54 protein-coding genes, 1 tRNA gene and 1 riboswitch (2 of these 56 cut by a window edge) are annotated in these 55,184 nt (G+C 64.2%); of the genes, 28 read left to right on the plus strand and 27 right to left on the minus strand.

The window, feature by feature from the left end; genetic code table 11:
* Positions 1–309: the 3' end of a mandelate racemase/muconate lactonizing enzyme family protein gene (locus R3X27_RS13790; protein WP_317709447.1), read on the plus strand. 789 nt of this gene lie to the left of the window's left edge; 309 of the gene's 1,098 nt are visible here — the last part of the coding sequence; its start codon lies off the left edge, out of view; its stop codon occupies positions 307–309.
* Between the two features lie 14 nt (positions 310–323).
* Positions 324–1,769, plus strand: coding sequence for an aldehyde dehydrogenase family protein (locus R3X27_RS13795; protein WP_317709448.1), 1,446 nt, complete (start codon positions 324–326; stop codon positions 1,767–1,769).
* Positions 1,770–2,006: 237 nt separating this feature from the next.
* On the opposite strand, the gene R3X27_RS13800 is transcribed toward R3X27_RS13795, so the two are convergent.
* Positions 2,007–2,894: a hypothetical protein gene (locus R3X27_RS13800; RefSeq protein ID WP_317709449.1), complete on the minus strand. Its 888-nt coding sequence runs from the start codon at positions 2,892–2,894 to the stop codon at positions 2,007–2,009.
* 702 nt (positions 2,895–3,596) lie between these two features.
* On the opposite strand from R3X27_RS13800, the gene R3X27_RS13805 reads away from it, so the two are divergent.
* Positions 3,597–5,444: an ABC transporter ATP-binding protein gene (locus tag R3X27_RS13805; RefSeq protein WP_317709450.1), complete on the plus strand. Its 1,848-nt coding sequence runs from the start codon at positions 3,597–3,599 to the stop codon at positions 5,442–5,444.
* Positions 5,445–5,497: 53 nt separating this feature from the next.
* On the opposite strand, the gene R3X27_RS13810 is transcribed toward R3X27_RS13805, so the two are convergent.
* From R3X27_RS13810 to R3X27_RS13825, 4 genes are all read right to left on the minus strand, one after another.
* The gene (locus tag R3X27_RS13810; RefSeq protein WP_317709451.1) at positions 5,498–6,199 is read right to left on the minus strand and encodes an ATP-binding cassette domain-containing protein; all 702 of its coding nucleotides are present in this window, start codon (positions 6,197–6,199) and stop codon (positions 5,498–5,500) included.
* Positions 6,186–7,694: a thiamine/thiamine pyrophosphate ABC transporter permease ThiP gene (locus tag R3X27_RS13815; RefSeq protein WP_317709452.1), complete on the minus strand. Its 1,509-nt coding sequence runs from the start codon at positions 7,692–7,694 to the stop codon at positions 6,186–6,188. The genes R3X27_RS13810 and R3X27_RS13815 overlap by 14 nt, the downstream gene beginning before the upstream one ends.
* Positions 7,670–8,650, minus strand: a complete 981-nt coding sequence (locus tag R3X27_RS13820) for a thiamine ABC transporter substrate binding subunit (RefSeq protein WP_317709453.1) — start codon at positions 8,648–8,650, stop codon at positions 7,670–7,672. Before R3X27_RS13820 ends, R3X27_RS13815 begins: the two co-directional genes overlap by 25 nt.
* A 36-nt stretch (positions 8,651–8,686) precedes the next feature.
* Positions 8,687–8,785: riboswitch (TPP riboswitch) on the minus strand.
* 161 nt (positions 8,786–8,946) lie between these two features.
* Complete coding sequence (locus tag R3X27_RS13825) at positions 8,947–9,516, minus strand: helix-turn-helix domain-containing protein (RefSeq protein WP_411572495.1); 570 nt, start codon at positions 9,514–9,516, stop codon at positions 8,947–8,949.
* 178 nt (positions 9,517–9,694) lie between these two features.
* Here R3X27_RS13825 and R3X27_RS13830 point away from each other — a divergent pair, with 178 nt between their 5' ends.
* The 3 genes from R3X27_RS13830 (at position 9,695) to R3X27_RS13840 (ending at position 12,355) form a co-directional block, all read left to right on the plus strand.
* A complete protein-coding gene (locus R3X27_RS13830; protein WP_317709455.1) occupies positions 9,695–10,879 on the plus strand; it encodes a glycine C-acetyltransferase in 1,185 nt (394 codons plus the stop codon).
* 20 nt (positions 10,880–10,899) lie between these two features.
* Complete coding sequence (tdh, locus tag R3X27_RS13835; protein WP_317709526.1) at positions 10,900–11,937, plus strand: L-threonine 3-dehydrogenase; 1,038 nt, start codon at positions 10,900–10,902, stop codon at positions 11,935–11,937.
* A 70-nt stretch (positions 11,938–12,007) separates the two neighbouring features.
* Positions 12,008–12,355 carry a hypothetical protein gene (locus tag R3X27_RS13840; RefSeq protein ID WP_317709456.1) on the plus strand — a complete coding sequence of 116 codons (348 nt, stop codon included), beginning with the start codon at positions 12,008–12,010 and terminating at the stop codon, positions 12,353–12,355.
* A gap of 313 nt (positions 12,356–12,668) precedes the next feature.
* Here R3X27_RS13840 and R3X27_RS13845 read toward each other — a convergent pair whose 3' ends face one another.
* Positions 12,669–13,403: a ribonuclease activity regulator RraA gene (locus R3X27_RS13845; RefSeq protein WP_317709457.1), complete on the minus strand. Its 735-nt coding sequence runs from the start codon at positions 13,401–13,403 to the stop codon at positions 12,669–12,671.
* 287 nt (positions 13,404–13,690) lie between these two features.
* Between R3X27_RS13845 and R3X27_RS13850 the strand changes: the two genes are divergently transcribed.
* The 3 genes from R3X27_RS13850 to R3X27_RS13860 all read left to right on the plus strand — a co-directional run bounded on the left by R3X27_RS13850 (position 13,691) and on the right by R3X27_RS13860 (position 17,313).
* Entirely contained in the window at positions 13,691–14,437 is a 747-nt protein-coding gene (locus R3X27_RS13850; protein ID WP_317709458.1) for an SDR family NAD(P)-dependent oxidoreductase, read from the plus strand.
* Positions 14,438–14,882: 445 nt separating this feature from the next.
* A tRNA-Trp gene (locus R3X27_RS13855) sits at positions 14,883–14,958 on the plus strand.
* Positions 14,959–15,240: 282 nt separating this feature from the next.
* On the plus strand, positions 15,241–17,313 hold the full coding sequence (locus R3X27_RS13860; RefSeq protein WP_317709459.1) for an FAD-binding protein: 2,073 nt from the start codon (positions 15,241–15,243) through the stop codon (positions 17,311–17,313).
* A 61-nt stretch (positions 17,314–17,374) separates the two neighbouring features.
* Here R3X27_RS13860 and argF read toward each other — a convergent pair whose 3' ends face one another.
* Together argF and R3X27_RS13870 are read right to left on the minus strand one after the other, a co-directional pair.
* Entirely contained in the window at positions 17,375–18,301 is a 927-nt protein-coding gene (argF, locus tag R3X27_RS13865; RefSeq protein ID WP_317709460.1) for an ornithine carbamoyltransferase, read from the minus strand.
* Positions 18,302–18,399: 98 nt separating this feature from the next.
* On the minus strand, positions 18,400–19,578 hold the full coding sequence (locus tag R3X27_RS13870; protein WP_317709461.1) for an aspartate aminotransferase family protein: 1,179 nt from the start codon (positions 19,576–19,578) through the stop codon (positions 18,400–18,402).
* A 280-nt stretch (positions 19,579–19,858) separates the two neighbouring features.
* On the opposite strand from R3X27_RS13870, the gene ispH reads away from it, so the two are divergent.
* Genes ispH through rnhA form a run of 5 tightly spaced genes read left to right on the plus strand, consistent with a single transcriptional unit; the run spans position 19,859 to position 22,957 of the window.
* Complete coding sequence (ispH, locus tag R3X27_RS13875) at positions 19,859–20,812, plus strand: 4-hydroxy-3-methylbut-2-enyl diphosphate reductase (RefSeq protein WP_317709462.1); 954 nt, start codon at positions 19,859–19,861, stop codon at positions 20,810–20,812.
* A complete protein-coding gene (locus R3X27_RS13880) occupies positions 20,809–21,423 on the plus strand; it encodes a LysE family translocator (RefSeq protein ID WP_317709463.1) in 615 nt (204 codons plus the stop codon). The genes ispH and R3X27_RS13880 overlap by 4 nt, the downstream gene beginning before the upstream one ends.
* Positions 21,420–21,872, plus strand: a complete 453-nt coding sequence (locus R3X27_RS13885; RefSeq protein WP_317709464.1) for a DUF3429 domain-containing protein — start codon at positions 21,420–21,422, stop codon at positions 21,870–21,872. Before R3X27_RS13880 ends, R3X27_RS13885 begins: the two co-directional genes overlap by 4 nt.
* Positions 21,872–22,465, plus strand: coding sequence for a class I SAM-dependent methyltransferase (locus R3X27_RS13890; RefSeq protein WP_317709465.1), 594 nt, complete (start codon positions 21,872–21,874; stop codon positions 22,463–22,465). Before R3X27_RS13885 ends, R3X27_RS13890 begins: the two co-directional genes overlap by 1 nt.
* 39 nt (positions 22,466–22,504) lie before the next feature.
* Entirely contained in the window at positions 22,505–22,957 is a 453-nt protein-coding gene (rnhA, locus tag R3X27_RS13895; RefSeq protein ID WP_317709466.1) for a ribonuclease HI, read from the plus strand.
* A gap of 65 nt (positions 22,958–23,022) precedes the next feature.
* On the opposite strand, the gene R3X27_RS13900 is transcribed toward rnhA, so the two are convergent.
* Complete coding sequence (locus R3X27_RS13900) at positions 23,023–23,949, minus strand: glutaminase (RefSeq protein WP_317709467.1); 927 nt, start codon at positions 23,947–23,949, stop codon at positions 23,023–23,025.
* Positions 23,950–24,489: 540 nt separating this feature from the next.
* Between R3X27_RS13900 and rplS the strand changes: the two genes are divergently transcribed.
* From rplS to R3X27_RS13915, 3 genes are all read left to right on the plus strand, one after another.
* Positions 24,490–24,861: a 50S ribosomal protein L19 gene (gene rplS / locus R3X27_RS13905; protein ID WP_317709468.1), complete on the plus strand. Its 372-nt coding sequence runs from the start codon at positions 24,490–24,492 to the stop codon at positions 24,859–24,861.
* An 11-nt stretch (positions 24,862–24,872) separates the two neighbouring features.
* Entirely contained in the window at positions 24,873–25,094 is a 222-nt protein-coding gene (gene rpmE / locus R3X27_RS13910) for a 50S ribosomal protein L31 (RefSeq protein ID WP_317709469.1), read from the plus strand.
* Positions 25,095–25,260: 166 nt separating this feature from the next.
* Positions 25,261–25,749 (plus strand): GNAT family N-acetyltransferase, encoded by a 489-nt coding sequence (locus R3X27_RS13915; protein WP_317709527.1) that lies wholly within the window; start codon positions 25,261–25,263, stop codon positions 25,747–25,749.
* Here R3X27_RS13915 and fosX read toward each other — a convergent pair.
* Positions 25,716–26,138, minus strand: a complete 423-nt coding sequence (gene fosX / locus R3X27_RS13920) for a FosX/FosE/FosI family fosfomycin resistance hydrolase (protein ID WP_317709470.1) — start codon at positions 26,136–26,138, stop codon at positions 25,716–25,718. The two genes, R3X27_RS13915 and fosX, sit on opposite strands and share 34 nt — an antisense overlap.
* 170 nt (positions 26,139–26,308) lie before the next feature.
* Here fosX and R3X27_RS13925 point away from each other — a divergent pair, with 170 nt between their 5' ends.
* A complete protein-coding gene (locus R3X27_RS13925; RefSeq protein WP_317709471.1) occupies positions 26,309–27,349 on the plus strand; it encodes a M42 family metallopeptidase in 1,041 nt (346 codons plus the stop codon).
* 90 nt (positions 27,350–27,439) lie between these two features.
* Here the strand turns inward: R3X27_RS13925 and R3X27_RS13930 are convergent, their stop codons facing one another.
* The gene (locus R3X27_RS13930) at positions 27,440–28,345 is read right to left on the minus strand and encodes a DMT family transporter (RefSeq protein ID WP_317709472.1); all 906 of its coding nucleotides are present in this window, start codon (positions 28,343–28,345) and stop codon (positions 27,440–27,442) included.
* Between the two features lie 298 nt (positions 28,346–28,643).
* Here R3X27_RS13930 and R3X27_RS13935 point away from each other — a divergent pair, with 298 nt between their 5' ends.
* Positions 28,644–29,366 carry an AraC family transcriptional regulator gene (locus R3X27_RS13935; RefSeq protein ID WP_317709473.1) on the plus strand — a complete coding sequence of 241 codons (723 nt, stop codon included), beginning with the start codon at positions 28,644–28,646 and terminating at the stop codon, positions 29,364–29,366.
* Between the two features lie 83 nt (positions 29,367–29,449).
* Here R3X27_RS13935 and R3X27_RS13940 read toward each other — a convergent pair whose 3' ends face one another.
* From R3X27_RS13940 to R3X27_RS13950, 3 genes are all read right to left on the minus strand, one after another.
* The gene (locus R3X27_RS13940; protein WP_317709474.1) at positions 29,450–30,136 is read right to left on the minus strand and encodes a lipoyl protein ligase domain-containing protein; all 687 of its coding nucleotides are present in this window, start codon (positions 30,134–30,136) and stop codon (positions 29,450–29,452) included.
* 85 nt (positions 30,137–30,221) lie between these two features.
* Positions 30,222–31,376 carry an iron-containing alcohol dehydrogenase gene (locus tag R3X27_RS13945; RefSeq protein ID WP_317709475.1) on the minus strand — a complete coding sequence of 385 codons (1,155 nt, stop codon included), beginning with the start codon at positions 31,374–31,376 and terminating at the stop codon, positions 30,222–30,224.
* Between the two features lie 404 nt (positions 31,377–31,780).
* On the minus strand, positions 31,781–33,466 hold the full coding sequence (locus R3X27_RS13950; protein WP_317709476.1) for an acyl-CoA dehydrogenase family protein: 1,686 nt from the start codon (positions 33,464–33,466) through the stop codon (positions 31,781–31,783).
* 151 nt (positions 33,467–33,617) lie between these two features.
* Between R3X27_RS13950 and R3X27_RS13955 the strand changes: the two genes are divergently transcribed.
* The gene (locus R3X27_RS13955; protein ID WP_317709477.1) at positions 33,618–34,391 is read left to right on the plus strand and encodes a sulfite exporter TauE/SafE family protein; all 774 of its coding nucleotides are present in this window, start codon (positions 33,618–33,620) and stop codon (positions 34,389–34,391) included.
* 98 nt (positions 34,392–34,489) lie between these two features.
* Here the strand turns inward: R3X27_RS13955 and modC are convergent, their stop codons facing one another.
* The 5 genes from modC to R3X27_RS13980 form a co-directional block, all read right to left on the minus strand.
* Positions 34,490–35,578: a molybdenum ABC transporter ATP-binding protein gene (gene modC / locus R3X27_RS13960; RefSeq protein WP_317709478.1), complete on the minus strand. Its 1,089-nt coding sequence runs from the start codon at positions 35,576–35,578 to the stop codon at positions 34,490–34,492.
* Positions 35,575–36,273 (minus strand): molybdate ABC transporter permease subunit, encoded by a 699-nt coding sequence (gene modB, locus R3X27_RS13965; protein WP_317709479.1) that lies wholly within the window; start codon positions 36,271–36,273, stop codon positions 35,575–35,577. Before modB ends, modC begins: the two co-directional genes overlap by 4 nt.
* Positions 36,270–37,049: a molybdate ABC transporter substrate-binding protein gene (gene modA, locus R3X27_RS13970; protein WP_317709480.1), complete on the minus strand. Its 780-nt coding sequence runs from the start codon at positions 37,047–37,049 to the stop codon at positions 36,270–36,272. The genes modB and modA overlap by 4 nt, the downstream gene beginning before the upstream one ends.
* Positions 37,050–37,114: 65 nt before the next feature.
* Complete coding sequence (locus R3X27_RS13975; protein WP_317709481.1) at positions 37,115–37,978, minus strand: SDR family oxidoreductase; 864 nt, start codon at positions 37,976–37,978, stop codon at positions 37,115–37,117.
* A gap of 186 nt (positions 37,979–38,164) precedes the next feature.
* Entirely contained in the window at positions 38,165–40,450 is a 2,286-nt protein-coding gene (locus R3X27_RS13980; RefSeq protein WP_317709482.1) for an efflux RND transporter permease subunit, read from the minus strand.
* Positions 40,451–40,590: 140 nt separating this feature from the next.
* Here R3X27_RS13980 and R3X27_RS13985 point away from each other — a divergent pair, with 140 nt between their 5' ends.
* A complete protein-coding gene (locus R3X27_RS13985) occupies positions 40,591–41,364 on the plus strand; it encodes an ion channel (protein WP_317709483.1) in 774 nt (257 codons plus the stop codon).
* Positions 41,365–41,419: 55 nt separating this feature from the next.
* Here the strand turns inward: R3X27_RS13985 and R3X27_RS13990 are convergent, their stop codons facing one another.
* Together R3X27_RS13990 and R3X27_RS13995 are read right to left on the minus strand one after the other, a co-directional pair.
* Entirely contained in the window at positions 41,420–42,223 is an 804-nt protein-coding gene (locus R3X27_RS13990) for a glutathione S-transferase family protein (RefSeq protein ID WP_317709484.1), read from the minus strand.
* Between the two features lie 114 nt (positions 42,224–42,337).
* Positions 42,338–44,131, minus strand: coding sequence for an ABC transporter transmembrane domain-containing protein (locus tag R3X27_RS13995; RefSeq protein WP_317709485.1), 1,794 nt, complete (start codon positions 44,129–44,131; stop codon positions 42,338–42,340).
* Between the two features lie 135 nt (positions 44,132–44,266).
* Here R3X27_RS13995 and R3X27_RS14000 point away from each other — a divergent pair, with 135 nt between their 5' ends.
* From R3X27_RS14000 to R3X27_RS14015, 4 genes are all read left to right on the plus strand, one after another.
* Complete coding sequence (locus R3X27_RS14000; RefSeq protein WP_317709486.1) at positions 44,267–44,719, plus strand: NUDIX hydrolase; 453 nt, start codon at positions 44,267–44,269, stop codon at positions 44,717–44,719.
* Between the two features lie 207 nt (positions 44,720–44,926).
* The gene (locus R3X27_RS14005) at positions 44,927–45,289 is read left to right on the plus strand and encodes a DsrE family protein (RefSeq protein WP_317709487.1); all 363 of its coding nucleotides are present in this window, start codon (positions 44,927–44,929) and stop codon (positions 45,287–45,289) included.
* A gap of 101 nt (positions 45,290–45,390) precedes the next feature.
* Positions 45,391–46,281 carry an SPFH domain-containing protein gene (locus R3X27_RS14010; RefSeq protein ID WP_317709488.1) on the plus strand — a complete coding sequence of 297 codons (891 nt, stop codon included), beginning with the start codon at positions 45,391–45,393 and terminating at the stop codon, positions 46,279–46,281.
* Positions 46,281–46,568: a hypothetical protein gene (locus R3X27_RS14015; protein WP_317709489.1), complete on the plus strand. Its 288-nt coding sequence runs from the start codon at positions 46,281–46,283 to the stop codon at positions 46,566–46,568. Before R3X27_RS14010 ends, R3X27_RS14015 begins: the two co-directional genes overlap by 1 nt.
* A 131-nt stretch (positions 46,569–46,699) precedes the next feature.
* On the opposite strand, the gene R3X27_RS14020 is transcribed toward R3X27_RS14015, so the two are convergent.
* Complete coding sequence (locus tag R3X27_RS14020; RefSeq protein ID WP_317709490.1) at positions 46,700–47,254, minus strand: sugar O-acetyltransferase; 555 nt, start codon at positions 47,252–47,254, stop codon at positions 46,700–46,702.
* 84 nt (positions 47,255–47,338) lie between these two features.
* Positions 47,339–48,055: an orotidine-5'-phosphate decarboxylase gene (gene pyrF, locus R3X27_RS14025; protein WP_317709491.1), complete on the minus strand. Its 717-nt coding sequence runs from the start codon at positions 48,053–48,055 to the stop codon at positions 47,339–47,341.
* Between the two features lie 241 nt (positions 48,056–48,296).
* Here pyrF and meaB point away from each other — a divergent pair, with 241 nt between their 5' ends.
* Both meaB and R3X27_RS14035 read left to right on the plus strand, forming a co-directional pair.
* Positions 48,297–49,280 carry a methylmalonyl Co-A mutase-associated GTPase MeaB gene (gene meaB, locus R3X27_RS14030; RefSeq protein WP_317709492.1) on the plus strand — a complete coding sequence of 328 codons (984 nt, stop codon included), beginning with the start codon at positions 48,297–48,299 and terminating at the stop codon, positions 49,278–49,280.
* A complete protein-coding gene (locus tag R3X27_RS14035; RefSeq protein ID WP_317709493.1) occupies positions 49,281–50,150 on the plus strand; it encodes a DMT family transporter in 870 nt (289 codons plus the stop codon).
* 260 nt (positions 50,151–50,410) lie between these two features.
* On the opposite strand, the gene R3X27_RS14040 is transcribed toward R3X27_RS14035, so the two are convergent.
* The 3 genes from R3X27_RS14040 to R3X27_RS14050 all read right to left on the minus strand — a co-directional run bounded on the left by R3X27_RS14040 (position 50,411) and on the right by R3X27_RS14050 (position 53,216).
* Positions 50,411–51,214, minus strand: coding sequence for a hypothetical protein (locus tag R3X27_RS14040; protein ID WP_317709494.1), 804 nt, complete (start codon positions 51,212–51,214; stop codon positions 50,411–50,413).
* A gap of 195 nt (positions 51,215–51,409) precedes the next feature.
* Positions 51,410–52,816, minus strand: coding sequence for a type I glutamate--ammonia ligase (gene glnA / locus R3X27_RS14045; protein ID WP_317709495.1), 1,407 nt, complete (start codon positions 52,814–52,816; stop codon positions 51,410–51,412).
* 61 nt (positions 52,817–52,877) lie between these two features.
* Positions 52,878–53,216 carry a P-II family nitrogen regulator gene (locus R3X27_RS14050; RefSeq protein WP_317709496.1) on the minus strand — a complete coding sequence of 113 codons (339 nt, stop codon included), beginning with the start codon at positions 53,214–53,216 and terminating at the stop codon, positions 52,878–52,880.
* Positions 53,217–53,395: 179 nt separating this feature from the next.
* Here R3X27_RS14050 and R3X27_RS14055 point away from each other — a divergent pair, with 179 nt between their 5' ends.
* Positions 53,396–54,997 carry an NAD(P)H-hydrate dehydratase gene (locus tag R3X27_RS14055; protein ID WP_317709497.1) on the plus strand — a complete coding sequence of 534 codons (1,602 nt, stop codon included), beginning with the start codon at positions 53,396–53,398 and terminating at the stop codon, positions 54,995–54,997.
* Between the two features lie 15 nt (positions 54,998–55,012).
* Here the strand turns inward: R3X27_RS14055 and R3X27_RS14060 are convergent, their stop codons facing one another.
* Positions 55,013–55,184, minus strand: the 3' end of a protein-coding gene (locus tag R3X27_RS14060) for a pyridoxamine 5'-phosphate oxidase family protein (RefSeq protein WP_317709498.1). Its footprint extends 437 nt past the window's final position; only the last 172 of its 609 coding nucleotides appear in the window; the start codon falls outside the window, past its right edge — the gene reads right to left on this strand; its stop codon occupies positions 55,013–55,015.

The raw sequence follows: 55,184 nt of genomic DNA on the forward strand, positions 1-55,184 counted from the left end.
GCCCGCCTCTCCTTCGTGCAGCCAGACGCCTCCAATTGTGGCGGCATCACCGGCTGGCTGCAGGTGGCGGAGCTGTCGCGCAAACATGGCGTGCCCGTCTGTTCGCATGGCATGCAGGAACTACATATTTCGCTGGTCTCGGCACAGCCCAATGCGGGCTGGGTCGAGCTGCATTCTTTCCCGATCGACCGCTACACAACGCGCCCTGTCGTGCTGGAGGACAGCCTTGCCGTTGCCCCCGACACGCCCGGTATCGGCGTCGTCTTCGATTGGGACAAACTGACCGCCGCCGAAGATCTGGCGGCTTGAAGGAATCTGGTCACATGGACATCAGAAACAACGTGAACTTCATCAACGGGTCCTTTGTCGAAGCGCCAGAGGGCGAGGCGATCAAGATCCTGAACCCGGCCACGGGGCACGTGATCGGTCAGATTCCGGCCTCCCCCGTCAGCGAAGCGGAGAGGGCCCTCCTTGCGGCCAAGGCTGCGCAAAAGGATTGGGCCGCAACGCCCGCGCGCGCGCGTCAGGCCATTCTGCGCAGGTTCGCGCAGGGAATCCGGGATCATCTCGAAGACCTGTCCCGGTTGGTCACACTGGAACAGGGCAAGGTTCTGGACCTGGCCCGGATTGATGTTGGCGCCGCCGCGAGCTTCATCGACTATGCCTGTGACAATGCCCTGACACTCGAAGGCGACATCCTCCCCTCGGACAACAGGGACGAGAAGATCTATATCCACAAGGTGCCGCGCGGCGTGGTTGTCGCCATCACCGCGTGGAACTTTCCCGTCGCCCTGGCCGGCCGCAAGATCGGGCCTGCGCTGATCACCGGCAATACGATGGTGCTCAAGCCGACACAGGAAACGCCGCTTGCAACGACCCTGCTGGGCGAGATCGCCAATGCCGCCGGCATCCCGCCCGGGGTTCTGAACATCATCAACGGCAAGGGATCGGTGATCGGCAACTACCTGTGCGAGAGCCCGCATACCGCGATGATCACGATGACGGGTTCGACTTTTGCCGGCAAGCAGATCTACCAGTCCGCCGGCAAACACATGATCCCGGTCATGCTGGAGCTTGGCGGCAAAGCGCCGTTTATCGTCATGGATGACGCCGACCTTGAGAAGGCCGCCGATATCCTTGTCGGCGCGCGTTTTACCAATTGCGGCCAGGTCTGCACCTGTGCGGAGCGCGTGTATCTGCACGAAGCGATCGCCGAGGAGTTCATGGCGCTGTTCCTGCCCCGGGTCGAAGCGCTCAGGATCGGCGACCCGCTCGATCCGGACACGACGCTGAGCCCCAAGGTCAATGCCAGCGAGATCGAGAATATCGACTCCATCGTTCAGGAAAGCCTGAAACAAGGGGGCGAACTCGTCACGGGGGGCAAGCGCGCCACGGTCGAGGGGTTCGAGGGCGGCTTCTGGTATGAACCGACCATCCTGAAGACCACGCATGACAATGTCGCGATCAAGGAGGAAACCTTCGGTCCGGTCCTGCCCATCGTGACCTTCCGGACCCTGGACGAAGCGATCGGGTATGCCTCGGACAGCATTTACGGGTTGGCGGCGTATTTCTATTCCCGTGACCACGCGAATATCCAGAAATTCATCAACGAGATGGAAGCCGGAGAACTCTACGTCAACCGCGCGATGGGAGAGCAGCATCAAGGCTTTCACAACGGGTGGAAACAGTCCGGAATGGGCGGCGAGGACGGTAAGTTCGGCCTCGAGCAATATCTGGAGAAGAAAACTGTCTACCTCTATGAAAAGTGACCGCTCCGAGGCGATCCGTCGCCAGCGTGATCGTCTTCGCGAACAATGCGCCCGACCGATGGTCGGGCGACATTTCTCATGCATGTGTCAGCGTCGCGGGTCCTAAGCACCCCACCTTCAGATCTACGCGCGTATCATCCGGCAGGGATGACGCCTAAGGCCTCCTCCCCTGGCTGGATCCAAAGGGATCTCAGCTCGGGTGACTGCCGGGCTCTGGCTGCTTCTGCGGAACCTTTTCTACCTTCTGGTCCTGTCCGCCTTTGCGGTCGCGGTCTCGGCCTTCTGGTCCGGCCCGCCCTTGCGGTCGCGGTCGGCCTTCTGGTCCTGTCCGCCCTTGCGGTCACGGTCGGCCTTCTGGTCCTGTCCGCCCTTGCGGTCACGGTCGACCTTCTGGTCCTGTCCGCCCTTGCGGTCACGGTCGGCCTTCTGGCCTTTTCCGCCCTTGCGATCACGGTCGGACTTCTGGCCTTTTCCGCCCTTGCGATCACGGTCGGCCTTCTGGTCCTGTCCGCCCTTGCGGTCACGGTCGGACTTTTGATCCTTTCCGCCTTTGCGGTCGCGGTCGCCCTTCTGGCCCTTTCCGCCTTTTTGGTCACGGTCCGACTTGCGATCGCGCTCGCCGCGCTTTTTCTTGCTGTGCTTCTTCTTGGGATCGTCATTCGGCTCGTCGACGACATCCACTGGAGTCGGATCGTCTTCCGGGACCGCCTCCTGGGTCGTCGTCGGCGCCTCTTGAGGCGTTGACTGCACCTCCGCTACGACGGTCTCGGTTTGCGTTTGCCCCCCGCGGGAGCGAACACGCTCGTCCGAACCGCCCCGATCCAGCCCAAGGGTGGGAATTGTTGCGGTCGGAAGGTCACCAAGCACCGAGCCAAGCCCTGGGCAGGACGCTTCGTAGCCGGTCAGCAGGACGAGGAAATCGTCGCGTTTCTGGATATAGGAGAGGGCCCCGCGCGTAATGCCCGTGCAGCCACACAATACATCCGGTGTTCCAGCCGCAATGCTGCTCCTCGCAAATTCAACTGTGCATTTGTCCAGCGCCCCCTGGGCTGTTGCATTTCCGGCCACGCCGACCCCGAAAACGGCGACCATTGCTGCAGTATAAAAAATTCGATGGTTTTTCATTGTTTTTACCCCTTCAGGCCATGCGACCCCATGCAAAAAAAATTTCTCAAACAGTTAGGCCGCCAATTGGGCTGAGCGATCAGATCAGACCAAAATGTGTTTCGCAAAAAGCAAAAACGACCAAATATCGGCCACGCAGAGCGCCGCCGAGTTTCTTGAACACCCTCCTTCTGGGCGATAATTTGGAAAACCGCTTTCGGCCCCCTGCCGAAAACACCCTTAAATTATACATCAAAATCAAATGAAAATCAATGTTTCGGGCTGAATGGTCAGGAACCTCTCCTGCCTTTCATAGAAAATCCGTCGATGTTTCCTTTTTTCGCAACCACGACGACGTGGGTCTCTGACCTCGGAGAACAGAGGGAGGATCTCTGACAGGTTTCCCTGCCCTCCGGTTTGTCCGGTTTGACTGATGCCCCGGGCCATGTGCGCGAACGTGACCGCAAAAGCGGGCCAGGCAGTATGGAGCGGCCAGGTGGACGCTTGGAAACGGCTCGCGAGCTTCGCATCATCCAGGGGCGACCGATGGTGATCTCGCAGAGGGACACAGCTCGCATTTGGGTGCGTCGTCACTGGGCAGAAAGAAGAGCTTCGATCCTGTTCAACTTGAGATTTGACAGACCTGTCGGCCGGACCGACAGTGAATGAAGAGTGATGGTTGCGGTAATGTTTCCGTCCGGATCGCGAAGCGGAGAAACTCGGATGGCAGGTCTCTATGAGCGGGTAACCCGTTTCTTTCTCAACGTTTTCGATCCCTACGACCTGTCGGACGCGACTCCGCATAGCGAGATCTGGCCTTATCTGAGGGCGCATATGTGGCCGATGCGACGGATCCTCCTCGCCAGCGTTCTGGTGACGGCTCTCGCGGCCAGCGTCGAGGTCTGGCTGATCCAATATGCCGGGAAGGTTGTCGATATCCTGGCCTCGACCTCGCCGGAACACCTCTGGAAGGAACAAGGGAAGAACCTGCTTCTCGCGGGACTGGTCGTCCTTTTGCTGCGGCCCTTCGCGCAATTCCTGCGCCTCGCGATCAACGACATTTCTTTCAGCTGCAACGTCGCAAACCTCGTGCGGTGGCGCGCCTTTGATCACCTGATCCGTCAGTCGGTCGGCTGGTTCCAGGAGGACCTGTCAGGTCGAACCTCAGGGCGGCTCGTCGATATCGGCAACCACGTTTCCGATGCAATTCACTCGGCGCTCAACACCGTCGCCTACGGGTTGGTCTACATGATCGGCGTTGTCGTGCTGATGGCCGGCACCGAGATCTGGCTGGCCCTTCCGCTTCTGCTCTGGCTTGGCCTCTACATGGTCGTGCTGATCCGGGTGATGCCCCGGATGGTAGACGCCCAGCATGATTTCCAATCGGCAAAATCGGCGCTCTACGGAACGGTGGTCGACGGATTCTCGAATTTCGACACGCTGAAGCTCTTCGCCCCGCGGGACCAGATCGCGCGGGAGCAACACGCCTCCCTCGAAGCCACGCGGCAGGCGCTGTTCAGAACCCGTCAGATCGGCATCGCCCTGCGCACGACCCTGATCATGCTCGAAGCCATCGTGATGGTCGGTTTTGTCGGATATGGCATCTGGCTCTGGTCGACCGAGGCCGCCTCGATCGGCCTCGTCTCCTCGGCCATCGCGCTGTCGCTCCGGATCACCACCATGGCCGACTGGGTCCTCGACTCGATCTGGTGGCTCTTCATGCGCATCGGGTCGCTGCGCGAGGCGCTTCAGACCATCGGCCAACCCATCGCGATCCCGAACGAGAGCGACGTCGAACTGGTCGTCGGAGATGGCGTCATCGAGATCGAGGATCTGCACCACCATTACGGGCTCGGCGCCGGTGGGCTGGACGGGATTTCCCTCACGATCCGACCCGGTGAAAAGATCGGGCTGGTCGGCCGGTCCGGGTCCGGAAAATCGACGCTGGTGAACCTTCTCCTGCGGTTCTTCGAGGCCGAGGAAGGCCGGATCCGGATCGATGGCCAGGACATTCGCGAGGTCGATCAGGACAGCCTGCGCGCTGCCATCGGGATGGTCGCCCAACAGGCCGCGCTGCTGAACCGCTCCGTCAAGGACAACATCCTTCTCGGTCGGACGGATGTCAGCGACGAGATGCTCAAGGCCGTGACCACCAAAGCCCGCGCGCATGACTTCATCACGGGCCTGCGCGACAACAAGGGCCGCGCCGGGTATGACGCGCATGTGGGCGAGCGCGGCGTGAAGCTCTCCGGCGGCCAGCGTCAGCGGGTTGCGCTGGCGCGGGTCATCCTCAAGGATGCACCGATCCTGATCCTCGACGAGGCAACAAGCGCGCTCGATAGCGAGGTGGAGACAGAGATCCAGCACTCGCTGATCGAGGTGATGCAGGACAAGACCGTGATCGCGATCGCCCACCGGTTATCGACAATTGCACGGATGGACCGGATCATCGTCATGGATCGCGGCAGGATCGTCGAGCAGGGCACGCATGAGGAGCTGAAGAGTCGATCGGGGCTCTACGCAAGCTTCTGGAGCCGACAATCCGACGGGTTTATCGATACCACGGATTGAGCGGCGCGCGGGATCGAGCCCCGCTCCTGCGCCGCACGGACACCCGGTGCGCGTCACTCCACGGCACGGCGTCCCAGATAGCGAGCGAGCGCAGGGGGCGGGCTTTGCAGAAGACCGGCGGTGGCTTCGGGAGCGGCGACGGCGCCATCCGCCACAACGGCGGACAAGCTGGCAATGCGCAGGGCATCCTGCGGATCATGGCTCACCATGAGAACCTGAAGCCCGTCCTCGCGGGCCATCTCGGCGACGAGGTCCAGCATCTCGATTTTCAGGGCCGGGCCGAGCGCTGCAAAAGGCTCGTCGAGCAACATCAGCGGGCGAGACTGCAACAGCACCCGTGCCAGCGCCACGCGGCTCTGCTGGCCGCCCGACAGCTCGGCCGGCTTGCGCGCGCCATAGCCGGGCAAGCCGACACGCTCCAGCGCGGTCTCCATCCGTGCGCGCTCTTGCGCGGTGGGACGTTTGCGGGTCAGCGCCAGCGCAAGATTTTCGGCCACGCTCAGATGGGCAAAGAGGTTGTTGTCCTGAAACAGCATCGCGACAGGCCGCTGCGCGGGCGCGAGCGCCGTGATCTCTGCGTCGCGCCAAAGGACCCGCCCGCTGGTCGCGGGAACGAAACCCGCAATCACGTTGAGCAGTGTGGATTTCCCGGCGCCTGAGGGCCCAATCAGCGCGGTGATACCTGCCGGAATGGTGATATCGGCCCTGAGATCGAAGCCCCCCTGCCGTACATGCATCTCGTCAAACCGCAGCATTGGCCCGCCCTCCCCGGTCAAATCCCCAGAACAACCCGAGGCTGACCACCAACAGCAGCAGCGCCGCCGCACGGGCCGCCTCCATCTGGTAGCTCCCCATCAGGCGATAGACCTGTAACGGCAATGTCGCCGTGTCGCCATCGGCAAAGAGCGTGATGACGCCCAGGTCGCCCATCGACAACGCCGCCGTCAGGCCGGCCGCAAAGCCCATCGGCCGGCGCAGGCGCGGCAGGTAGACAATGCGCCAGAGCCGCCAGCCAGTGAGCCCGAGTGCCGCGGCAAGGCGGCCGTAATCGGCGCGCGCGGCCTCCAGCCCGGGGCGCAGGATACGGATGACAAAGGGCAGCGCCATCAGCGCATTTACCAGCATCGTCACCGGGAAAGCCACTTCGGCGGGCCGGATGAGGGGTTGCACCAGCAGGAAATACCCGGTGCCGAGCACAAGGCCGCTGACCGAGATGCCCAGCAGCGCCGCAACCTCGCCCGGTGCCGAGAGAAGCGGCAGAGCGAGGGCGAGTGTCACAGCGGTGGCGCCGAGCGCGAGAGCCAGCGAGCGGGCGGCAGCGGACCAGACTTCGGGCGGCATCTCGGACAGCCCTGGCAGGCCAGCCAGGCCGACAGCGGCGAGCGGTGTGAGCAGGAAAGTGGCAGCGAGCAGGATCCAGAGGGCGTCGACGCATCGGGCAAGTTTGCCGCGCCCGTCCCAGCGGTCGGTCAAGCGGTCGAGCCCGTTGCCAAACCCGTCACTTGGCGCGAGGCGCAGGGCCAAGGCTCCGGCGCCGAGGCCGAGGCAGAGTTGCAGGGCTGCGAGGGTCGCGGCCTTTCCAAGGTCGAAATCGAAGCGGAAGGCCTGGTAGATCGCCAGCTCCACGGTTGTCGCCCGCGGCCCGCCCCCCAGCGTGAGGGCGACCGCGAAAGAGCCAAGGCAGATCACGAAGATCACGCCGAAGGTCCCCGGGCAGACCCGGCGCAGCATCGGCCGTTCAAGCACCCGCCAGACCGGTGCGTCGAGGGAGGCGGCAAGGCGAAACCGTTCGGCCGGGATCGCCAGCCAGCCTTGCAGCAGCAGCCGCACGGCGAGCGGCAGGTTGAAGAAGACATGGGCGAGGATCACGCCGTGATAGCCGTAGATATCCAGTCGCGGCAGGCCGAGCGGCGCGCCGATCCGATTGACCAGCCCGTTGCCGCCAAAGACCGCCAGCAACCCCAGGATCGCGACGATGACCGGCAGGATGAAAGGTGCGCCCATCAGGGCGACAAGGCCCGAACGGCCGGGAAAGCGGCGGCGGGAGAGGGCGCGGGCCACGGGGATGGCCAGCGCCACCGACAGTCCGGCGGAGAGCGCCGCCTGCCAGAGCGTGAATCGCAAGGCGGCCCAGTCGGCCGGCCCGAGCGTACCCGGTCCGCCGCCGCGCCAGAGCACCGCAGCCACGGGGAGGACAACCATCCCCGCAACCACGAGCGCCGCGCTTACTGGGAGAGCGCGCTGCGCCATGCCTCGATGGCCTCGTCACGCAGGGATGCAGCCTCGTCCTCGGTGTAGAACAGCACCTTTTCCGGACGCGGCAACTCGCGGAACCCTTCAGGCCATTTCTCTTCGGCCAACGCGGCCGGGAAGGACCAGTTCGAGGTCGGGATCATCGACTGGAACTCCTCGGTGAGGATGAAGGCCATGAACTGGTCGGCGAGATCCTCGTTATCCGTTCTGGCGAGCTTTGCCGCCAGTTCGACCATGAAGTAATGGCCTTCCTCGAAGATCGCTGCCGATTTGGTCAGATCCTCTTCGGCGATGATGTGATAGGCCGGCGAGGTCGTGTAGCTCAGCACCATGTCGGCTTCGCCATCGGTGAACATGCCGTAGCTTTCAGACCAGCCCTTGGTCACGGTGACGATCTTTGGCGCCAGCTTCGTCCAGGCCTCGGCGGACTTGTCGCCATAGACATGGTTCACCCAGAGCACCAGCGCCAGGCCGGAGATCGAGCTGCGCGGATCCTGGATCACCAGACGCAGTTCGTCCGGCGCGTCCAGCAGCGCATCGAAACTCGCCGGCGGCTCGGAGACCTTGGTGTTGTCATAGATGAAGGCCGTTTGGCCGTAGTTGAACGGCAGGAACGTGTCGTCCGACCATTCGATGGGCAGGGTCAGTCCCGAGACATCCAACCCGTGCGGCGCGAAAAGCCCGCTCTCGCGCGCCTTCTTGGTGATATCGGAATTGAAGCCGATGGCCACGTCGGCCTCGGTCCGTTCACCTTCCAGCAGCAGGCGCGGCAGAAGCTCGCCGGTCTTGTAGACCAGGTCGCATCCGCATCTGGCTTCGAAGGCCGCCTCGATGCCGGGACCGGGGCCCCATTCGGAGGCGAAGTAATCGGGGGCGTAAACTGTCAGTACGGGGGTTTCGGCCACAGCGGATGTGGCAAACAACAGGCCCGCAACAAGAGGAAGCGCCTTCATGGCAAACTCCTTGGGTTGTGGGCGGAGTTCGGACGGCCTGGGAATGTCGACCTTTCCTCCGCCGGTTCTAACCGGTTCAGGTTCAACGGGTTCGCGATATGCATCTCAGCTCACAGAGCACCCCGAGGTGCGACCGAAGTAGTGCACTCCCGCCGTTTCAACAAGGGCGAATTTGGCCATGAAAAGCCGGGGTCAGCCTCCAGACAGGCAACAAGACCGACAAGGTCATGCAAAAGGCAGAACGCTCCGACAGCATTTTCTCCTGCCAGCGCGAGGGGCGATCCTCACCGCATGTCTCAGACCCCATCCCGCATGACGATCATGAAGACATGCGCCGCTGATCCGGCCTCGATCCGGTGCGGCACATCGGCGGGATACCGGGCGCTGTCGCCTTCGCCGATCTCCGCCTCCTCCGCGTCGCAGGTCAGCGTGACCGCCCCCGTCAGCACCGTGATATGCTCGCGCGTCCCGGGGCTGTGCGGCGCGCTGTCGAGGCAGCCACCGGCGGCAAAGTGGAGATCGTAGATCTCATGCCGCCCGACATCGTCCGGCGGCGACAGGATATTGATCACGCAGCCCGCCCCCCGGGGATTGAGCGAGGGCGTGTCATCGGCGCGCAGGATGTCGATCTCCCGCCCACTCGCATCCTCATCGAGCAGCCCGGCAAAATCGACTTGCAGCGCCCGGGTCAGATTCCACAACGTGGCAACGGTCGGGCTGCTCTCGCCGCGCTCGATCTGGCTGAGCATGGAGCGCGACACACCCGAGAGTTTCGAAACCGCTTCCAGCGACAGCCCCCTGCCCTGCCGCAGTTTTTTGAGCCGCGCCGGGAGTTGATCCAGTATATGGGTGTCGTCATCCGCCATATCGGACATCTGCGGTTTCAACCGCACGCTGTCAACATCGCCACGCCAATATCGCCTTCGATAGGTACCCCAAATTGGCAAAACTCGTCCACTATTTCGGATTTCGTCCGTTTTGACGGAAATCCGTGATTTCGCACGCGCCTCCGATATGATAGATGTCGGACAAATGGAGGCTGCCATGTCACACCGATTCCTGTCCCATGTGAACGACACCCTGGCCGAGATCGAGGCCGAGGGCCTGATGAAGCGGGAGCGCGAGATCGCGTCGCCGCAGGGCGGCACGATCCGGGTCGGCGCGGGCGAGTTGATCAATCTCTGCGCCAACAACTATCTCGGCCTCGCCGACCATCCGGACCTGATCCGGGCGGCGAAGACGGCGATGGACACGCGCGGTTTCGGCATGGCTTCGGTGCGCTTCATCTGCGGCACGCAGGATCTGCATCGGGCGCTGGAGCAGCGGCTGGCACAGTTTCTCGGCAAGGCGGATTCGATCCTCTTCGCCGCCTGTTTCGACGCCAATGGCGGGCTGTTCGAGCCGCTGCTTGGCCCCGAGGACGCGATCGTGTCCGACGCGCTCAACCACGCCTCGATCATTGACGGCATTCGCCTGTGCAAGGCGCGGCGGTATCGCTACGCCAATAGCGACATGGGGGATCTGGAAGCTCAGCTGAAACAGGCGCGCGACGAGGGCGCGCGCAACATCATGATCGCCACGGACGGGGTCTTCTCGATGGATGGCTATCTCGCCAAACTGCCGGAGATCACCGCGCTGGCGGCACAATATGACGCCGTAACCATGGTCGATGACTGCCACTCGACCGGCTTCATGGGGCCGACCGGCGCCGGCACGGCAGAGCATTTCGGGGTGGAGGTCGATATTGTCACAGGTACGCTGGGCAAGGCACTTGGCGGCTCGATTGGCGGCTATATCGCCGGGCCGCAGCCGGTGATCGACCTGCTGCGCCAGCGCGCGCGGCCCTATCTCTTCTCCAACTCCCTGCCGCCGGCCATTGCCGCCGCCGGGATCGAGGCGATCCGGCTGGTCGAGGACGGCTCAGATCTGCGCGCCCGGCTCTTTGACAATGCCAGCTACTGGCGCGCCGGACTCACCGCGCTCGGCTTCGAGCTTCTGGAGGGCGAGCATCCGATCATCCCCGTCATGCTGGGCGATGCGCGGTTGGCACAGGCTATGGCGAGCGGGCTCTTCGAGCAGGGTGTCTATGTCTCAGGCTTCTTCTTCCCGGTCGTTCCGCGTGGCAAGGCGCGCATCCGCACACAGATGAACGCAGCCCTCAGCCGTGACGAACTGGATCGCGCGCTCGACGCCTTCGGGCGGGTCGGCAGGAAATTGGGGGTGATCTGATGGCACAACACTCCAACATGATGATCGCTTTGGCCAAGACCGAGCCGCGCGAGGGGTTGTGGCAGATCGAGGCGCCGGTTCCGGAGATCGGGCCGGATGACGTGCTGATCAAGATCAACAAGACTGGCATTTGCGGCACGGATATCCATATCTGGAACTGGGATGACTGGGCCGCGCACACCGTGCCGCTGGGGCTGATTACGGGGCATGAATTCGCTGGCGAGATCGTCGAGTTGGGGCGTGATGTGACGGGCCTCAGGATCGGCCAGCGATGTTCGGGCGAAGGCCATGTCGTGACCGCCGACAGCCGCCAGAGCCGCGCCGGCAAGTTCCATCTTGATCCCGGCACGCGCGGCATCGGCGTCAATATCCAGGGCGCATTTGCCAGTTACCTGCGCCTGCCGGCCTTCAACGTGGTGTCCCTGCCCGACGAGATCCCCGACGAGATCGGCGCCATTCTCGACCCTCTGGGCAATGCCGTGCACACGGCTTTGAGCTTTCCGCTGCTGGGCGAGGACGTGCTGATCACCGGCGCCGGGCCAATCGGGATCATGGCGGGCGCGGTGGCCGTTCATGCCGGCGCACGGCACGTGGCGATCACTGATATAAATCCGGACCGGCTGGCGCTGGCCACCGCCGTCGAGCCGAGGCTGCGAACGATCGACGTGAGCCGCGAGGATCTGAAGGACGTGATGCACGAGCTCGGCCTTGCGCAGGGCTTCGATGTCGGGTTGGAAATGTCTGGCAGCCAGGCGGCACTGGACCAGATGGTCGATGCGCTGGTGATGGGCGGCAAGATCGCGCTGCTTGGCATCCCGCCGGGCAAATCTCCGGTGGACTGGAGCCAGATCGTCTTCAAGGCGATCACCCTCAAGGGGGTCTATGGCCGCGAAATGTTCGAGACATGGTACAAGATGATCGCCATGTTGCAGAACGGTCTGGACGTGTCCCGGGTGATCACCCATCGCTTCGATGTCGCCAATTTCCGGGAAGGCTTCGAGACCATGAAGAGCGGGCAATCCGGCAAGATCGTGCTGGACTGGACGTCGACCCGCTGACCCGGACCCATCCGCAAATGCGCATCGGCCAGTCGATGCGTCAGGCCACATGAAAGAACAGGAGGGCGGCATGCCCAATCCGGACACCGACAGCGCCCGCTCTTCGAGCACCATTTCCTCGCCCGTTCCGGTCGAGGATATTCGCTTCGCACGCAAGACCTTCGGGACCTGGAAATTATCCTTCGAAATCCTTCTTGAGACGAACGGAACGAGCCAGGGGCTGGATCTCTGCGCTGATCTCGACCGGGTCGGGCTGCAACTCAAACACGTGAGCTTTGCCAACAATGGGTGCCTCCAGGTGCGGCTGGCCGACGAGGGATCGGTGGATCCAACCGTGATCGAAGCGGTCTTCGACGAACATCCCGGCGTGTCCATCCTGAAATGGACCAATCACGTCGCCAATGCCTCCGCGCCCTGAGGCGCTGCCCCTGCCCTGTCCGCCGCGCCCAGCCAGGTCGGCCAACACACGCGACGTGCGCTTTATGTCCCAGATCTTTTCGGGATCCTGTTCGGCGGCTCCATGCGGATGCACGATTGCGACAGGATCGTTTTTCTCGGGGCTGTCCGGACGATCGTATCAGGGGTCCGGATACAAATACCTGCCTGATTGCAGGGGGCCGCTCCCCGGAACAGGCTCTCTTGGGGCTCGGTGACCGGTATGGCCCATCTGCCGCGCAAAATGCACCCGCTGACCGGACCAGGAAACGCTCAGATCGGTTGCGCAAGCAAACCTAGGTTTTTCGGTTTCGTTTCCACTCGGAAAACAAGGTCATCGTCTCAGGATCGGTTGGTGGATAGAGGCCGAAAATCGACGCGCCCTCCTTCACCATCTCAAGGACAAAATCCTCGAACTGGGTCATCTCCGCCGCTTCGCCAGCCACGTCGTCCGCCAGATGTCTCGGGATACACACCACACCTTCATTGTCAGCAACCATCACGTCTCCCGGGAAAACCGACACACCGCCACAGGCGATCGGGTCGTTTATCGCGACGGCATGGTGCTTGATGAGATTGGTTGGTGCGCTTGGCCGTGAATGAAAGGCCGGCATGCCCAGGGCAGCAATATCGGGCGTGTCGCGGAAGCCGCCATCGGTGACGATGCCGCGACACCCGCGGGCTTGCAGTCGGGCGGCGAGAATGCAGCCGGCCGAAGCGGCACTCGCGTCTCCGCGAGAATCTATGACAAAAACTGCGCCGTCGGGACATTCTTCGACCCCTTTTCGCTGTGCATGCGAGTGGTCTTCAAAAGATGCCAACACATCGAGGTCTTCTCGGGCCGGAATGTACCGCAGCGTAAACGCGCCGCCGACCATGTTTTCCCCCGGCTTCAATCTGCAAAGTCCCTGTAGGAAGACATTTCGAAAACCGCGTTTGAACAGTGCCGTTGTAAGTGTCGCCGTGCTGACCTGCATCAGCTTATGTCGGGTATCCTCCACCAAACCAATCACAGTTTCCGCCTTTGCCATCTTTATGTGGGTCTAACCTGCTGCCTACAATATTGAATATTATTTGTCAATATTTGTTACTTTCATTCCCCTCAAGACTGTTCGGGACGATGGTCCTTTTATGCAGCATGTCGTGCCAGAGTTACGTCACGAAGAGGTTTGACAAGAGACAGGCAACGGTTGTTCTTCCCTGCCAACCAGTGTTTGGTTCGAGCAGTCCTGCAGGCTCACGAGGCCACCCAGGGATGTTTGCGCCAGCAATTTCGTGAACTGATACGTTCCAACGCCATGGAGGCACGGAGACACCGATGAAACTCAAGGGCAAGGTTGCTGTCGTCACTGGGGCCGGACGGGATATCGGACGTGCCTGCGCCGTGAAACTCGCCCATGAAGGGTGCGCGGTGGCGATCAACTACTTTGAAAGCGCGGAAGGTGCGCAACGGACGGTCGCGGAAATCACCGAGGCCGGAGGCCGCGCCTTCGCGATGCATGGGGACATGACCCAACCCGACGCCGTCCAAGCCTTTGCTGAAAAAGCCGTTGCTGAATGGGGCCGGATCGACATCGTCGTTCCCAATACCGGTGGGCTTCTGGCTCGGAAAACACTGCCAGAGATGACGGTCGAACATTGGCAGGCGGTCCTCGATGTGAATGTCACCTCGGCGATGCTGCTTGTCCGGGCAGCGCTTCCATTCATCCCCGATGGCGGATCGGTCACGCTGCTCGCCTCTCAGGCCGGTCGCGACGGCGGTGGTCACGGGGCGATCGCCTATGGAACGGCAAAGGGTGCGATCATGGCAATGGCGCGCGGTATGGCAAAGGAACTTGGCCCGGAAATACGGGTCAACGCGGTGTGTCCCGGACTGATCGATACCGATTTCCACAACATGTTCACCAAGCCGGAAACCCGAGCAAGAATCGCCGAAGCAAGCTTAATGAAGCGCGAAGGAACGGCAGATGAAGTCGCCGATCTGATCGCCTTCCTGGCATCCGAAGACGCGTCCTTCATCACCGGCGCCTGTTTGGACATTAACGGCGGTACAATTTACTCCTGATATATCTGACCTCTGAGGCGACGAGCGCAAACAGATCAAGGAGTGCCTCTGGCTTTTCGCACCATCTCTGGCGAAACCAGCCAGATCCGCAGCGACCTGGTTCTGTCGGCCCCCAGACAACCGGAGGTCGAGACGTTTTTGGTCTTCGATATCGGCTTGGCGTGATCGGTCTCCAACGAGACGCCCCCGGTCGGAAAACGCGACGATTCCCGCAACTGGCGGGGTTACTGCGGTATCGCTGCAGGGTTTGACACCGCAATCGGGCGGTTCGAGACGAACCAAGCAACCGATACGGACGGCGCGGAATATGACGAGGAGCAGCCGTTCGGTCTGACATTCCGATCAACCTTCTGACCCCTTCGCGACAAGACGGAGGTGGCTCGGAATTTAACTCATGCAATCGGCTTGACGCCCCCGATCCGAATCCATAGAAAACGCAAGCCTTAGGGGTATAGCTCAGCTGGTAGAGCGACGGTCTCCAAAACCGTAGGTCGCGGGTTCGAACCCTGCTGCCCCTGCCAATCAAACCGCCGAAAAATCGCTGCTTCAAGCTTGGAATGCAAGACGATCAGTTTGCGACCTGGTTCGTCTTGGGGTCCCCGCCACTCGCAGAGAGCACCTGTCACGCTGGCCTCACGACATGAACAATCTCAACCGTTTCATGCGACAAAGCCCCTCTCCCTCTCGCTTCGCTCCCGGATAGACAGCGGCAAACGAAGACGCCATTCACACAGGGCAACGCCGCGCCGCACCGCTCTTTCGTCGAACCGGGCCGTGCGTCCGGATAACTCGGAGGCACCGCCATGACATCCAAGGTCTCGCAGGAAATTCTCGACGCGCTCACCGATGTCGTGATGCCGCGGCTTCAGTCCGATCCCGGCATCACGGACATGCTGACCTGCAAGGGGTATGAGATTCCAGTCTGCCGGAGCGGCTGTGTCATTGTCGGAAGCGGCGCAGCGGGGTTGCGCAGCGCGGTCGAACTGAAACGGCGGACAGGCGACGTCATCATCGTGAGCCAGAGCGCCTGGGGTGGCACATCGGCCTGTTCGGGGTCTGACAAGCAGACCCTGCACACAGCCAATACATCCGATCGGGGGGATGATTTCCGCGCCATGGCCGAAGCGCTTCGGGCCGGCGGCGCGATGGACGAGGACACCGCCTATATCGAAGCGGTCGGGTCGCCGCGCGCCATGGCCTCGCTGCAATTTCTCGGCCTGCCGATCCCGCAGGACCGGCTGGGCGGGACCCTGCGGTATCAGACCGATCATGACGAGACGGGCCGCGCGACGAGCTGCGGGCCGAGGACATCGCGGCTCATGGTTCAGGTCCTCGCGCAGGAAACGCTCCGCCTTGGCATTCCCTTCTTCAACCAGACGACGGGCGTCAAGATCCTCAAGGACGGAACCGGAGCAGTCGCGGGCCTGCTTGCCCTGCGCCCCAGGGACCGGACGGAGGCGAACCCGCTCGGCCTCGTGCTGTTTCGCTGTAAGACCCTTGTGCTGGCCGCCGGAGGACCGGGGGAGCTTTACCGCGACAGCGTCTTCCCCAATGGTTGTTTCGGGTCTCTCGGGATGGCGCTGGAGGCAGGCGTCGAACTGGTCAACATCACCGAGAGCCAGTTCGGCATCGGCACCCGCCGGGAGGGCTTCCCCTGGAACCTGTCGGGCACCTATGTGCAAAGCATCCCGCATATCTATTCGCGCGATGCCGTTGGCACGGAGCACCATTTCCTCGGCGACTATTTCCGGACGACCCGGGAGCTGGCCTCCAACGTCTTCCGGAAGGGCTACCAGTGGCCCTTCCACGCGACCCGGATGCTCGAATTCGGTTCCAGCCTCGTTGACCTCGCCATCTTCCGCGAGGGCGAGGCCGGCCGAAAGGTCTTCATGGATTTCAACCGCAATCCTCTCCCGGTGCCGGGCGACCAGCCTTTCAGCCTCGACCGGTTGGACCCGGATGTGCGCGCCTATCTCGGCACGGCAGGGGCAAATCAGGACCTGCCGATCGACCGGTTGCGCCACATGAACCCGCTCGCGATCGAGCTCTATCGGCGCTACAAAGTCGACATTGCCGCCGATCCCCTCGAATTCGCCGTCAACAACCAGCATATGAACGGCGGCATCGCAGTCGATTCCTGGGGGCGGAGCAATCTGCCCGGACTCTATGCTGTCGGCGAGGCTGCGGGGACGCATGGAGTGACGCGTCCGGGCGGCTCGGCGCTGAATGCCGGTCAGGTCTTCGGAACCCGCGTGGCCGAACATGTGGCTGGCAGCGGAACAGCGGAGGACGCCGGGTTTGCCGGTATCGACCTGCCGCTCGAACGGGCCGTGGACGAGATCCGTACGGTTCTGCAACCGGAGAGCCAATGCGACCTGTCCTCGGTCCGGGAAAGCGTCCAGTCCCGGATGAGTGACACGGCCGGGATCATCTGCCGCCCCGGAGAGATCGCCGAGGCGCTGCGCGCGGCGCAGGAGCTGAACGAGGAGATCAGCGCTCAAGGCATCGCCATCGCAAAGCCGTCCGAGGCCGGACGCGTCCTGCAATGGCAACAGATGGCGCTGGTCTCCGAAGCCGTTCTGGCAGCGCTCGATTTCTACATTCGCCATGGTGGTGGCAGCCGGGGCGCCCGGGCAATTTGCGATGACACGGGAACGGGGGTGCCGAGCGCGCGGACGGCATCGCTGGAGGCCTATCGCTTCCGGGAGGAGACCGCGCAACACAAGGCGGAGCAGATCATCGTTTCCCTGCAGGATCGCCGGATACAGGTTTCAACCCGGGAAATCCGTCGTCTCGACGACTCGGTGAAGTCCGTCTTCGAACGAGACTGGCCGGACTGGCTGACCGGCGCCCTCTATCGAGACGCGCCGGACTGAGAGAGCTCGCTTGCGGCCTTGCCGCTGACGCGGGTGGGCGACCCTCACCCGATCCAAGCGATCAGAGGCCGAGGCACCAGCGCATGACCGCCTTCTGGGCGTGCAGCCGGTTCTCCGCCTCGTCGAAGATCACCGATTGCGGACCGTCCATGACCTCGCTGGTGGCTTCCTCGTTCCGATGCGCCGGCAGGCAATGCATGAAGAGCGCGTCGGAACCGGCGGCTTCCATCAGCTCTTCGTTGACCTGATACGGGCGCAACAGGTTGTGGCGACGTTCCTGGGCAGACTGGCTGTCATGCATCGACAGCCACGTATCGGTAACCACGAGATCGGCTCCCTGAACCGCCTTGAACGGGTCGCGCTCGATGGCGATGGAAGCGCCCTTGGCGCGCGCTTCGCCGACGAAGACATCCTCCGGGTCAAGCACTTGCGGCCCGGTGAAGGTCAGATCGAACCCGAACTGGCCGGCGGCATGGATGAAGGACGCACAGACATTGTTGCCGTCGCCCGACCAGACCACCTTCTTGCCCGCGATCGGACCGCGATGCTCCTCGAATGTGAGGATATCGGCCATGATCTGGCAGGGGTGGCTCCGGTCGGTCAGCCCGTTGATCACCGGCACGGAGGAGTATTCCGCAAGCTCCTGCAGAACGGCCTCCTCGAAGGTCCGGATCATGATCATGTCGACATAGCGGGAGAGGACACGGGCGGTGTCGGCGATGGTTTCGCCATGGCCGAGTTGCATTTCCTTGCCCGAGAGCACCATGGTCTGCCCGCCCATCTGGCGCACGCCGACATCAAAGGAGACGCGGGTTCTCGTCGAAGGCTTTTCGAAGATCAGCGCGACCATCTGGCCAGCCAGCGGGGTCTCGTCATCTGGCTGGCCCTTGGGGCGGCCATTGCGAGCGTCCTTGATGGACCGGGCGGTATCGATGATGGTCCGCAGCTGGTCCGGCGCCGTGGTGTTGATATCGAGGAAATGATTCATGAGCTTGGTCTTTCTTGGAGAGTTGGGAGGGGGGCCGTCTGCCCCCCGCGCGCCCTGCGCGCTCCCCCCGAGGATTTATCTGGAAAATGGATGCGGTTTCAGGCGCTCGCGGCTCGGGTCGCCGTTCGGTCGAGCCGGGTGAGGGCGTCGGAGATTTCCTCTTCGGAAATGTTGAGCGCGGGCAGGAGGCGGATCGTGTTCTCGGCGGCCGGGATGGTGAGCACCTCCTCGGCATAGCCCGATGCGACCACATCGCCGGCGGGAAGCTTGCATTTGAGACCCAGCATCAGCCCCTCGCCGCGCACCGCCTCAAAGACGTCCGGATGAGCCGCGACAAGGCCTTCGAGGCCCTGGCGGAGCTGGCCGGACTTGCGGTTGACCTCTTCAAGGAAGGCTGGCGCACCGACGATTTCGAGCACCGCGAGCGCCACGGCGCAGCCCAGCGGGTTGCCGCCATAGGTGGAGCCATGGGTGCCGGCGGTCATGCCGGAGGCGGCATCCTCGGTGGCGAGCACCGCGCCGATCGGGAAGCCACCGCCGATACCCTTGGCAACCATCATGATATCCGGCGAGATGCCGGTCCATTCATGGGCGAAGAGCTTGCCGGTGCGGCCCATGCCGCATTGGACCTCGTCAAGGATCAGCAGCGTGCCAGTGGCGTCGCAGGCCGCCCGCATACCCTTCAGGCAGGCGTCGTTGAGGGTGCGAATGCCGCCCTCGCCCTGGATCGGCTCGATCAGCACGGCGCCGATCTCCGGATCCTTCATCGCTTCCGCGAAGGCCTCGTGGTCGCCAAATGGCAGATGCACGAAGCCGGGCAGGAGCGGGCCGAAGCCTTCCGTCATCTTTACCGAGCCGGAGGCGGCAATGGCGGCTGAGGAACGGCCGTGGAACGAGCCTTCGAAGGTGATGATCTTCATCCGCTCCGACTGCCCTTTCTCATGCCAGTATTTCCGCGCCATCTTGATCGCGAGTTCGGCCGCCTCGGTGCCGGAATTGGTGAAGAAACAGGTATCCGCGAAGGTCAGCTCGGTCAGCCGGTCCGCGAGGGCCTCCTGCTTGTCCACATGGTAGAGATTGGACGTATGCCAGAGCGCGCCGGCCTGCTCGTTCAACGCCCGAACCAACGCGGGGTGGGCGTGACCGAGCGCGTTGACCGCGATGCCTGCGCCGAGATCGAGAAAACGTCGACCATCCGCCTCCACGAGCCAGCAGCCTTCGCCCTTCACGAAGTGGAGCGGTGCGCGGTTATAGGTCGGCAGAACGGAGGGGATCATGTTCGGTTTCCTCACTTCAGGAAGTGAAATCAGTGCCCGAGGGGCAAATGGGTGTCAATGAGGGAAGGCGGGGGTGCGCGGAATCGGCCGGCCGTGCGAGGACGGTCGGGTCAGCGGCTGCGTCGGACGCGTCGCGAAAGGGTATATGCGCAGAGGGTCGCCATGACCGCCAACTAGCCCTTTCGAAAGCCGGGCGCCAGTTCTTTCTTGAACGTGCTGACGGGAAATCCGGCTGGACGGATCGCAGCGCGCAGCTTACCTCTGTGGCTCGGAGGTGCCCATGACCAGACCCGCCCTGACACTCTACCTCGCCGCCCCGCGCGGCTTCTGCGCCGGCGTCGACCGGGCGATCAAGATCGTCGAGATGGCGCTCGAGAAATGGGGCGCGCCGGTCTATGTGCGCCACGAGATCGTGCATAACCGCTTCGCCGTGGACGGGCTGCGGGAAAAGGGCGCGGTCTTCGTCGAGGAACTCGACGAGTGCCCCGAGGACAGGCCGGTGATCTTTTCCGCCCATGGTGTACCGAAAGCGGTGCCGGCGGAGGCGGAGCGGCGCGAGATGGTCTTTGTGGACGCGACCTGCCCGCTGGTCAGCAAGGTGCATATCGAGGCCGAGCGCCATGCCGAGGAAGGCTTGCAGATCGTGATGATCGGACATGCCGGCCACCCCGAGACTATCGGCACGATGGGGCAGCTGCCCGATGGTGACGTGCTGCTGGTCGAGACGGCCGAGGATGTGGCCGGGCTGGACGTGCGCGACCCGGAAAAGCTGGCCTATGTGACGCAGACGACGCTGTCGATCGATGACACGGCAGGTGTCGTGGCGGCGCTTCAAGCGCGCTTTCCGGCCATTGTCGGGCCGCACAAGGAAGACATCTGCTATGCCACGACCAACCGGCAAGAGGCCGTAAAGGCGGTGGCGCCGCGGGTCGACGCGCTGCTTGTCGTGGGCGCGCCAAACTCGTCCAATTCGCGGCGGCTGGTCGAGGTCGGCGCAAAGGCGGGTTGTGCTTATTCGCAGCTCGTCCAGCGGGCGAGCGATATCGACTGGCGGGCGCTGGAAGGGATCTCCACATTGGCCGTGACCGCCGGGGCATCGGCGCCGGAAGTGCTGATCCGCGAGGTGATCGACGCATTCTCGGAGCGCTTTGACGTGACCGTGGAGACGGTCGAGACCGCTGTGGAAAAGGTCGAGTTCAAGGTGCCGCGCGTGTTGCGGGAAGCGGCGGAATGATCTCGCTGCAATTCCTCATCACCGCTTTCGTTGTCGTCGTCGCACCGGGGACCGGCGTCGTCTACACGTTGGCCATCGGCTTGGGACAGGGGCGCCGGGCCTCCGTCTGGGCCGCGCTTGGCTGCACCTTCGGCATCCTTCCCCATCTGGCAGCGGCGGTCCTCGGGCTGGCGGCGGTTCTGCACACCTCCGCCCTGCTCTTCCAGCTGGTAAAATTCGCCGGTGTGGCCTACCTGCTCTGGCTGGCCTGGCAGGCGCTTCGGTCCGGCGGGGCGCTGGCGATTGCACCCCGTGAAGGGGCGCCGAAAGCCTGGCCGATTGCCCGGCGCGGCGCGCTGATCAATATCCTCAACCCGAAGCTCTCGATCTTTTTCCTCGCGCTGCTGCCGCCCTTCCTTTCGGGCGACCCGGCGCGCGCCACTGCCGAAATGCTCCAACTTGGCGCCGTCTTCATGGCGATGACGCTGGCCGTCTTCGTGCTCTACGGCGCCTTCGCGGCCGCCGCGCGGGACGCGGTTCTCTCCTCCGAACGCGCGATGCGTTGGCTCAACCGCTCCTTCGCAGCGATCTTCGCCGCCCTCGGCGTTCGACTGGCGCTGGAGCGGGCATGAAGGGAATTCCGCAAACCGCTTTGTGGCTGAGCATTGCCGGTCTGGTGCCCTTTGTCTGGGGGGCGCTCACGCGGATTTCATCCGACTTCCAAGTGATGTCGCTGCAGCTTGGAGGCGCGCGCTTTGTTGCGCCGCAGGTCAACCTGTTCTACGGGATGATCATTCTGGCCTTCATGTCCGGCGTCCTCTGGGGCTTTGCCGCCAAAGCGAATGGCAAGATGGCAGCGCGCGGATACGCATTGTCCGTGATCCCGGCACTCTGGATTTTTCTCACGGGAGGGGGCCTGTCCGCCGACACGGCGGTTGACCTCATCCTCGGCTTCCTCGGGGTTCTCCTGATCGACTGGCATTTCTGGCGCAACGGACTGACCCCGCCTTGGTGGATGGCTCTGCGGGTTCCGATGACGGGAGCGGTTGTCCTGTGCCTCGGCGTCGAGGTCTTTCACTGATGGCTGATCGCAAGACGATCAGCCTCTATGACGGGCAGGCCGAGGATTATGCGAAGATGATCGACAGCGGCTGGCCCTATCCCCGGCTGGAACGCTTCATCGACTCGCTGCCGGAGGGCGGGCATGCGCTTGACCTCGGCTGCGGGCCGGGAAACTGGGCCGCGCGGATGGTTGAACGCGGACTCGAGGTCGATGCGCTGGATGCCTCCAAGGGCATGGCCGCGGTGGCCAGGGAACGCTACAGGCTGGACGTTCGCGTGGCCGGGTTCGACGCGGTCGAGGGCGAGGCGATCTATGATGGCATTTGGGCGCATTACAGCCTGCTCCACGCCCCGCGCGCGGCGATGCCGGGGCATCTGGCGGCGCTGTCGCGGGCGCTGCGACCGGGCGGGCACTTCCTGATCGCGATGAAGCTTGGAACCGGCGAGGCGCGGGACCGCCGGAACCGGTTCTACACCTATTACGAGGAGGACGAGCTGGCCGGGCTGGTCGAAGCGGTCGGGCTCATGATCTTCGACCGGGAATATGGCGCGGAGATCGGCTTCGACGGATCGCCCCACGATTTCATCATTCTGCACGCGCGGCGCGCCTGAGCGCTTGCCCCGGCCTCGTGGCTCCTCTATTCGCCCGCCATGGCTGATCTTTACGCATTCACCGATGGCGCCTGTTCAGGCAATCCCGGCCCCGGCGGCTGGGGCGCGCTCTTGCAGGCGCGCGAGGGCGACACCGTCGTCAAGGAGAGGGAACTCTCGGGCGGCGAGCCCGCGACGACCAACAACCGGATGGAGCTTCTGGCGGCGATCTCGGCGCTGGAAAGCCTGACCCGGCCGACCGAAATCACCATCGTCACCGATTCCGCCTATGTGAAGAACGGCGTGACGAGCTGGATCCATGGCTGGAAGCGCAATGGCTGGAAGACGGCCTCGAAGAAGCCGGTGAAGAACGAAGAGCTGTGGAAACGGATCGACGCGGCGCAGGCACAGCACAAGGTCAGCTGGGAATGGGTGAAGGGCCATGCCGGACACCCGGAAAACGAGCGCGCCGACGAGCTGGCCCGCGCCGGGATGGCGCCGTTCAAGAGCTGAGAGACAGCGCCGGACCGAGGGGACGGCGTCTCCGTCTTGTGTCCGCGCCCATTCACGCCCGGTCCCTAGGAGACGCTGAAGACCGACAGGCGCAGCAAATGTGTGAGCTTCGCCAGCGCCGCCGTCCCGCGCAGGGAATTGCCGAACTGGTCCAGCCCCGGCGACCAGACGGCAATCGAGGCGCGCCGGGGCACGATGGCCAGGATACCGCCGCCCACCCCGCTCTTGCCCGGGATCCCGACCCGATAGGCAAACTCGCCCGATCCATTGTAATGGCCGCAGGTCATCATCAGCGCGTTGATACTGCGGATATGTCCGGGCTGGATGAGATGTCCGGACGGGTGCAGCCCGGCAAGGAAGCGGCCGGTTCGGGCGAGTTGTTCGCAGGTCATCTCCAGCGCGCAATGGTGGAAATAGGTGCCGAGGGTCAGGTCGCAATCATGCCGCAGGTTGCCGCAAGCGCGCAGGAAATGCGCCAGCGACCGGTTCCGGTGACCGCTGGCATTCTCGGAAGCAGCAACTTCGGGATCCATATAGATGTCGTCATCGGAGGCCGCCTGCCGGACGAACTGGATGATCTCGGCCAGCGTTTCCTTCGGGGTCGCGCCGACAAGCAGCGAATCCGTCGTGACGATGGCGCCGGAATTGACGAAGGGGTTGGGCGGAATGCCGTCGCGTGTCTCAAGCTCCTGCACGGAGTTGAAGACGAGCGTCGAGGGCTCCCGCCCGACCCTGTCCCAGAAACGCGACCCGTAGCGCCCGAGCGCAATGGCGAGGGTGAAGACCTTGGAGACGGACTGGACGGAGAAACCGGTCGTGGCATCGCCAGCGCTGAGCTGCTGCCCGTCGGCCAGACAAATCGAAATGCCGAACTGGTCCGGATCGATCCCGGCCAGTTCCGGGATGTAATCGGCGACTCGCCCTCTATCCTCGCGCTGCTCCATGGCGGCACAGATATCGTCGAGCAGGGGGCGAACCGATTGACTGTCCATTGCTTTCCACGTGGCTCCCGCAGCGGGCGCACAGCACCGGTGCCGCGCTCTCCCTGGCGCGACGATACGAGCGCCGCTCCGCGTTGCAAGGCGCAAATTGCGGTGTGGGCCGGTACGCCGACCCGGTGCAATCGCGGCAATCCCTAACCGTGCTCTCGTGCCAATCAGCGTTCCGATCCGACCTTGGCACGCGGCTCGAAGCATCCGGCCTCGCGATCGCTTCCCGACAGGCCTCACGCGAGGCCCGATGTGGGTCAGGTTATCGCCTGCCCACGCTCACTGGCCACTTGCATTGACCACTCCCTTGACCTAAACAGCGCCATCCCGGGCAGGCAACTGACTCGGGCGGTTTTCTATTGCACTCCGGACATTCCGGGCGGGCCTTCTTCGGCCCCTCCCCGCCGGCGCGCCTCGAGACCGAAAAAGGAATGACGACCTGACCTCCGGCGGGCGCGGATTGCGGACCCGATGAAGACCTGGAGCTCCGGGACGCGGCAAACACTTTGCGGAACAACCGCAAGCAGCAAAGGAGCGTTTCAGATGAACCTGATCGCGGAACTCGAGGCGGAACAGATCGCCTCCCTCGGGAATGAAATTCCCGACTTCAAGGCCGGCGACACCGTTCGCGTCGGCTACAAGGTGACCGAAGGCTCGCGCAGCCGGGTCCAGAATTACGAAGGCGTCTGCATCGCGCGCAAGAATGGCGCTGGCATTGCCGGCTCGTTCACCGTTCGCAAGATCTCCTTCGGTGAAGGCGTGGAGCGTGTGTTCCCGCTGCATTCGACGAATATCGAGAGCATCACCGTCGTGCGCCGTGGTCGCGTGCGCCGCGCCAAGCTCTATTACCTGCGTTCGCGCCGCGGCAAGTCGGCCCGGATCGCGGAAGTGTCCAACTACAAGCCCAAGTCGTAAGGAGACAGATGATGAAAAAAGATCTGCATCCCGAATATCACGTCATTGACGTCAAGATGACCGATGGCACCATCCTCCAGATGAAGTCGACCTGGGGCAAGGAAGGCGACCAGCTCGCGCTGGATATCGACCCCACCGTGCACCCCGCCTGGACTGGCGGTTCGGCCAAGCTGATGGATACCGGCGGCCGGGTTTCCAAGTTCAAGAAGAAATACGAGGGTCTGGGCTTCTGAGAAGTCACAGATCACGGACAGTGCGGAACGCCGCTCCTTCGGGGGCGGCGTTTTTCGTTTGGCGGCACAGCTCAGGGCCTCTGTTCCGACCTCTTGTTGACCGTTGCGCACTTTGCAGCCAATGTCCGCGTCTGCTGAATGCGCATGAAAAGAAGACCGGGACTTGGTGACTGTCCGTTCATATCAAAGTGATGACCGTTTGTGGGTTGCGGAGTCCAACGTGCAGTTTTACCGGAGATTTCACGACTTCGATGTCACCTTTTCCGAGGCGGTGAACGCGGCTCTGGACCTGCTGGAAGACCAGATGTCGAAGGCTACAAGCAATTACCTGATTGCCGAGGCCGCGAACCGACCCGTAGGCTGCATATTCCTGAGTGCGGAGACGCCAACGGTTGGACGCATCCGCTTGTTCTTCGTCGAGGATGCATATCGGGGAAAGGGCATCGGCGCGCGCCTGCTGGGGGATGGTCTCTCCCGGGCCAGAAGGAACGGCCTGCAGTGCATTCGCGTCTCGACTTTCGATCAGCATCCCGAAGCGTGCCGACTCTACGAGTCATTTGGATTCGAACGCGTCAATTCGGCAGAAATGCGGGCATACGGTCGGGACATGCACCAACGAGACTATGAGTTGCTGCTTGGCGGCGGCGACGCGTAGCGGGCCAGACGCTCTTCCAGCGTGCCGCTGTGCAACTCGAACATGTGGTTGTCATGGTCATAAAAATATATCGATTTTCCCTCGCCGGCAACCCGTGACCGTCCATGTTCCACGTCCAGCCCAAGCGCCAGGATACGCTGAAGCCGATCCTCGACCGCGTCCGGTGCAATCTTGAAAGCAACATGATTATACGTTCGGGTTTCGAGCGGGTCGCCCTCCATTATGGCGATCCATGATCCTCCGATATCGAAAAAGCGCTCTTTCGAAAGCGAATAGGTCTCGTCGCCACTGTCGTAGATCTTTCTCGCATCCAGTACCCGCACCAGAATCTCTTCCATCTTGTCCAGGTCTCTGACGACAAAGGTCATGTGGCTAAGGCCCTCGATCATCCCATCCCTCCTGCCTCGGAATCGCAGGAACCATAGCTGACAATCGGCGGATGTCAGCAAGGTCCCCGTCGACCATCCCCGGCCTTCATCTCCGAGACGAGGACACCGGTTGCAGACCACACCCGCCGGCCCTATGCCTCGGATATCCCGAGCCAAGCGATGGAGCGACCATGAATACCGATCTTCTCAAGCGCCTCTGCGAGACCCCCGGCGTTCCCGGCCACGAACAGCGCGTGCGCGATCTGATCCTTTCCGAGATCGAGGGCCTCTTCGACCATGTCGAGACCGACCCGATGGGCTCACTGCTCTGCCGGCGCGACGCCCGCGGCGGCTCGGAGACCCCGACCAAGGTCATGCTGCTCTGCCACATGGACGAGATCGGCTTCCTCGTGAGCCATATCTCCAAGGAAGGCTTTCTCTATCTCCAGCCCGTTGGAGGCTTCGACCCGCGCACCCTTTTCGCCCGCCGCGTCATCGTCTGCACCGATGAGGGCGATCTCAAGGGCGTCATGAACCCCGCCGGCCCCGGCGTGCACATCACCAAGATGGAGGACCGCAAGAAGGTCCCCGAAGTGCATGAGTTCATCGTCGATACCGGGCTGGGCGAGGCAGCCGCCGAGCGCGTGAAGGTCGGCGACATGGTGGTGATGGACGAGCCCTTCCTCGAGATGGGCGAGAAATTCGTCTCCAAGGCGCTGGACAATCGCGTCGCCTGCTGGCTCGGCATCGAGGCGCTGCGCGGCCTCGGGGACGCGGCGAACGAGGTCGAGATCCATGTCGCCTTCACCTGCCAGGAGGAGGTCGGGCTGCGCGGCGCGCGCACCGCATCGCACCGGATCCAGCCGGATATCGGCATCGGCGTGGACACCACGCTGGCCTGCGACACGCCCGGCGTACCGGAGCAGGACCGCACCACCGAACAGGGCAAGGGCTTCGGCCTGCATGTGCGCGACACCTCCTTCATCGCCGACACGGCGCTGGTGGCCGAATTCGACGCGCTGGCCCGCGCCGAGGAGATCCCGTTCCAGCGCACCATGCTGCGCGCCGGCGGCCAGGATGGTGCGGCCGCCCAACAGGCCGCAGCCGGCGCCCGCGCCGTCGGCATTGTGGTCGGCACGCGCTATATCCATACCGTGACAGAGATGGTCGATCGCCGCGACCTCCAGGCCGCACAGGACATCCTGACCGCCTATCTCAAACAGGCCAGCTGAGACGACCAGGTCAGCCGCGTTCGCCAGACGCTCCTGACGCAACCCGAACGAATGGAGACAGGGCCGGCGATGCGGATCGCCGGCCCTGTTTTATTTCGCCAGACTTTCCGCCGGGCCGCGAACGCACCCCTTTGGCAGGCGGACAAACATCACCGCGTTGCCCAGCAGGGCGAGCAACACCCCGGCGCCGCTGACCCAGGTCCACTCATATCCTTCAAAGACGGTCGAGATCGCCAGCGCCACGATGGGGAACAGCACCGTCGCATAGGCCGCGCGCGACGAGCCGACGCGGGCGACCAGCATCAGGTAGGTGGTGAAGGCGATGATCGAACCGAAGACGGCCAGGTAGAGCATGGCGCCAAGATAGGCCGCATCGGGCGGCGCGATCATCGGCGTGCCGCTCGCGAGGATCGCCGCCAGAAGGATCGCTGCGCCGCAAGCCATCCCCCATGCGTTGGCAGCAATCGTGCCGAGCCCCGCCGCCGAGTTGCGCCGCGAAATCATGTTCCCCAGCGAGAAGAACAGCGTCCCCAGAGCCGCCAACGCAATTCCGTGCAACGCCTGCCCGGAGGCGTCCAGCGACAGGTCTGGGCCGAAGAGAAGAACCAGCCCGAGCACCCCGAGCGCGCTGGCAAGCATCACCCGCCCGGTGATCCGGTCGCCGAAAAAGAGCCGCGCGTTGAAGGCGTTGAACAGGGTCGCGAGCGAGAAGACGACGGAGAGCAGCCCGGAGGGGATATAGGCGGCGGCGGCGTAGAAGCAGATGAAGTTGAGGCTGAAGAGACAGAGCGCCTGCGCGAGGATCCAGGGCCGGTGTCGGCGATCGGGCAGGATCAGCCGGCCGGACAATGCCAGTCCAAGCAGGAACACCCCACCCGCCGCAGCGAAACGATAGAACACCGAGACCAACACCGGCACCGGCCCGACCTGAAGGGTGATGGCGATCCAGGTTGTGCCCCAGATCAGGACGGTCATGGCGAACAGAACGGTATTCATGGCGACTCCTTGCGTACTGTCGCCGACATAAACGCTTCACCGCTGTCAGTTTTGCACGATCTTGCGGTAAATACTCTCGCGCCCAACGGTTTCACTTGGCTGTCGGGCCGGACAGGCGCTATCCCTGCGCCAAACCACCGGATTCCGTTCAAAGCCAATGCCTGCCCAGTCGAAACCCCTGTCCAGCTTTCTCTCTGCCTCCCCGACAGCCCGGGCCCTGGCACGGATGGAGCTTGGCTTCGGCCGCTCCACGACGATCTGGTGCAACCGGAACGACCAGATCTCCGTTGAAAACCCCGTGGGACATACATTTAGCTTCTACCTGCGCGGCGGCGAGGGAACGTGGCGGGTCGATGGCGCGCAGGCGCATGGCTGGCCGGGCGCGGTCTGTGTCATGCCACAGGGGCAAAGCTCGGTCTGGCGCATCACCCGGCCTTTTGTCTTCCTGCATCTCTACCTGCCGGATGACGAATTGCGCCGCAGCTTCGCCGAGACCTTCGACCGGGACGCCCGGCGGCTGGAACTGGCCGAACGGACCTATGTCGAGCCCGAGCAACTCGCCATGCCTTTCAAAGCGCTTCTCGCGGCGATCCAAAGCGACGATCCGGCCTGCGCCGATGCGGCGGCGGTCGAGCTGATGGCGACACTCCTCGCCTCCGGCCGTTTCGCGAACAAGGCCCGATTGCCGCTCACCGGCGGGCTGTCTCCAAGGCATCGCACGCTGCTGTGTGACTTCATCGAAGCCAATCTGGACCAGACTCTCCGCCTGCGAGAGCTCTCGACCCTTGTCGGACTCAGCGAGTTTCACCTGCAGCGCAGCTTCCGCGAGACGTGTGGAGTCTCGCCGCAGCGCTGGATCGCCCACCGGCGGACAGAACGGGCGAAAAGACTGATCCGGGATGGCGAGCCACTCGCGCAGGTCGCGGCCGCCTGCGGTTTCAGCTCCCAAAGCCACCTGTCGCGCAGTTTCCGCGACGGGACCGGCGTAACGCCCGGCGCATTCCGGCGCGCCATGGCCTGACCGACGCACCGGGGAGACCCCTGCGTTCAATCCGGTTTCTCCGTCGCTCAGGGCGACGGGGCAGCGATTGCAAAAACGGGGCGTTACGGCTCGAGTGTGGCCAGCTCCTCCAAGGTCGCATCCCAAAGAGCTTGGGCGACCGCTTCTCCTATCGGGGCATCGCTGCCGAGAGCGGCGGACAGGGTGGTATGGACCTCGCTCCGCACCGGGTCGAGCCCGAGATCCTCATGGAAGGCATCCACCGCCCCGGCGCCGGGTGCGATCTCCCCCTCCACCAGGATCAGCGCGTGGGCCAGCATGCGCGACCGCCCACCGCCCCGGGATCGCCAACGCTGCGCCGTACCGACGAATTTCCGCCCCTCGAGCGAGAGATTCCAGGTCCCGTCGCAAAAGCTCCCCGGCGTGGCGCCGGTATGAGCCTTAAGCCTCTGCGCAGAGGTGACCGACTGTATGATCCGGGTGATGAGCTTGTAGCCCGCCTCGATATTGAATCCGCGCCCGACGGTCACCGCGAAGCTCAGGTTCAGCACGCCGGGCCCCTGCGGCACTGTCCCGCCGCCGGTGCGCCGCTGGTGAACCGGCCAACCACGCGCCGTGGAATGCATCACGGCCAGATCGAAGCCCGGCCGCGTCCGGTAGGCGCGCGGACAGACCAGCGCTCGGTTCTCGGCCGACCAGAGAGCCACCTGCGGTCCCGAGGCGGAAAACATCTCAGCTTCCAGCGCGAGGCCGTCGGCCACATCACCGACCCATTGCAACGCCTCAGTCATGAATCCGCATCTCCGAAACCGTCCAGACCGACACAGTCTATCAGCCCCATCCGCAGCGTCGACACCCGGCCGGCCAGAACGCCGCCTAGCGCGCCGCCGCCATCATCTCCAGCATCTCCGGTGCCGTCAGAACGGCGGGGTTCGCCTTCATCGAGGAAGAACTTGCCGCTGCCTCGGCCGCCGCCGCCCGATCCTCGCCCGTTATCCCGAGCGCATCCAGCCCGGCCAGTCCGGACTCACGCGACCAACCGGCGAGCCGGTCGAAGCTCCGTGGCGCTTCGCAGTCCATCACCTGCCCGATCCAGTGGTGCAGTTCTTCGATCCGCGCGAGAGTCTGCGGCGCTTCGCTGCGCGCCGCGTTCAGCGCAAGCCCATGCGGCAGCAAGGCGCCGCAGATCGCGCCATGAGCCGCGCCAGACAGCCCCCCGAGCGGCCCCGCCAGACCGTGAATGACCCCCAACCCGGAATTGGCCAGCGCCAACCCACCGCAGAGTGCGACCCAGGACATCCTGTCCCGCGCGGCCTCCTGCACCTCCGCTGTGCCGTCCATCAGCGTCTTCAGCGCCGTAAGCCCGTCCAGAATAGCCGGACGACAGAGCGCGTCGGTCAACGGGTTGGCGCGGGTGCAGAGATATGGCTCGATCACCTGCGTGACCGCGTCCAACCCGGCCGCCAGCGTGACCCCGCGTGGGCAGCTATCGGTCAGCGCGGGATCGACAATGGCCAGGTCGGGCAGCATCGTTTGGTCGCGAAGGCTTACCTTGCGGCGGGCTTCGGGAACCGAGATCACGGCGTTCCGGGTGACTTCCGTTCCTGTGCCCGCGGTTGTGGGCAACGCCGCGAAGGGCAAGGTCGGGACCTCCAGCGGCAACCCCTTGCCGACAACTTCGAGGTGATCCATGGCCGGGCGCGGCGCGGGCGCCAGCGCCGCAATCGCCTTGCCGCCGTCCAGCGCCGCGCCGCCGCCAATGGCGATCACGGCCTGAGCGTCGAAGGCGCGGGCATGGTCGATCCCGGCCTCGACCCGCGCGAGATCAGGCTCCCCCGGGAAACTGAAACTCCCCAGCGCCACACCGCGTTCGGCCAAGGCTTCGACCAGCCAGTCAGACCGTGAAGCCTCCGCTCCGGTCACCAACAGGATCCGCTCCCCCAGCGCCGCCAGTTCTGGCACCGCGCGCCTCGCCTCCCCTCGGCCAAAGCGAATGTCGGATGCGGTGACGAAGGAGAATGCAGGCAGCATCGGTGAAGTCCTTGTTCATCTGTCTCAGGTGGCCGGGCCGTCGCCGCCCTGCATGCCGCATTTGGCCCGTCACGCCAATGCGGCCAATCTGAACATGACGTCTCGCGCGGTCACCGATGAAGGGTCCCAACCGGAGAGCGTTCCCTGCGCGCCGAAGGCGCGCCCCGCCCCAATGGTCGCAGACGGCGCAGGCGTCGAAAACCGAGGGGGAGCCTCCGGCCGGGCAAAGCACCACCTCAGGGCAGGAGCGGTTGCGGCCGCAATCGTGCAGAATCTGGATGTTCCCCGATACGCCGCCCCCGCGCGCAGCCTCGACAGCCATGTCCACCGCGCTGCTCCTGTGCCGAAATGCCAACGGCCGCCCGGTCAGGGCGGCCGCGCACCAGTCCCTCTGCCAAGCAGGCTCAGCCCAACAGACGCCGGGCAATGACCTGTGCCTGGATCTCCGCCGCGCCCTCGAAAATGTTGAGGATCCGTGCATCGCAGAGCACCCGGCTGATCGCATATTCGCAGGCAAAGCCGTTGCCGCCATGGATCTGCAACCCGTTATCCGCCGCAGCCCAGGCAACCCGCGCGCCGAGCAGCTTTGCCATCCCGGCCTCCAGGTCGCAGCGCTGGTCGTGATCCTTCTCCCAGGCAGAGAAATAGGTCAGCTGCCGCGCCACCATGATCTCGACCGCCATCATCGCCAGCTTGCCGGAGACGCGCGGAAACTCGATCAGCGCCTTGCCGAACTGCTTGCGGTCCTGTGCGTATTGCGTCGCGATATCGAGCGCCGATTGCGCCACGCCGATGGCCCGCGCCGCGGTCTGGATGCGCGCCGCCTCGAAGGTCTTCATCAGCTGCTTGAAGCCCTGCCCTTCGACACCGCCAAGCAGGTTGTCGCCCTTGACGTGGAAATTGTCGAAACCAAGCTCGTATTCCTTCATCCCGCGATAACCCAGCACTTCGATCTCGCCGCCGGTCATGCCCTCGGTCGGGAACGGATCCTCCTCCGAGCCGGGTATCTTCTCGGCCAGGAACATGCTGAGGCCCTTGTGATCCGTCGTCTCCGGATCGGTCCGGGCCAGCAGCGTCATCACATGGGTGCGTGCGGCATGGGTGATCCACGTCTTGTTGCCGGTCACCTTGTAGTCGCCGTTTTCATCTTTCACCGCGCGGGCGCGCAGACTGCCGAGATCGGAGCCGGTATTGGGCTCGGTGAAGACGGCCGTGGGCAAGATCTCAGCGCTGGAGAGCTTCGGCAGCCAGTATTCTTTCTGCGCATCCGTGCCACCGGCAAGGATCAGCTCGGCGGCGATCTCGGAGCGCGTCCCCAATGAACCCACGCCGATATAGCCGCGCGACAGCTCCTCGGAGACCACGACCATCGACGCCTTGGAGAGGCCGAATCCGCCATATTCCTCCGGGATGGTCAGTCCGAACACGCCCATCTCGGCCAGCTCCTCGATGATCTCCATCGGGATCAGTTCGTCCTTGAGATGCCATTCATGCGCGTTGGGCTCGACCCGGTCCACGGCGTAACGGCGGAACTGCTCGCGGATCATCTCCAGCTCGTCTTCCAGCCCCGTCGCGCCAACGGTGATATTGGCCGATTGCTCCTGCATCAGCTCGACAAGCCGGGTCCGGGCGCGCTGGCTGTTGCCGTTCTGGCAAAGCGCCGCGATCTCGGTCGAATGCAGCCGCTGCAGGTCCTCCAGCTCGTCCAGCCCCATATCGCGGACCCGGATGATTTCGCCCTGGGACATCGGGATGCCGCCCTGGATCTGCAGCAGGTATTCGCCAAAGGCGATCTGGTGGATAAGCTGTTCGATCTCGCCGAACTTGCCCTCGGCCTCAAGCCGTTCGGCCCAGGCCTGCATCTGTTCCAGCGACTGCCCGTAGGTCGCCAGCCAGGCCAGCGCATGGGCGGCGGTCTGGTTCTGCTCCAGCAACGCGCCGGAAACCCGACCGCCATCGACAACCCGCGCCCGTACGGCCGTTGTCGCCGCTTCCACCAACTCCTTCACCGGCGGAATTGCGGCTTTGGTCAGCGTCAGAAGGTTGTTGAGAATGGGGCTCTGGGGCAGGTCCTGTCCATCATGCGGCATGGCTCGAATCCTTCGTTCATCGGTTTCGGATGGTGATAGTCACTTTGCAGGTGCAGCGCAACATAATTTCAATATGGCATGGCGTTTCGTCTCAATATGTCGTCGCCATTTAGCGGATGCAGCAAGACTTTCAATAGGCTATTCGACGAAAATGGATCCGAGCTTGTTCATGGGCGGCCTGTCGCCCCTCTTCTTCGCGCTGGCCTGCGGCGTGGCGCTGGCGGCAGCCTTCGTGAAGGGTGCAACCGGTTTCGCCATGCCGATGATCATGGTCTCCGGGCTGGCAGCCTTTCTCTCGCCGGAAATGGCGCTGGTGGCTCTGATCCTGCCGACAGTGATCACCAACGGTTTCCAGGCCTTCCGCGACGGGACAGGCGCTGTGATCTCCACGATCCGGTGCTACCGGGTCTATCTCGGCATTGGCGGTCTTTGCCTCATCGCCTCCGCGCAGCTTGTCCGCTCCATTGACGAGCGACTGCTCTACGCGATGATTGGCCTCCCGATTACCGCTTTCGGCCTGATGCAGCTCGCCGGCCTGCACCCGCGCATTCCCGAATCCCGCCGAACCCTCGCGGAAGTGAGCCTCGGCGCGCTGTCCGGCATTATCGGCGGCATCTCGGGCGTCTGGGGTCCGCCGCTGGTGCTTTATCTCACCGCCATCGAGACACCCAAGGGCGACCAACTCCGCGTGCTTGGGGTCGCCTTTGGGCTAGGTGCGATCCTGCTTCTGCTGATCCATCTGCAGACCGGGGTGCTGAACACGCAGACCCTGCCCTTCTCGGCCGCGATGGTGCTGCCGGCCCTTCTTGGAATGCGGCTCGGGCGCCGCGTGCATGACCGGCTGGACCAGCAGGCATTCCGACGGCTGACGCTGTTCGTGTTGATCATTGCCGGGTTGAACCTCGTGCGACGGGCGTTCTTTTAAGGATCCACCTGCATCCACCGCGGGGAAGCCCACCGGACTCCGCGCCAACCAGCGCCCGGCTCCACAGGTCGCAAAAGCACTCAGCGGGCCTGAATGCCTTATCCTGCACCAATATCCTGCCGGGACACCGCGACCGATTTCAGGATCGCATGGCACGCCGTTCCAGGTTCCAGCCCAAGCCCCTCGGCGGAGCGGCGGGTGATGCGCGCGAGAAGCAGGTCGCTGCCGGATTGGAGCTGCACCATGACCCCCGGCCCGTCGCCGAACCGCAGGCTTCGGATCGTCGCGGGCAGGATGTTCAGCGCCGATATCTGTTCGGGCGGGGTCAGCGCGAGGATAACCTCATGGGCCGGGATGCGGATGCGCAATACGGTTCCCGGCGCGGACGTGATGCCGGGCAGCAGCAGCGTTCCGGCGGAGGTCGCCAGCTCGGCCAACCCGTCCGCGTGATGTGCAACCACGCGCGCTTCGACCAGCGCGCCGGCCTCGCGCGGGCCAAGGCTCGGAACGGCATCCGGGTCGGCGAGCAGCTCCGCGGTCGGACCACACCGCAAAACGCGGCCCTCGCGCAGAAGTACCATGGTCGTGGCGAGCCGGGCGACCTCCCCCAGCGAATGACTGACGAACAGGATCGGCAAGGCACTTTCGTCCCGCAGACGCTCGAGGAAGGGCAGGATCTCCTCCTTGCGGGCGTCATCGAGAGCGGCAAGCGGCTCGTCCAGCAAAAGCAGGCGCGGCGAAGCGAGCAGCGCGCGGCCGATGGCGACCCGCTGTTTCTCACCACCGGAGAGCGTCGCCGGAACCCGGTCGAGCAGCGGCGCGATGCCGAGCATGGAGAGGATGCGCGCCTCCTCCTCCGGGTTTGGCGGCAGGCGGTTCATGCGGCGGCCATAAGACAGGTTCCGCGCCACGCTCATATGCGGGAATAGCCGACCGTCTTGGAAGACGTAGCCGATGCGCCGTCGATGCGGCGGCAACCAGTGACCGGTGGCGCTGTCTTCCAGCAGGTGGTTGCCAAGCGCGATCCGACCCTGTTCGGGACGCAACAGCCCGGCAACAGCCTGGACCAGCGTCGTCTTGCCGGCGCCGGAGGGACCAAACAGGGCGGTCACGCCGTCAGGGGCGTCAAACGTGGCGTCGAGAGTGAAACGGTCGAGCCGGTGTCGCAGAGAAACGGAAATGCTCATGCCCCCTCCCTCCGGCGGCGCATCCGGCGCGCGAGCAGCTCGGAGGCGATGAGCGCGCCCATAGCGAGGACGACCGAGAGCAGGACGAGGCGCAGCGCTGAGGCTTCAGCGCCCGGCACCTGCAGGAAAGCGTAGACCGCAGACGGCAGCGTCTGGGTGCGGCCCGGGATGTTGGAGACGAAGGTGATCGTGGCGCCAAACTCGCCCATCGCCTTGGCGAAAGCGAGGATCGCGCCGGCGAGAATGCCCGGCGCGGTGAGCGGCAGGGTGACGGTAAGGAAGACGCGGAGGCGAGAGGCGCCGAGCGTGGCGGCGGCCTGTTCGAGCCCGGGATCGACCGCCTCGATGGAGAGCCGGATCGCGCGAACCATGAGCGGGAAGGCCATGATCGCGGCGGCGAGCGCGGCGCCGGTCCAGTTGAAAGCCAGCGTGACACCGAAGAGATCGTACAGCAACGCGCCAAGTGGGCCGCGCCGGCCAAAGGCGAGCAGCAGCAGGTAGCCGGTAACGACAGGCGGCAGGATCAGCGGCAGGTGGACCAACCCGTTGAGCACCTGCCGTCCGGGGAAGCGGGCGCGGGCAAGGAGCCAGGCCGTGGCGATGCCGATGGGCAGGCTCAGGGTCACGGCCCAGAAGGACACCTTCAACGACAGCGCGACCGCCGCCCAGGCCTCCGGGGACAGACCGAGGATCATTCGTCCCCCTGCCCCGCCAGGCCGAAACCGTGATCGCGGAAGATTTCGGCCGCCTCCGGACCCGCGAGGAACTCGGCGAAAGCGTCGGCCTGTGGCGCAACGCTGTCGATCGGAATGGCCATCGGGTAGCGGATCGGCGGGTGGCTCTCGGCTGGGAAGGTCAGGACGCGGTGCACTTTCGACTCCGCCAGCGCATCGGTCGCGTAGACGATACCGAAATCGGATTCGCCCGTCGCCACAAGCGCCAGCGCGGCGCGGACATTGTCGGCCTGTGCGACATGCGGCGCCATCCGATCCCACCAATCAAGGCTTTCCAGTGCGGCCTTCCCATAGATCCCCGCTGGCACGGCCTCGACCAGCGCCATGGCGATCTCGCCCCCGCCCGAGCCAGCGGACCAGCGGTCCTCGTTGAAAAACGCGGTTTCATCAGCTTCCGGATCGCTTGAAACCACGACCAGCGCATTTGTCAGCAGGTTGCGTTGGCTGCCGGGTTTCAACAGCCCGTCGCGTTCCAGAACGTCCATCCAGGCTTCATTGGCCGAGAGGAAGAGATCCGCCGGAGCACCCGCCTGGATCTGACGCGCCAGTGTCGCACTGCCGGCCAGCGAGACCGTCACGCGGTCTCCGCTCTGGGTCGCCCAGGCCGCAGCCGCCTCGTCCAACGCTTCCTTCAGGCTCGACGCGGCAAAAACCAGCAGCTCGTCGGCGCGCGCGACGCCGGGCGCGGATGCGATCAGCGCGACGGTCAGCAAGGTTTTGAGTGGGAAGGTCATCATGGTGCCATGTCTTTCGCCGCCGATATTCTGCGCTTCATTCGTCCGGGGCAAGGGGGCGCGGCAGCTTATTCCTCGGAGGGCACGGCTGCGAGCTGCCGGTAATGATCCGCGAGGTGACGACACCCATGCGGCACCCCGACCATCTCCAACCCCATGGCGGTGAGAAAGAACTGCACCGGACCATGGATATGCGCCGGCGTCACCCGCGGCAGGATGCGAAGCGCGGCGCGACGGGTCCAGTCCGGAAGCCGGATGATCCGGACTGGCTTGTCCAGGGTCTCGAAGGCGAGGCTGGCCAGCTCGGCATGGGTGAAGATATCCGGGCCGCCAATCTCGAGCCGATCCATGCCAGCCTCGACAGCATCCAGCGCTGCCTCGGCGAGATCCGCCCCGTGGATCGGGTTGAGTCGCAGCGCCCCGTCGCCGAAAAGCCACGCTCGGCCCGACCGGGCCATGCCGAGGAAATCCTCCATGTCGGAAAAGAAACCGCTCGGGCAGATCACGGTGCTGCGCAGGGGCGCGCTGCGGAGCCGGTCGACGAAGGCCTGCTTTGCCGCGACCAGCGGCACCTCGGCCATCGCCTCGGCATTGAGCACATGAACATAGGCGAACCTTTCGATTCCCGTGTCCAGCGCTTCCTCGAGGAGGTTCACATTCGCCTGGAAATCGACATCGCGATAGGTGAGACCGTCCTTCTGCCGCGTGATCCCGAGCGCACTGACGACGAGGTCGCAACCGGCCATGAGCCCGCGCAGCGCCGAGCGATCGGTGGCTTTCGCTTCGACATAGGCATCGGCCCCGACTCCGAGCGCTTCCGCACGCGATCGGTCGCGCACGAGGGCACGCACCTGCCAACCCCGTGCCCGGCACGAAGCAACGATATGTCTGCCAAGATAGCCCGTCGCTCCGGCGACAAAGACGGTTGTCATTCCCTTCCCAAGCTCCGCCGGTCGGTCCAATCGCACGGAGGATAGCCCGGCCAGCGGGGCTTGGGAACAAAAACGCTCATTGGGACGGAAAAAAACGCCCGTGAGGGGAGATATTACGTGGGTCGCCACACGCCGTTCCTGTCGCAAAGCGGCCTATCTGTGGGCACAGCGTGGCGGCACGCCGGGTCACACTTCGTGCGTCGCCTTCGAGGTCCCCGACATCCAGACGAGGCAGGCCGGCAGGACGACAAGGTCCGCCAGAAGGGCGAGACCAAAGACCGCGATGGAGAGCGCGCCGAACGCGACAACGGACGGCAGCCCGGCAAAGAGCGTCGCGGACAGGCCGATGGACAGTGTGACCGAGGTCATGATGAGCGCTGGCGCAACCTCCGACAGGGCGCGATGGATGTCGTCGGGGCGCGCCCGGTCGAACCTCGGGGAGGTGAGGCGCAACCGGTTCAGCGCGTGAAGCGTGTCGTCAATGGCGAGGCCAAAGGCAATGGTCAGCGCGATGCCGGAAGCGAAGTCGAGCCCGCGTCCGGACAGGGCAAGCCAACCGCCAACGAGCGTTACCGGCAAGGCATTGGGGATCAGGGCGGCGGCCGTGATCCGGAGCGAGCGGGACCAGGCGAGGATCAGCGCCCCCGAGGCGAGGATGGCGACGAGGAAACATCGGTTGAAATCACCCAGCATGTCATGGCTGGCAAAGGCCGACATGGTTTCGAGCCCGGTCGCACGGCTCAGGCCGATTGCACGCGCGGCCGGGTCGTCCGCCAGCGAGGTTTCGATCTCGGCGACCTGTCGACGGGTCTGTTCGGACCCCGCGTAGGGATAGGGCAACGAGACAAGGCCTGCCGTTCCGTCCCGCGAGACCATCTGCGCCAGCGCCTGGGCGGGCAGGCTGTCCAGCACGGCCCGCGTCTCGGTTCCCATGCGCCTCGCAAGCGCCGTGGGCGACAGGATCTCCTGCCCGTCGACATGAGCGGCGAGCCGGTCATGCGCGGCGTCGAAAGCGGCGGCCGGTGCCTCGGCGTCGAGATCGAAACGGAAAAGCAGCGCGCCGGTCGGGCCGAAACTCGCCTCGACCTGGCGCAGGGTGGCAAGCGTCGGGGCCTGCTCGGGCAGGCTGCCGAGGAGCGAGAAGCGATATTCGACACTGGTGAAGGCGGCGATGGCGAGGCACATCGCGGCGAGCGCCGTGAGGGCGATCCGGCGCGGGTATCTCAGCGCCGTGGCGATCACCGGGTCTGCGGGGCTGGCCGCACGCGGCGGCTGGGCGCGGCCGAACAGGTATCTGGCCGGGAGCAGCGCGAGCAATGTGGTCATGACGAGCGGATGCACAACGAGTACCGCGACAAGCGCGATGAGTGTGCTGCTGGCGCCGATCACACCAAGCTCGGCGATGAGCTGAGATGACGAGAGGCTGAGCGAGGCAAAGGCGATGGCGGTGCTCACGGATGCCAGGACACAGGCCGGCGCCACCCGCCGCAGCGCGCTGCGCACCGGGCTGGCGCAGCCGGCGGCGTGCAACCGGCGGGTCTCGTGGCTCAGGTGCAGCGCATCGGAGAAGGCAATCACGAGGATCAAGACCGGTAACGGCACCGTCACCACGCTTATGGGAATGCCGGACAGGCCGAGGAGACCAAGCACCCAGAGCAGCGCCGTTGCCGCCACGGCCGCCGTGGCCGCACCAAAGACGAGGCTGCGTAGGACAAGTGCCGCGGTCAGGCTGCCCAGCACGGCACCGGCAAGGTTGAGCCACCTGAAATCGCGCGCCAACTGATCCAGCACGCGCTGCTGGATGACCGGGTATCCGGTCAGGCGGGGTTCGATTCCGGCCGCGCGCAGCTTCGCAAGCTCCAGCTCGGGCACACGGGCGCCGGAGGTCTCGGCCAGGGACGGCTCGGGCTCCAGTTGCAGGACCACGAGCATCGCGTCCGCATCCGCCGAGAGAAACCGGTCGAGCCAGGGTTGCCGCTGGCGCGCGTCGGCAAAGGCAGCCGACAGGTCGTCTGGCCAGGTCGTACTCTCGCCAGACAGGAACGCCCGGGGACCGTCCGGCCCCGGGACGGGCAGCGAGAAAGCGGAGACTGCCGCGGCAACGCCGTCGGTCAGTTGGAGGTCCAGCAGGTAATCGGCCAGCGCCTGAAGGCGCGCCCTTTCGGCGAAGCTCTCGGCTTCAAGCAGCAGGAAGAGACGGTTCGTCCCGGCATCGAAATCTTCCTGCAGGGCACGAAAATCAGCATGGCGCGCCGTATCGCTCTCGAAGGTGCGCGCGAGCCCGTCATCGAAGCGCAAACGCAGCAGGCCAGCGGTCCCGAACAGATCGACCAGCAAGAGCAACGCCCAGCAAGCCAGCAGCAGCACCAGACGCGACCGCCTGCGCCCCGGGTTGGGCACCCCGGACCCGGCCGTGCCGGGTTGCTTGCTGTCGCGCGGGTCTTGCTGCCCGCCTGTCCTGTTTCCGTTCACCCGACCCACCGCAAAGACCGCCCACTGCCACCAAGTCTCGCATATCCCGCGCCGTTTGCCGCTGCGTGTGAATGGTCGCACCACGCCCGGGCTTCCCCTCGCGCATATTTCCGGCCTAGTCTGCGGCGGGGAGGCGACGAATGAACCGACTGAAATCGCGGATTGTTTCGCTCTATACAGGACAGGCGCAGAGGTCGGTTCGCTTCCGCTATGCGCTCATCGTCTTTGATCTCGCCACGGTGGCCTATTTCATCGCCGTCACGCCGTTCCCGATGACCCCACTGATCAAGGCAATCAACGTGCTTCTGGCGATCGTGATCCTGGCGGATTTCCTCTGCCGGCTCTGGATCGCGCCGAACCGATGGGCGCATCTGGGACGGGTCTATGTGATCGCCGATGTCATCGTCCTCGGCTCGCTCCTGTTCGACCCCTTTATCGCCATCAACCTGACCTTCCTGCGAATCCTGCGCGGCTTGCGACTTGGACATTCGAACTACCTGTTGCAGGACCTCCGAAGCGGGTCGCAATTCTTCCGCGAACATGAGGACGCACTTGTCGCGGCATTGAACCTCGTGGTCTTCGTCTTCGTCACAACCTCGGGTGTCTTCGAACTCTTTGCCGATGCGAACCGCGGCATGGCGGGCTATATCGACTCGCTCTACTACACGGTGACAACCCTCACCACGACCGGGTATGGCGACCTGACCCCGCAGACACCCCCGGCCAAGCTCTTCGCGATCCTGATCATGGTGGTTGGCGTTTCGCTTTTCCTGCGCCTGGCCGGCGCGATTTTCACCCCCAACAAGGTCCATGCCCCCTGCCCGACCTGCGGGCTGACCCGGCATGACATCGATGCGGTCCATTGCAAGCATTGTGGCGGGATGGTGAAAATCGAGACGAAAGGCGCCGGCTAGGGCGCTGATCACCCCGCGCGACACGGGGACGGGGCTCTGGCGACAGGAAACCGGTTCAGCTCGAAAGAAGGCCGAGATCTGTGTCCGTGGCAGTTGGTCCGAACTTGTCACGCGGAGGCCAGGGCCGGTCGCGCCATTCGGGGTCGAAGGTGAAACTGGAGACCGTGCGCCCCTCTGGCAAAGACCCGTTCCCGGCGCCGAGCGCATAGTCGTAGTAGAGCTTCACGATCTGTTCGCGGGAGACCTGCTGGGCCGCGGGATGCCCCAGGCACGCCGTGCGCCAGCGCGCGACACGGGCGTAGCCGGGGGCATCCGGCAGGTCGAAACCTTCGAAGTAATCGAGAAACCAGAAGCGCATGAAAATCGGCGTGAAGACGGCTTCCGCCAGCCCGAATTCCTCGAACAGCCATGTGCCCTCCGGATTGTGCTCAAGAAGGAAATCGTTCAGATCGCGATAGAGCGCCAGGAGCCTTTCGCGATGGGGGCCCGTTTCCGCCGGATCCCGGTTCATGACATACAGATAGCCCGCCATCGTGAAGGCGCCCTCGCGGCCGATCAACATGCCTTCGACCGCGTGCTCCAGCGTGTCGGAGCGTCGGATCTGCCGATCGCCGATGGCCTCGTCGAGATAGCGCAGGATGACGAGGCTTTCCTTGATGATCTTTCCATCCGTCATTTCCAGCACTGGAAGGGCTGTGGTGCCGCGCGTCTTGCGCAGCAACGCCGGATCGCGGGGCCGGGTTATGTCGACAACCTCGAAGGCCACGGCATCGGGTGTGCCTTTCAACGCCAGCAGGATTTCAAGTCGCTGCGAGAAAGGACAGACGGGAATATGATAGACAATCGGGCAATCTCTCAAAGCGCGCTCCTATCTGGCGGCCCCACGCGAATGGCCTCGCCGCCGAAACCTCATTCAACGCGCGCATGATCCTCGAAGTTGCCGCGACAAGGCAACCCGATTGCCCAGGCGGGCCTATTCAGCCGCGAGACCATCGGTGAATTGCAGCCGGGCGAGGCGGGCATAGAGGCCGCCCTGGGCGACCAACTCGTCATGCGTGCCCTCGGCCACGATCCGGCCGGCCTCGAAGACGAGGATGCGGTCGGCCTGCTTCACGGTGGCCAGGCGGTGGGCGACGATCAGGGTCGTGCGGCCTTCGGTCATCGCGTCCACGGCGCCTTGCACGGCGCGTTCGCTCTCGGCGTCGAGCGCGGAAGTGGCCTCGTCGAGCAGCAGCACCGGGGCGTCGCGCAGGATGGCCCGGGCAATGGCGATGCGCTGTTTCTGGCCGCCCGAGAGCATCACGCCGCGCTCGCCGACATAGGTTTCGTAGCCCTTGGGCATGGCGGTGATGAAGTCATGCGCCTGGGCGGCGCGGGCGGCGGCCTCGACCTCGGCATCGGTGGCTTCGGGGCGGCCGAAGCGGATATTCTCACGCGCCGTCTCGGCGAAGATGACCGGGTCCTGCGGGACAAGTGCCAGCGCACGGCGGAAGGCGGCGCGTTCCATTTCCGGCAACGCGATGCCATCGAGCCGGACAGCGCCCTGCTGCGGGTCGTAGAAGCGCAACAGCAGTTGGAGAATGGTGGATTTGCCCGCTCCGGAGGGACCGACAAGGGCGACCTGTTCGCCGGGTTTCACGGTGAAGGAAACACCGTTGAGGGCGGCGTCCTCGGGGCGGGTCGGGTAATGGAAGCCCACGTCCTCGAACGCGATCTCGCCGCGGGCTGGCGTGGGGAGCGCGACGGGAGCAGCGGGATCGGAGACGGTGTCCTCTGCTTCGAGCAGTTCGATAAGCCGCTCGGTGGCACCGGCGGCCCGTTGCAGCTCGCCCCAGATCTCGGAGAGGGCGGCAACGGAGCCGGCCATGATGCCGGCATAGATCAGGAACTGCACCAGCTCGCCGGCGGTCATCACGTCGCCGCGCACGTCACGGGCACCGATCCAGAGAACGCCGAGAATGCCGGAGAAGACCACGAAAATGATGATCATGGTCAGGGCCGCGCGCACGCCAATGCGGACCTTGGCGGAACGGTAGCTGGCTTCCGTAACCTCGCCAAAGCGGTCTCGGCTGGCAGCCTCATGCGAATAGGCCTGCACCGTCTGCGCGGCCTGCAACGCCTCGGCGGCATTGCCGGAGCTCTGTGCAATCCAGTCCTGGTTCTCGCGGGAGAGTTTGCGCACGCGGCGGCCGAGCGCGAGGATCGGCAGGATGACGACCGGGATGATCGCCAGCACCATCAGCGTCAGCTTGACCGAGGTGAAGAACATCATCACCAGCCCGCCCACGAAAAGCAGCGTGTTGCGCAGGAACCAGGAAACAGAAGAGCCGATCACCTGCAGGATCAGCGTCGTGTCCGTTGTGATGCGGGAGATGACCTCCCCTGTCATGAGCCCCTCGAACCAGGTCGGGCTCATGGCGATCATGCGGGCGAAGACGGCCTTGCGCAAATCGGCCACGACCCGTTCGCCGAGCCGGGTGACGATGTAGTAACGCATGCCCGTGCCAAGGGCGAAAATGGCGGCGATGCCGATGGCGGCCATGAAATAGCCGTCCAACAGCGCCAGCGCCCCGTCCTCGAAACCGTCAACCACGCGGCGGGCGGCCATCGGCAGCAGCAGCGAGACGCTGGCAGTGATGACGAGCGCGATTCCTGCGAGGATGACATAGCGGCGATAGGGCGAAAAGTAAGGGAACAGCGCCCGGAGCATCCCGACCCGTTTCGAGCTTTCGCGCTGGTGCTCGGCCTCGGCTGCATTTCGCGCCATTTCCATCTCCCCGTTGTCGTTCGAGGAGCATTAGCGATCTGGGCGGGGAGCGGCAAGCGGCTTGGCACTTGGGCGGGCAGCGCGCGGGAGATATGCAGGAGGGGCGCGGAGCACGGGGAAACAGGGGAGGTCGGCATGGCCGCAAGCGGATTCGAAAGCCTTTTGGGCGATACAGGGCTCGTCGGGGCCAAGCTGGCGCTCTGGTCGGGCGATCAGCTGCTCTGCTACCTGCGCGATGATTTCGACCATATCCCCGACCCCGACAAATGGGACCTGCCCGGCGGGCTGCGCGATCCGGGCGAAACGATTCGGGACTGTGCGCTGCGGGAGGTGCAGGAGGAGTTCGGCGTGTCGCTTTCGGCGGACGGGTTCGATTTTGCGGCCCGCTTCGTCAAATTCGAACCTCACCGGCTCGAAGCCGTCTTTCTCGCGGCGCGTCTGCCCAAACGGCTGATCGGCGAAATCAGCTTCGGCGATGAGGGACAATGCTGGGAGATGATGCCGGTCGCGACATATGTCTCGCATCCGCGCGGCGTCCGGGAGCTGCAATCCTGCGTCGCGCTCTGGTGGGAAGGTCTCGATGGCTGAGCCGCGCATTCCCGGCATCGCAAGCCTCTTGCCGGGCAAGGGCGGCGCTCTGACGGCCCGGCGGGCAAACCGGCCAGCCCCCCGAAAGGACACCGGCCTGCGGCGGCGGCGTTATGTCGGAAAAAACGCGCCCGGACCGGGCCGCAAACCCATTCGCGGAGCGGTCAACCTGTGTCAGGATGACCGCATTACATAGGAGTAGCGTTCATGTCCGATTTCCTGATTCATATCACGACCGGCCCCGAAGACCCCACGAAGGCAACACTCGGCTGCCTCGTCGCGGCAACGGCTGCCAAGGCCGGGCATGAGACCAGGGTGTTTCTGGCGGGCGATGCGGTTCGGCTTTTCGATCCGGAAGTGGCGGCGGTGCTGACCGGGCTGGGCACGGGGCGGCTGTCCGATCACCTGGAGGAGATCGCCGACCATGGCGGGCGGTTCTACCTCTCCGGCATGTCGGCAAAGGCACGCGGCTATGACGAGAGCCTGCTGGACGGCAGGCCGGCGGAGTTCGCCCTGCCGGACGTGCTGGTCGGGCTGGCCGACGAGGCCGCCACGGTGCTCTGCTACTGATCCTGCGGTAGAATTCGACAATGCGCGCTTTTGCGCCCCTTTGCAGCGGCGGCTAGGGCAGGCATAGTCGCGCCAGGTAAACCGACAGGACCAGTTCTCTCATGCCCAATGATCTTCTTGCTTCCCTGACCGGCGGCTCGATCGTGCTTCTGCTGATCGCCGCCTTCATTATTGTCTGTGTGTTTCTCGGGGTCCGGATCGTCCCGCAATCCGAGAAATACGTGGTCGAACGCTTCGGCCGGCTGCGCGCGGTGCTCGGGCCGGGCCTGAACCTGATCGTGCCCTTTCTGGACCGGGTTGCGCACCGGGTCTCGATCCTCGAACGCCAGCTGCCCAATGCCAGCCAGGATGCGATCACCTCGGACAACGTTCTCGTGCAGATCGACACCTCGGTCTTCTACCGCATCCTCGAGCCGGAAAAGACCGTCTACCGGATCCGCGATGTCGATGGCGCCATTGCCACGACCGTTGCCGGTATCGTCCGGGCCGAGATCGGCAAGATGGAGCTGGACGAGGTCCAGTCCAACCGCACCCAGTTGATCGGGCAGATCAAGGCGCTGGTCGAGGACGCGGTGGACGATTGGGGGATCGAGGTGACACGCGCCGAAATCCTCGACGTCAATCTCGACACCGCCACGCGCGAAGCGATGCTGCAGCAGCTTAACGCCGAGCGGGCGCGGCGGGCGCAAGTGACCGAGGCCGAGGGTCAGAAACGGTCCGTCGAGCTGTCGGCGGATGCCGAGCTTTATGCCGCCGAACAGATCGCCAAGGCGCGTCGTATCCAGGCCGACGCGGAAGCCTATGCGACCGGTGTGGTCGCTGCGGCAATCCGGGAGAACGGGCTTGAGGCAGCGCAATACCAGGTCGCGCTGAAACAGGTCGAGGCGCTCAACGCGCTCGGCAATGGCAGCGGCAAGCAGACAATCGTGCTGCCGGCCAATGCGCTGGAAGCCTTTGGCGACGCTTTCAAGATGCTGAAGGGAAAATCGTGATGATCTGGAACGAATGGTGGGCGTGGGCGGCAGCCGGGCTCGTTCTGGCGATTCTCGAGGTCTTTGCGCCAGGCTGGATCTTTCTCGGCTTTGCCGTGGGGGCCGGGGTGACAGCGCTCCTGCTGGCCATGGGCGGCGCCCTGGGAGGGGCGCTGGCCGATTCCCTGCCGACCCTCCTCGTCACCTTCTCAGTGCTCTCGCTCGCCGCCTGGCTGGTGATGCGGCAGGTCTTCGGACTGCGCGGCGGATCTGTGAAGACCTTCGACACCGATATCAACGAGAACTGACGCCAACGTCTCCTGATGCGCAAAGGGAGAAGGGCCGAGCCCGTCACCCTTTGCGCGCAACAGGGCACAAGGCAAAGGACCGTGCCGAGATCTGGCGCGGGCCTCCCGCAGAACTCTGCAGATGAACCCGCTCAGTCGTTCCGCTTGATCGCTCGCGCCGGATTGCCGACAACAACTGTTTCCGGGGGAACGTCCCGTGTAACCACGCTGCCTGCCCCGACAACCGCCCCGTCTCCGATTGTCAGGCCGGCCAGGATGATTGCCCCTCCGCCGATCCAGACCCGCTTTCCGATGTGGACCGGATGGGCGATCTCCAGCCCGTCAACCGTCCGCTTGACCGGATCCTGATGATGTTCAGCGCAGTAGATCTGCACATTCGGTCCGAGCGCGCTTTGCTCGCCGATGGTCACGGTTGCACAATCCAGGATCGTGCAACCGGCATTCAGATAGACCTGGTCGCCAAGGACGATATTGATGCCATAGGCGCAATGAAACGGCGCCTCGATCATGGCGTCTTTCGCGGTAAGGAGCCGCGCGAGTTTCGGGCCGATCGCGCCGCGTTCCTCCGGCGGCAAGCTGTTATGCTCATGCACAGCGGAGCGGGCGGTCGCCCGGAGGTCATCCAGTTCCGCGTCGAGACATGTGTACCACTCGCCCGCCGCCATTTTCTGCCGTTCGGTCTTCATGCTGCTGCTCCTCAAGGCCGGGCATGCCCCCGGCCGATCTTCCGTGCATCGAAGGCGCGAGGGAGGCCCTGCCCCCCCGTCGGCTCAGCTGTTGGGCCGTTTCGCCTGCGGGCTGGCCAGCTCCCGCAGGATCGCCTGCGCTGCGGCGCGCGGATCCTCGGCCCGCCAGACCGGGCGGCCGACCACGACGTGATCGGCGCCATTGGCAATGGCTTCGGCCGGTGTCATCACCCGTTTCTGATCTCCCAGATCGGCCCCGGCAGGACGAACGCCCGGGGTCACGATGAGCTTGCCCTCCGCTTCCGGAAGTGCGCGAAGCAGCGACGCTTCCTGCGGCGAGGCGATCAGCCCGTCCGCACCGGCATTCAACGCGTTGATGGCCCGTTCGAGAACGATGTCCCGAATGTCGCCCGGCTTGATGCAGCCCGCGTCGAGATCGGCGCGGTCAAGCGATGTCAGAACCGTCACGGCGAGGATCTTCAGGTCGCTGCCGCCCTTGCCCTCTTGTGCCGCGCGCACCACATGCGGGTCGCCATGCACGGTGAGAAAATCGAGTTCAAACTGGGCCAGCCCCCGCACGGCTGCCTCGACCGTCGCGCCGATATCGAAGAGCTTCATGTCGAGGAAGATACGCTTGCCATGCTCCCCCTTGAGTTCGTTGGCCAGCGCCAAGCCGCCGCCCGTCAACATGCCCAAGCCGATCTTGTAGAAGGAGACGGCATCCCCAAGCTTGCCGGCAAGTTCCAGCCCCGCAATGGCGTTGGGAACATCGAGGGCAACAATCAGGCGGTCATCGGACATAGGGGGACTCCTTTGCTCAGGTCCGCGTCTGCATAGTTGGTTTTTGCCGCGCATTGAACAGAATTGTGGAACCCTGCAACGCCACAGGCCAACCGGTCCCTGCCCGTTCAGGAGCGTCGACCTGTGTGCAATCCCGCTATTCCCCGCCCGGGCACGCGCGCAGAATCGCCACCGCCGGTTCTGGACATTCGCCGCTCTTGGGCACAAAGACAGCACCAAGACAGCGATCGAGGAAGAGCGGATGGATATCGAGGATCTTGCACGCCGGGTCATGGACGGCGAACGCCGGGCGCTGGCCCGCGCCATCACCCTGGTCGAAAGCAGCCGTGAGGATCACCGGGCACAGGCCACGACCCTCGGCAAACGCATTGCCGGCTGCGGTCGCCAGGCGCTTCGGCTCGGCCTGTCCGGCACACCCGGTGTCGGAAAATCCACCTTTATCGAGGCCTTCGGCCTGATGCTGGTCGAACAAGGGTTGAAAGTCGCGGTTCTGGCGGTCGACCCCTCCTCGGCGCGCTCCGGCGGCTCGATCCTCGGAGACAAGACCCGGATGGAAGAGCTCTCGCGCAAACGCGAGGCCTTCATCCGTCCCTCTCCCAGCCAGAGCCAGCTCGGTGGCGTTGCCCGACGCACCCGCGAGGTGGTCACCTTGTGCGAGGCGGCCGGCTATGATGTCGTGCTGATCGAGACGGTCGGGGTCGGCCAGTCCGAAACCATGGTCGCGGATATGTCGGACCTCTTCCTGCTGTTGCTGGCCCCGGCGGGCGGCGATGAGCTTCAGGGGGTCAAGCGCGGCATCATGGAAATTGCCGACATGATCCTGATCAACAAGGCCGATGGCGAGCTGAAGCCTGTCGCCAACCGGACCTGCGCCGATTACGCGGGCGCGCTGCGGCTGCTGCGCAAACGGCCCGAGGATCCGGAGGATTTCCCCAAGGCGATGACCGTCTCCGCGGTCGCGGGCAACGGGCTCGAGGTCGCTTGGGACGAGATGAACACGTTGGCCGACTGGCGTCGGGAGAACGGATACTGGGACGCCCGGCGAGCCAACCAGGCGCGGAAATGGTTCGAGGAAGAGGTCCGGATGGGCCTGCTGGCACGGTTGAGCAACTCGTCCGAGATGCGATCGCAAATGGACCGGCTGGGCATCCGGGTTGCCGGCGGCGAACTCGCTCCGGCGGCTGCCGCACATGAGATGCTTTCACTGCTCTCCGGCGACACCTGAGTGCGCACCCTCCCCGACAACCTCGTGGGCGCCGGATTCATGACCCTGTCGATGGCCGGTTTCGCCCTTGAGGACATGTGCCTCAAGACTGCCGCCGGACAGATGCCTGTCGGACAAGTCCTCATGGTCTGGGGCGTCCTGGGAACGCTTTTCTTCAGCCTCCTGGCGCTGTCGCGCGGCGAACCGATCCTGCATCGCGACATGTTCTCGCGGCCGATGATCCTGCGGGCGGGGTTCGAAGGCTCCGCGCGGATGTTCTACACGCTGGCCATCGCGCTTATCCCGCTCTCCGACGCCTCCGCCATCATGCAGGCGACACCAATCGTCGTCGTCGCGGGAGCTGCGCTCTTCCTGCGCGAAAAGGTCGGTTGGCGGCGATGGCTGGCGATCCTGATCGGCTTTGTCGGCGTGCTGATGATCCTGCGCCCGGGGACGGCCGGTTTCACCGCCGCGACCCTTCTGGCCATTGCGGGCATGGCAGGATTTGCAGGCCGCGACCTGGCAACCCGCGCCGCGCCGCGCACGCTTTCCAATGCCCAGATCGGCATTTGCGGTTTCTCGATCCTACTCCCGACCGGGTTTGTTCTTCTGGCCTTCTCCGGTGGCGCGACGGTGCCGGACGGCACCTCCATCCTGACCCTGTTTTTCGGTGCTTTCTTCGGGCTCGGGGCTTACATGGCGCTGACCGAAGCGATGCGGACCGGCGAGGTCTCCTTTGTCACGCCCTTCCGCTACACGCGCATCCTCTTCGGCGTCGGTCTCGGCATGATCGCCTTCGGCGAGAGGCCCGACGTTATGAGCTATGCCGGCGCCGGGGTGATCCTCCTCTCCGGGCTCTACATCATGTTCCGCCAGAACAGGGTGACCTGACAGCCCTCTCCAGGCGCAGCGGTCCGGCTCTTTGCCTCCATGCCGCGCGGGAGGGCCCGTTCTTTCGTCGAAGCTCCGGATCTTCAGGGATCGTTTGGCACGACCGGGTCGCCCTTCGCGCCAATTGCAGGGCAGGCAGCCAGTGTACTGCCCGCACCAACTCACGAATTGGCTTCACAACGGGTGCTCATCTCGATCCATCTTGAGGACACGAGTCGATCCATCGTGAGGACACGAGGACGCGCGCCCCGGATTTGCGCTCAGGAGGCGCCGAGCCGCAGGCGGCCAGAGGCCGGCCCGGAGGCGCGCTGATCCAGCCGCCCAAAGCGGCGCTCTGCCCTGAACCGTCGCAGCCAGAGCAAGCCGAATCCGCCAAGACACCCGAACAGGCTCGGTGGCAGCGGAACGGCGACATCCGCGTCGGACCCAATCCCGCTCGCGGCAAGCGCTTCGAGGGACGACACGTCGCCCGAGTAGGTGATCTTGTCAGGCCCGTCGATGAAGCGAAGGGAAAAGCTCGACTTGCCGAAAGTCGACAGGTCGAGCAGGTCTGGTGGAGTGTCATCGGTCGACTCGCCCGTGTTCTGCAGGTCCTTCAGCTTGATTTTCAGGCTCGAAAACTCGTACGTGCCAAGCGGCCCGAAACCGGGTCCGTCCTTGAATTCGGAGCCCCCCAGGGCCAGGCTTGCGTTCGACCCACCGCCGATGAATTTCGACCAGTATTCTGCATCCGCCACAGAGCCGCTCTCATAACTCCCGGTCTCCCAGGAAAAGGCGAAAACGCTGTCTGTAATGCTGGTCGTCTCTCTTGCGCCGGCAGAATTTCCCGGTGCGTTTTCGTCGCGCGTCGTGCCCAGCGTGAAACTGCCGAAGATCTGAACCTCCTCCGACAGGTCGAACGGCGACTCCGCAACCGCGCCTTTCATATCCATGATGTCCAGCACGTAGTCGTATCTGACCGTCTCGGCCCGGGCGGGGAAGGACACACCAACCAGACAGAGAACGCAACTCACGGCAATGCGGACCACCGCAGGTGCACGACAGATTCTGGATGCAAGGTCCATTCGTCTTTTTCCGATCGGCTTTCTACTCGATACCGTTCTCCGGCCTGCCCCTTCTAGGATCGGAAGACTAAAAAAGAGCAAAAGAAGCCAAGAGTTTCCCAAATTGTTGTCCAACTATTCTTTGGCAACACAGCACGAAAAAGGAGGCGCCCGCGAAGGCGCCTCCTGCTGTCACTGTCCCTGTTTTTCTTGGGTTTAGCAGCTGTAGTACAGCTTGTATTCCATCGGGTGCGGCGTGTGCTCGTAGGCGTAGATCTCTTCCCACTTGAGATCCATGTAGCCTTCGATCTGGCTCTTGGTGAATACGTCGCCGGCCAGCAGGAAGTCGTGATCGGCCTCCAGGCTTTCCATGGCTTCGCGCAGGGAGGCACAGACCGTCGGGATACCGGCCAGTTCTTCGGCGGGCAGGTCGTAGAGGTCCTTGTCCATGGCTTCGCCCGGATCGATCTTGTTCTTGATGCCGTCGAGGCCGGCCATCAGGAGGGCTGCGAAGCACAGGTAGGGGTTCGCTGCCGGATCGGGGAAACGAGCCTCGACGCGCTTGGCCTTCGGGCTTTCGGCCCACGGGATCCGAACGCAGCCGGAGCGGTTGCGGGCGGAGTAAGCGCGCAGAACCGGGGCTTCGAAGCCGGGGATCAGACGCTTGTAGGAGTTGGTCGACGGGTTGGTGAAGGCGTTCAGCGTCTTGGCGTGCTTGAGGACACCACCGATAAACCACAGGGCCTCGTCGGAGAGGTCGGCATATTTGTCGCCGGAGAAGAGCGGCTTTCCGTCCTTGAAGATCGACATGTTGACGTGCATGCCAGTGCCGTTGTCGCCAGCGATCGGCTTCGGCATGAAGGTGGCCGACTTGCCATAGGCGTGGGCAACGTTGTGGATGACGTACTTGTATTTCTGCAGCTCATCCGCCTGATGCGTGAGCGAGCCGAAGATCAGGCCAAGCTCGTGCTGACAGGACGCCACTTCGTGGTGGTGCTTGTCGACCTTCATGCCCATGCGCTTCATGGTCGAGAGCATCTCGGAGCGCAGGTCATGGCTTTCATCGGTCGGGTTGACCGGGAAATAGCCGCCCTTGATACCCGGACGATGGCCCATATTGCCCATCTCGTACTCGGTATCGGTGTTCCAGGAGGCGTCCACGGCATCGACCTGGTAGGAGACCTTGTTCATGTCGACCTGGAAACGAACGTCGTCGAACAGGAAGAACTCGGCTTCCGGACCGAAATAGGAGACGTCGCCGATACCGGAGGATTTCAGGTAGGCTTCGGCCTTTTCGGCGGTTCCGCGCGGGTCGCGATCATAATGCTCGCCGGTGTCAGGCTCGACGACCGAACAATGCACGGCGAGGGTTTTCTCGGCGTAGAACGGGTCCATATAGGCGGACTCGGTGTCGGGCATCAGCTTCATGTCGGACTCGTCGATCGACTTCCAGCCTGCGATGGAGGATCCATCGAACATGAAGCCTTCCTCGAGAAAGTCTTCATCGACCTGGTCGGCCATCACGGTGACGTGCTGGAGTTTGCCGCGCGGGTCGGTGAAGCGGATATCGACATAGGCGACGTCTTCGTCGGCGATTGTCTTGAGAACGGCTTCCTTGCTCATGTGAACTTGGTTCCCTCTTTGTCTGTTGAACTGGTGTTAACGATGATGATGATTGCGCGGCTCAAAGGGCTTCGTCGCCGTCCTCGCCGGTGCGAATGCGGACCGCCTGCTCGACCGTGGAGACGAAGATCTTTCCGTCGCCGATCTTGTCGGTCTTGGCCGCAGTCACGATTGCGTCGATGGCGGTGTCGAGCTGATCGTCCGGAAGGACGACTTCGATCTTCACTTTGGGCAGAAAATCTACGACATATTCGGCACCGCGATATAGCTCGGTATGGCCCTTCTGGCGACCGAACCCTTTGACCTCGATGACGCTCAGACCCTGAACACCCACGTCCTGAAGAGCTTCCTTCACGTCGTCGAGCTTGAAAGGTTTGATGATCGCTTCGATTTTTTTCATGGTGTCGGCCGACTCCCTGTGATCCGTCCCGGTGAATCCTCAGACCATCATCCCCGGGGCGGGACAATTCATGAGGCGGGGCGGAGCCGGTAGGGAAAGGGTCTTTCCGAAGGCTGTGGTTAAAAATTAAGCAAGTTGCTCTGGTTGTGGGCAAACGAAAAACAAATGAGGCGAATCCGATGACCGAACTTCTGACATCTGCCCAAATGCGCGCCATCGAGCAGGCGGCTTTCAATACGGGTCAGGCGAGTGGTCTGGAATTGATGGAGCGCGCCGGGGCGGGTGTTGTCGCGGCGATCTACGAGCGCTGGCCGGAACTGGCGGAGAGAGCGCGCGAAGCCGTCGTCTTCTGCGGTCCGGGGAACAATGGCGGCGACGGATTCGTCATCGCGCGGTTGCTGCGCGAACGGGGCTGGGTTGTGCAGGTCTTCCTCTATGGCGAGGCCGACGGGTTACGCGGGGATGCGCGGGAGAATTGCGCACGCTGGCGCGAGCTGGGGCCGGTCACGGAGTTCGCGGACTGGGCGCTGGCCAGCCACAAGGCGCCCGATCTTGTCGTTGACGCGCTGTTCGGAACCGGGCTGACCCGGCCGCTGCCACAGGAACTGGACCAGGCGCTGGCGGATTTCGAGGCCGGGTTGCCGGAAGGCGCGGCCCGGTTCGCCGCCGTGGATGCGCCGTCGGGGCTGTGCATGGATTCCGGGCGGGTGCTGGAACGACCGGGGAATACGGCCGGGCGTTTGCCTCTGCGACAGGCGCTGACGATTTCCTTTCACACGCTCAAACGCGGGCATGTGCTGGCTGAGGGCCCCGAATGGTGCGGCGAGGTGCAGGTTGCCGATATCGGGCTGAAGGAGCGCGAGCTGCGGCGGGCCGAGCCGGGGCTCGTTCCCGTTCTGAAGGACATGGCGACGCTGGCCGCACCGCGCAGCGACTTGCTGCTCAAGGGCGGCGAGGAAACGCCGCGCGGGCACAAGTATGATTACGGACATGCGATTATTGTCTCTGGCGGGCCGGGGAGGACGGGCGCGGCCCGGTTGGCGGCGCGGGCCGCTCTCAGGGTCGGCGCGGGGCTGGTGACGCTCGCAGCACCCGGCACGGCGATCGCGGAATGCGCCGCGCAGGTCACGGCGATCATGCTGGCGCGCTGCAATGGCGCATCGGAACTGGGCGCCTTGCTGGAGGACGAGCGGCTAAATGCGCTCTGTCTTGGGCCGGCATTGGGGGTCGGAGCCGGAACGCGGGACATGGTGCTCACGGCCCTTGGCAGCCGGCGACGCTGCGTTCTGGACGCCGATGCGCTGACTTCTTTCGCCGAGCACCCGCCGAGCCTGTTTGCGCATCTGCATTCGAAGGTCGTGCTGACTCCGCATATGGGCGAATTCGCGCGGCTCTTCCCGGATATTGCCGACCGGCTGCGGGCCGAACCCGCGAAAGGGCCGGTCTATTCCAAGGTGGACGCAGTGCAGGAAGCAGCGGCCCGCGCGGGCTGCCTCGTCTTGCTCAAGGGGCCGGACACGGTGATCGCCGAGCCGGGCGGCCGCGCTGTTGTCAGCGCGGCCAGTTACGGGCGTGCCGCGCCCTGGCTGGCGACAGCGGGCTCCGGCGATGTGCTGGCGGGGCTGGTGACGGGGTTGCTCGCTCGCGGCGGCTGGCCAATCGACGCGGCCGTGACCGGAGCCTGGCTGCATGTCGAAGCGGGGCGACAGATTGGCCCTGGGCTCATTGCCGAGGATATTTCGGAAGCGCTTCCCGGGGTGTTGAGGCAGCTCCTGAGCTGAGGCAGGGCAGTTGGTCTACCACATCCTGTCGCGCGCATAGTCGGCATAGCCGGTATCGTAGCCTTCGGCGTCGAAGCCGTCATCGCGGGCACGGATAAACGCTCCGGCGGTCGGAACGCTGTCGCTTTCGTCGCCACGACTCCAAAGGCGCGAGCGCATCAGCGCCTTGGCACATTGGAAATAGGCC

Origin of the sequence: Tropicimonas sp. TH_r6, assembly GCF_033101155.1 — a bacterium.
Classification (GTDB): domain Bacteria; phylum Pseudomonadota; class Alphaproteobacteria; order Rhodobacterales; family Rhodobacteraceae; genus Tropicimonas.

Excerpts from the sequence above, each read along its gene's own strand:
- R3X27_RS13995 (WP_317709485.1), bottom strand. The coding sequence starts at position 44,131 with ATGGCGCGAAATGCAGCCGAGGCCGAGCACCAGCGCGAAAGCTCGAAA.
- rnhA (WP_317709466.1), top strand. The coding sequence starts at position 22,505 with ATGGCTGATCTTTACGCATTCACCGATGGCGCCTGTTCAGGCAATCCC.
- R3X27_RS13820 (WP_317709453.1), bottom strand. The coding sequence starts at position 8,650 with ATGAAGGCGCTTCCTCTTGTTGCGGGCCTGTTGTTTGCCACATCCGCT.
- R3X27_RS13795 (WP_317709448.1), top strand. The coding sequence starts at position 324 with ATGGACATCAGAAACAACGTGAACTTCATCAACGGGTCCTTTGTCGAA.
- argF (WP_317709460.1), bottom strand. The coding sequence starts at position 18,301 with ATGAATCATTTCCTCGATATCAACACCACGGCGCCGGACCAGCTGCGG.
- R3X27_RS13845 (WP_317709457.1), bottom strand. The coding sequence starts at position 13,403 with ATGGCAAAGGCGGAAACTGTGATTGGTTTGGTGGAGGATACCCGACAT.
- rplS (WP_317709468.1), top strand. The coding sequence starts at position 24,490 with ATGAACCTGATCGCGGAACTCGAGGCGGAACAGATCGCCTCCCTCGGG.
- R3X27_RS13890 (WP_317709465.1), top strand. The coding sequence starts at position 21,872 with ATGGCTGATCGCAAGACGATCAGCCTCTATGACGGGCAGGCCGAGGAT.
- R3X27_RS13800 (WP_317709449.1), bottom strand. The coding sequence starts at position 2,894 with ATGAAAAACCATCGAATTTTTTATACTGCAGCAATGGTCGCCGTTTTC.
- R3X27_RS14040 (WP_317709494.1), bottom strand. The coding sequence starts at position 51,214 with ATGGACCTTGCATCCAGAATCTGTCGTGCACCTGCGGTGGTCCGCATT.
- R3X27_RS13860 (WP_317709459.1), top strand. The coding sequence starts at position 15,241 with ATGACATCCAAGGTCTCGCAGGAAATTCTCGACGCGCTCACCGATGTC.
- fosX (WP_317709470.1), bottom strand. The coding sequence starts at position 26,138 with ATGATCGAGGGCCTTAGCCACATGACCTTTGTCGTCAGAGACCTGGAC.
- R3X27_RS14020 (WP_317709490.1), bottom strand. The coding sequence starts at position 47,254 with ATGAAGACCGAACGGCAGAAAATGGCGGCGGGCGAGTGGTACACATGT.
- R3X27_RS13810 (WP_317709451.1), bottom strand. The coding sequence starts at position 6,199 with ATGCTGCGGTTTGACGAGATGCATGTACGGCAGGGGGGCTTCGATCTC.
- R3X27_RS13945 (WP_317709475.1), bottom strand. The coding sequence starts at position 31,376 with ATGCTGCCTGCATTCTCCTTCGTCACCGCATCCGACATTCGCTTTGGC.
- tdh (WP_317709526.1), top strand. The coding sequence starts at position 10,900 with ATGATCGCTTTGGCCAAGACCGAGCCGCGCGAGGGGTTGTGGCAGATC.
- R3X27_RS13830 (WP_317709455.1), top strand. The coding sequence starts at position 9,695 with ATGTCACACCGATTCCTGTCCCATGTGAACGACACCCTGGCCGAGATC.
- R3X27_RS13870 (WP_317709461.1), bottom strand. The coding sequence starts at position 19,578 with ATGATCCCCTCCGTTCTGCCGACCTATAACCGCGCACCGCTCCACTTC.
- glnA (WP_317709495.1), bottom strand. The coding sequence starts at position 52,816 with ATGAGCAAGGAAGCCGTTCTCAAGACAATCGCCGACGAAGACGTCGCC.
- R3X27_RS13950 (WP_317709476.1), bottom strand. The coding sequence starts at position 33,466 with ATGCCGCATGATGGACAGGACCTGCCCCAGAGCCCCATTCTCAACAAC.
- ispH (WP_317709462.1), top strand. The coding sequence starts at position 19,859 with ATGACCAGACCCGCCCTGACACTCTACCTCGCCGCCCCGCGCGGCTTC.
- rpmE (WP_317709469.1), top strand. The coding sequence starts at position 24,873 with ATGAAAAAAGATCTGCATCCCGAATATCACGTCATTGACGTCAAGATG.
- modB (WP_317709479.1), bottom strand. The coding sequence starts at position 36,273 with ATGATCCTCGGTCTGTCCCCGGAGGCCTGGGCGGCGGTCGCGCTGTCG.
- modC (WP_317709478.1), bottom strand. The coding sequence starts at position 35,578 with ATGAGCATTTCCGTTTCTCTGCGACACCGGCTCGACCGTTTCACTCTC.
- R3X27_RS13985 (WP_317709483.1), top strand. The coding sequence starts at position 40,591 with ATGAACCGACTGAAATCGCGGATTGTTTCGCTCTATACAGGACAGGCG.
- meaB (WP_317709492.1), top strand. The coding sequence starts at position 48,297 with ATGGATATCGAGGATCTTGCACGCCGGGTCATGGACGGCGAACGCCGG.
- R3X27_RS14010 (WP_317709488.1), top strand. The coding sequence starts at position 45,391 with ATGCCCAATGATCTTCTTGCTTCCCTGACCGGCGGCTCGATCGTGCTT.
- R3X27_RS13900 (WP_317709467.1), bottom strand. The coding sequence starts at position 23,949 with ATGGACAGTCAATCGGTTCGCCCCCTGCTCGACGATATCTGTGCCGCC.
- R3X27_RS13940 (WP_317709474.1), bottom strand. The coding sequence starts at position 30,136 with ATGACTGAGGCGTTGCAATGGGTCGGTGATGTGGCCGACGGCCTCGCG.
- R3X27_RS13850 (WP_317709458.1), top strand. The coding sequence starts at position 13,691 with ATGAAACTCAAGGGCAAGGTTGCTGTCGTCACTGGGGCCGGACGGGAT.
- R3X27_RS13815 (WP_317709452.1), bottom strand. The coding sequence starts at position 7,694 with ATGGCGCAGCGCGCTCTCCCAGTAAGCGCGGCGCTCGTGGTTGCGGGG.
- R3X27_RS14015 (WP_317709489.1), top strand. The coding sequence starts at position 46,281 with ATGATCTGGAACGAATGGTGGGCGTGGGCGGCAGCCGGGCTCGTTCTG.
- R3X27_RS13885 (WP_317709464.1), top strand. The coding sequence starts at position 21,420 with ATGAAGGGAATTCCGCAAACCGCTTTGTGGCTGAGCATTGCCGGTCTG.
- R3X27_RS13840 (WP_317709456.1), top strand. The coding sequence starts at position 12,008 with ATGCCCAATCCGGACACCGACAGCGCCCGCTCTTCGAGCACCATTTCC.
- R3X27_RS13880 (WP_317709463.1), top strand. The coding sequence starts at position 20,809 with ATGATCTCGCTGCAATTCCTCATCACCGCTTTCGTTGTCGTCGTCGCA.
- R3X27_RS13930 (WP_317709472.1), bottom strand. The coding sequence starts at position 28,345 with ATGAATACCGTTCTGTTCGCCATGACCGTCCTGATCTGGGGCACAACC.
- R3X27_RS14050 (WP_317709496.1), bottom strand. The coding sequence starts at position 53,216 with ATGAAAAAAATCGAAGCGATCATCAAACCTTTCAAGCTCGACGACGTG.
- R3X27_RS13975 (WP_317709481.1), bottom strand. The coding sequence starts at position 37,978 with ATGACAACCGTCTTTGTCGCCGGAGCGACGGGCTATCTTGGCAGACAT.
- R3X27_RS13955 (WP_317709477.1), top strand. The coding sequence starts at position 33,618 with ATGGATCCGAGCTTGTTCATGGGCGGCCTGTCGCCCCTCTTCTTCGCG.
- R3X27_RS14055 (WP_317709497.1), top strand. The coding sequence starts at position 53,396 with ATGACCGAACTTCTGACATCTGCCCAAATGCGCGCCATCGAGCAGGCG.
- R3X27_RS13925 (WP_317709471.1), top strand. The coding sequence starts at position 26,309 with ATGAATACCGATCTTCTCAAGCGCCTCTGCGAGACCCCCGGCGTTCCC.
- pyrF (WP_317709491.1), bottom strand. The coding sequence starts at position 48,055 with ATGTCCGATGACCGCCTGATTGTTGCCCTCGATGTTCCCAACGCCATT.
- R3X27_RS13825 (WP_411572495.1), bottom strand. The coding sequence starts at position 9,516 with ATGGCGGATGACGACACCCATATACTGGATCAACTCCCGGCGCGGCTC.
- R3X27_RS14000 (WP_317709486.1), top strand. The coding sequence starts at position 44,267 with ATGGCCGCAAGCGGATTCGAAAGCCTTTTGGGCGATACAGGGCTCGTC.
- R3X27_RS14005 (WP_317709487.1), top strand. The coding sequence starts at position 44,927 with ATGTCCGATTTCCTGATTCATATCACGACCGGCCCCGAAGACCCCACG.
- R3X27_RS13805 (WP_317709450.1), top strand. The coding sequence starts at position 3,597 with ATGGCAGGTCTCTATGAGCGGGTAACCCGTTTCTTTCTCAACGTTTTC.
- modA (WP_317709480.1), bottom strand. The coding sequence starts at position 37,049 with ATGATGACCTTCCCACTCAAAACCTTGCTGACCGTCGCGCTGATCGCA.